The 42,992-nt window shown below is 62.5% G+C and carries 54 protein-coding genes, 2 tRNA genes and 1 other RNA gene; 25 read left to right on the forward strand and 32 right to left on the reverse strand.

The window, feature by feature from the left end; genetic code table 11:
- Positions 1-283: 283 nt before the first annotated feature.
- The 3 genes from BP869_RS04805 to BP869_RS04815 all read right to left on the reverse strand — a co-directional run bounded on the left by BP869_RS04805 (position 284) and on the right by BP869_RS04815 (position 1,813).
- Complete coding sequence (locus tag BP869_RS04805) at positions 284-610, reverse strand: DUF5658 family protein (RefSeq protein WP_342677426.1); 327 nt, start codon at positions 608-610, stop codon at positions 284-286.
- A gap of 6 nt (positions 611-616) precedes the next feature.
- Positions 617-1,057 carry a type IV pilin N-terminal domain-containing protein gene (locus BP869_RS04810; RefSeq protein WP_342677428.1) on the reverse strand — a complete coding sequence of 147 codons (441 nt, stop codon included), beginning with the start codon at positions 1,055-1,057 and terminating at the stop codon, positions 617-619.
- 546 nt (positions 1,058-1,603) lie between these two features.
- Entirely contained in the window at positions 1,604-1,813 is a 210-nt protein-coding gene (locus tag BP869_RS04815; protein WP_342677430.1) for a hypothetical protein, read from the reverse strand.
- Between the two features lie 87 nt (positions 1,814-1,900).
- On the opposite strand from BP869_RS04815, the gene BP869_RS04820 reads away from it, so the two are divergent.
- The 3 genes from BP869_RS04820 to BP869_RS04830 are packed head-to-tail and all read left to right on the forward strand — an operon-like array spanning position 1,901 to position 3,849.
- Positions 1,901-2,809, forward strand: coding sequence for an ABC transporter ATP-binding protein (locus BP869_RS04820; protein ID WP_342677432.1), 909 nt, complete (start codon positions 1,901-1,903; stop codon positions 2,807-2,809).
- Positions 2,806-3,573, forward strand: coding sequence for an ABC transporter permease (locus tag BP869_RS04825; protein WP_342677434.1), 768 nt, complete (start codon positions 2,806-2,808; stop codon positions 3,571-3,573). The genes BP869_RS04820 and BP869_RS04825 overlap by 4 nt, the downstream gene beginning before the upstream one ends.
- A 57-nt stretch (positions 3,574-3,630) precedes the next feature.
- Entirely contained in the window at positions 3,631-3,849 is a 219-nt protein-coding gene (locus BP869_RS04830; RefSeq protein ID WP_342677436.1) for a TMEM175 family protein, read from the forward strand.
- Between the two features lie 16 nt (positions 3,850-3,865).
- Here BP869_RS04830 and BP869_RS04835 read toward each other — a convergent pair whose 3' ends face one another.
- The 5 genes from BP869_RS04835 to BP869_RS04855 form a co-directional block, all read right to left on the reverse strand.
- Positions 3,866-4,759, reverse strand: coding sequence for a thermonuclease family protein (locus tag BP869_RS04835; protein ID WP_160329464.1), 894 nt, complete (start codon positions 4,757-4,759; stop codon positions 3,866-3,868).
- A 74-nt stretch (positions 4,760-4,833) separates the two neighbouring features.
- Complete coding sequence (locus BP869_RS04840) at positions 4,834-5,211, reverse strand: cupin domain-containing protein (RefSeq protein ID WP_342677439.1); 378 nt, start codon at positions 5,209-5,211, stop codon at positions 4,834-4,836.
- Positions 5,212-5,244: 33 nt separating this feature from the next.
- Entirely contained in the window at positions 5,245-6,354 is a 1,110-nt protein-coding gene (locus BP869_RS04845; protein WP_342677441.1) for an AAA family ATPase, read from the reverse strand.
- A gap of 35 nt (positions 6,355-6,389) precedes the next feature.
- Positions 6,390-6,944 (reverse strand): DUF7504 family protein, encoded by a 555-nt coding sequence (locus BP869_RS04850; RefSeq protein WP_067047103.1) that lies wholly within the window; start codon positions 6,942-6,944, stop codon positions 6,390-6,392.
- Between the two features lie 6 nt (positions 6,945-6,950).
- Entirely contained in the window at positions 6,951-7,526 is a 576-nt protein-coding gene (locus tag BP869_RS04855) for a hypothetical protein (protein WP_342677445.1), read from the reverse strand.
- 337 nt (positions 7,527-7,863) lie between these two features.
- On the opposite strand from BP869_RS04855, the gene BP869_RS04860 reads away from it, so the two are divergent.
- Positions 7,864-9,384: a DASS family sodium-coupled anion symporter gene (locus BP869_RS04860; protein ID WP_342677447.1), complete on the forward strand. Its 1,521-nt coding sequence runs from the start codon at positions 7,864-7,866 to the stop codon at positions 9,382-9,384.
- On the opposite strand, the gene BP869_RS04865 is transcribed toward BP869_RS04860, so the two are convergent.
- The gene (locus BP869_RS04865) at positions 9,377-9,736 is read right to left on the reverse strand and encodes a hypothetical protein (protein ID WP_342677449.1); all 360 of its coding nucleotides are present in this window, start codon (positions 9,734-9,736) and stop codon (positions 9,377-9,379) included. The genes BP869_RS04860 and BP869_RS04865 overlap by 8 nt on opposite strands.
- Before the next feature lie 70 nt (positions 9,737-9,806).
- Here BP869_RS04865 and BP869_RS04870 point away from each other — a divergent pair, with 70 nt between their 5' ends.
- Positions 9,807-10,040, forward strand: a complete 234-nt coding sequence (locus BP869_RS04870; protein WP_067047094.1) for a winged helix-turn-helix domain-containing protein — start codon at positions 9,807-9,809, stop codon at positions 10,038-10,040.
- 243 nt (positions 10,041-10,283) lie between these two features.
- On the opposite strand, the gene BP869_RS04875 is transcribed toward BP869_RS04870, so the two are convergent.
- Positions 10,284-11,948, reverse strand: coding sequence for a phospholipase D-like domain-containing protein (locus BP869_RS04875; protein ID WP_342677451.1), 1,665 nt, complete (start codon positions 11,946-11,948; stop codon positions 10,284-10,286).
- Positions 11,949-11,999: 51 nt separating this feature from the next.
- Here BP869_RS04875 and BP869_RS04880 point away from each other — a divergent pair, with 51 nt between their 5' ends.
- Genes BP869_RS04880 through BP869_RS04890 form a run of 3 tightly spaced genes read left to right on the forward strand, consistent with a single transcriptional unit; the run spans position 12,000 to position 13,062 of the window.
- A complete protein-coding gene (locus tag BP869_RS04880; protein ID WP_342677453.1) occupies positions 12,000-12,590 on the forward strand; it encodes a uridylate kinase in 591 nt (196 codons plus the stop codon).
- Positions 12,591-12,643: 53 nt separating this feature from the next.
- Positions 12,644-12,799: a zinc finger domain-containing protein gene (locus BP869_RS04885; protein WP_394339021.1), complete on the forward strand. Its 156-nt coding sequence runs from the start codon at positions 12,644-12,646 to the stop codon at positions 12,797-12,799.
- A 2-nt stretch (positions 12,800-12,801) separates the two neighbouring features.
- Positions 12,802-13,062: an elongation factor 1-beta gene (locus BP869_RS04890; protein ID WP_342677457.1), complete on the forward strand. Its 261-nt coding sequence runs from the start codon at positions 12,802-12,804 to the stop codon at positions 13,060-13,062.
- Here BP869_RS04890 and BP869_RS04895 read toward each other — a convergent pair.
- From BP869_RS04895 to BP869_RS04905, 3 genes are all read right to left on the reverse strand, one after another.
- Complete coding sequence (locus BP869_RS04895) at positions 13,046-14,008, reverse strand: malate dehydrogenase (protein WP_342677459.1); 963 nt, start codon at positions 14,006-14,008, stop codon at positions 13,046-13,048. The genes BP869_RS04890 and BP869_RS04895 overlap by 17 nt on opposite strands.
- A 13-nt stretch (positions 14,009-14,021) precedes the next feature.
- Positions 14,022-14,333: signal recognition particle sRNA (gene ffs / locus BP869_RS04900), an RNA gene on the reverse strand.
- Between the two features lie 12 nt (positions 14,334-14,345).
- Complete coding sequence (locus BP869_RS04905; protein WP_342677461.1) at positions 14,346-15,362, reverse strand: hypothetical protein; 1,017 nt, start codon at positions 15,360-15,362, stop codon at positions 14,346-14,348.
- A 109-nt stretch (positions 15,363-15,471) separates the two neighbouring features.
- On the opposite strand from BP869_RS04905, the gene BP869_RS04910 reads away from it, so the two are divergent.
- On the forward strand, positions 15,472-15,699 hold the full coding sequence (locus BP869_RS04910) for a hypothetical protein (protein WP_342677463.1): 228 nt from the start codon (positions 15,472-15,474) through the stop codon (positions 15,697-15,699).
- 8 nt (positions 15,700-15,707) lie between these two features.
- Here BP869_RS04910 and BP869_RS04915 read toward each other — a convergent pair whose 3' ends face one another.
- Together BP869_RS04915 and BP869_RS04920 are read right to left on the reverse strand one after the other, a co-directional pair.
- Positions 15,708-16,274, reverse strand: a complete 567-nt coding sequence (locus tag BP869_RS04915) for a DUF1269 domain-containing protein (protein ID WP_342677465.1) — start codon at positions 16,272-16,274, stop codon at positions 15,708-15,710.
- Positions 16,275-16,398: 124 nt separating this feature from the next.
- On the reverse strand, positions 16,399-16,821 hold the full coding sequence (locus BP869_RS04920; RefSeq protein WP_342677467.1) for a hypothetical protein: 423 nt from the start codon (positions 16,819-16,821) through the stop codon (positions 16,399-16,401).
- A 260-nt stretch (positions 16,822-17,081) separates the two neighbouring features.
- Here BP869_RS04920 and BP869_RS04925 point away from each other — a divergent pair, with 260 nt between their 5' ends.
- Complete coding sequence (locus BP869_RS04925; RefSeq protein WP_342677469.1) at positions 17,082-17,474, forward strand: hypothetical protein; 393 nt, start codon at positions 17,082-17,084, stop codon at positions 17,472-17,474.
- Between the two features lie 25 nt (positions 17,475-17,499).
- Here the strand turns inward: BP869_RS04925 and BP869_RS04930 are convergent, their stop codons facing one another.
- Together BP869_RS04930 and BP869_RS04935 are read right to left on the reverse strand one after the other, a co-directional pair.
- Positions 17,500-19,857, reverse strand: a complete 2,358-nt coding sequence (locus tag BP869_RS04930; protein WP_342677471.1) for an arylsulfatase — start codon at positions 19,855-19,857, stop codon at positions 17,500-17,502.
- 67 nt (positions 19,858-19,924) lie between these two features.
- A complete protein-coding gene (locus tag BP869_RS04935) occupies positions 19,925-20,446 on the reverse strand; it encodes an HdeD family acid-resistance protein (protein WP_342677473.1) in 522 nt (173 codons plus the stop codon).
- Positions 20,447-20,619: 173 nt separating this feature from the next.
- Between BP869_RS04935 and BP869_RS04940 the strand changes: the two genes are divergently transcribed.
- Complete coding sequence (locus tag BP869_RS04940) at positions 20,620-21,159, forward strand: small multi-drug export protein (protein ID WP_342677475.1); 540 nt, start codon at positions 20,620-20,622, stop codon at positions 21,157-21,159.
- Between the two features lie 40 nt (positions 21,160-21,199).
- Here the strand turns inward: BP869_RS04940 and BP869_RS04945 are convergent, their stop codons facing one another.
- The 7 genes from BP869_RS04945 to BP869_RS04975 form a co-directional block, all read right to left on the reverse strand.
- Positions 21,200-21,724, reverse strand: coding sequence for a DUF1269 domain-containing protein (locus BP869_RS04945; protein ID WP_342677477.1), 525 nt, complete (start codon positions 21,722-21,724; stop codon positions 21,200-21,202).
- A gap of 27 nt (positions 21,725-21,751) precedes the next feature.
- Positions 21,752-22,066: a hypothetical protein gene (locus BP869_RS11835; RefSeq protein WP_342677479.1), complete on the reverse strand. Its 315-nt coding sequence runs from the start codon at positions 22,064-22,066 to the stop codon at positions 21,752-21,754.
- A gap of 10 nt (positions 22,067-22,076) precedes the next feature.
- Complete coding sequence (locus BP869_RS04955; RefSeq protein ID WP_342677481.1) at positions 22,077-22,325, reverse strand: hypothetical protein; 249 nt, start codon at positions 22,323-22,325, stop codon at positions 22,077-22,079.
- Between the two features lie 18 nt (positions 22,326-22,343).
- The gene (locus BP869_RS04960) at positions 22,344-22,922 is read right to left on the reverse strand and encodes a hypothetical protein (RefSeq protein ID WP_342677483.1); all 579 of its coding nucleotides are present in this window, start codon (positions 22,920-22,922) and stop codon (positions 22,344-22,346) included.
- A 90-nt stretch (positions 22,923-23,012) separates the two neighbouring features.
- Positions 23,013-23,996, reverse strand: a complete 984-nt coding sequence (locus tag BP869_RS04965; RefSeq protein ID WP_342677485.1) for an AI-2E family transporter — start codon at positions 23,994-23,996, stop codon at positions 23,013-23,015.
- Positions 23,997-24,051: 55 nt separating this feature from the next.
- Entirely contained in the window at positions 24,052-24,624 is a 573-nt protein-coding gene (locus BP869_RS04970) for a DUF7504 family protein (protein WP_342677487.1), read from the reverse strand.
- Between the two features lie 9 nt (positions 24,625-24,633).
- Complete coding sequence (locus BP869_RS04975; protein WP_342677488.1) at positions 24,634-25,785, reverse strand: PAS domain S-box protein; 1,152 nt, start codon at positions 25,783-25,785, stop codon at positions 24,634-24,636.
- 133 nt (positions 25,786-25,918) lie between these two features.
- Between BP869_RS04975 and BP869_RS04980 the strand changes: the two genes are divergently transcribed.
- Positions 25,919-26,824 carry a DMT family transporter gene (locus tag BP869_RS04980; RefSeq protein WP_342677490.1) on the forward strand — a complete coding sequence of 302 codons (906 nt, stop codon included), beginning with the start codon at positions 25,919-25,921 and terminating at the stop codon, positions 26,822-26,824.
- Positions 26,825-26,971: 147 nt separating this feature from the next.
- Positions 26,972-27,481 (forward strand): hypothetical protein, encoded by a 510-nt coding sequence (locus BP869_RS04985; RefSeq protein ID WP_342677492.1) that lies wholly within the window; start codon positions 26,972-26,974, stop codon positions 27,479-27,481.
- 40 nt (positions 27,482-27,521) lie between these two features.
- Here BP869_RS04985 and BP869_RS04990 read toward each other — a convergent pair.
- Positions 27,522-27,593 (reverse strand) — tRNA-Ile (locus BP869_RS04990).
- Between the two features lie 473 nt (positions 27,594-28,066).
- On the opposite strand from BP869_RS04990, the gene BP869_RS04995 reads away from it, so the two are divergent.
- The 5 genes from BP869_RS04995 to BP869_RS05015 are packed head-to-tail and all read left to right on the forward strand — an operon-like array spanning position 28,067 to position 30,853.
- Positions 28,067-28,435 (forward strand): NifB/NifX family molybdenum-iron cluster-binding protein, encoded by a 369-nt coding sequence (locus BP869_RS04995; RefSeq protein WP_342677494.1) that lies wholly within the window; start codon positions 28,067-28,069, stop codon positions 28,433-28,435.
- On the forward strand, positions 28,432-28,767 hold the full coding sequence (locus tag BP869_RS05000) for a NifB/NifX family molybdenum-iron cluster-binding protein (protein WP_342677496.1): 336 nt from the start codon (positions 28,432-28,434) through the stop codon (positions 28,765-28,767). The genes BP869_RS04995 and BP869_RS05000 overlap by 4 nt, the downstream gene beginning before the upstream one ends.
- Before the next feature lie 10 nt (positions 28,768-28,777).
- Positions 28,778-29,629 carry an ATP-binding protein gene (locus tag BP869_RS05005; RefSeq protein ID WP_342677498.1) on the forward strand — a complete coding sequence of 284 codons (852 nt, stop codon included), beginning with the start codon at positions 28,778-28,780 and terminating at the stop codon, positions 29,627-29,629.
- Positions 29,626-30,498, forward strand: coding sequence for an ATP-binding protein (locus tag BP869_RS05010; protein ID WP_342677499.1), 873 nt, complete (start codon positions 29,626-29,628; stop codon positions 30,496-30,498). The genes BP869_RS05005 and BP869_RS05010 overlap by 4 nt, the downstream gene beginning before the upstream one ends.
- Positions 30,491-30,853, forward strand: coding sequence for a DUF134 domain-containing protein (locus tag BP869_RS05015; protein WP_342677500.1), 363 nt, complete (start codon positions 30,491-30,493; stop codon positions 30,851-30,853). Before BP869_RS05010 ends, BP869_RS05015 begins: the two co-directional genes overlap by 8 nt.
- Before the next feature lie 199 nt (positions 30,854-31,052).
- On the opposite strand, the gene BP869_RS05020 is transcribed toward BP869_RS05015, so the two are convergent.
- From BP869_RS05020 to BP869_RS05035, 4 genes are all read right to left on the reverse strand, one after another.
- Positions 31,053-31,125: transfer RNA gene (locus BP869_RS05020), tRNA-Asn, on the reverse strand.
- A gap of 40 nt (positions 31,126-31,165) precedes the next feature.
- Positions 31,166-31,465: a hypothetical protein gene (locus BP869_RS05025; RefSeq protein ID WP_342677502.1), complete on the reverse strand. Its 300-nt coding sequence runs from the start codon at positions 31,463-31,465 to the stop codon at positions 31,166-31,168.
- Positions 31,443-31,715: a hypothetical protein gene (locus tag BP869_RS05030; protein ID WP_342677504.1), complete on the reverse strand. Its 273-nt coding sequence runs from the start codon at positions 31,713-31,715 to the stop codon at positions 31,443-31,445. Before BP869_RS05030 ends, BP869_RS05025 begins: the two co-directional genes overlap by 23 nt.
- Positions 31,716-32,287: 572 nt before the next feature.
- Complete coding sequence (locus BP869_RS05035) at positions 32,288-32,572, reverse strand: hypothetical protein (RefSeq protein WP_342677506.1); 285 nt, start codon at positions 32,570-32,572, stop codon at positions 32,288-32,290.
- A 50-nt stretch (positions 32,573-32,622) separates the two neighbouring features.
- Here BP869_RS05035 and BP869_RS05040 point away from each other — a divergent pair, with 50 nt between their 5' ends.
- From BP869_RS05040 to BP869_RS05055, 4 genes are read left to right on the forward strand one after another with little or no spacing between them, the layout of a single operon-like run.
- Positions 32,623-33,753, forward strand: a complete 1,131-nt coding sequence (locus tag BP869_RS05040; RefSeq protein ID WP_342677508.1) for a Xaa-Pro peptidase family protein — start codon at positions 32,623-32,625, stop codon at positions 33,751-33,753.
- Positions 33,750-34,625 carry a type II methionyl aminopeptidase gene (map, locus tag BP869_RS05045; RefSeq protein WP_342677510.1) on the forward strand — a complete coding sequence of 292 codons (876 nt, stop codon included), beginning with the start codon at positions 33,750-33,752 and terminating at the stop codon, positions 34,623-34,625. The genes BP869_RS05040 and map overlap by 4 nt, the downstream gene beginning before the upstream one ends.
- A gap of 44 nt (positions 34,626-34,669) precedes the next feature.
- On the forward strand, positions 34,670-35,959 hold the full coding sequence (locus BP869_RS05050) for an ATP-binding protein (protein ID WP_342677512.1): 1,290 nt from the start codon (positions 34,670-34,672) through the stop codon (positions 35,957-35,959).
- Position 35,960: 1 nt separating this feature from the next.
- A complete protein-coding gene (locus BP869_RS05055) occupies positions 35,961-36,680 on the forward strand; it encodes an MBL fold metallo-hydrolase (RefSeq protein ID WP_342677514.1) in 720 nt (239 codons plus the stop codon).
- A gap of 656 nt (positions 36,681-37,336) precedes the next feature.
- Here BP869_RS05055 and BP869_RS05060 read toward each other — a convergent pair.
- Positions 37,337-38,617, reverse strand: coding sequence for an APC family permease (locus tag BP869_RS05060; RefSeq protein WP_342677516.1), 1,281 nt, complete (start codon positions 38,615-38,617; stop codon positions 37,337-37,339).
- A 108-nt stretch (positions 38,618-38,725) separates the two neighbouring features.
- Between BP869_RS05060 and BP869_RS05065 the strand changes: the two genes are divergently transcribed.
- A complete protein-coding gene (locus tag BP869_RS05065) occupies positions 38,726-39,004 on the forward strand; it encodes a DNA-directed RNA polymerase subunit L (protein WP_342677518.1) in 279 nt (92 codons plus the stop codon).
- Positions 39,005-39,006: 2 nt separating this feature from the next.
- Positions 39,007-39,624, forward strand: a complete 618-nt coding sequence (locus BP869_RS05070) for a class I SAM-dependent methyltransferase (protein WP_342677520.1) — start codon at positions 39,007-39,009, stop codon at positions 39,622-39,624.
- Here the strand turns inward: BP869_RS05070 and BP869_RS05075 are convergent, their stop codons facing one another.
- Positions 39,625-40,236: a translation initiation factor IF-2 subunit beta gene (locus tag BP869_RS05075; protein ID WP_067046982.1), complete on the reverse strand. Its 612-nt coding sequence runs from the start codon at positions 40,234-40,236 to the stop codon at positions 39,625-39,627. It lies immediately after the preceding gene.
- A gap of 84 nt (positions 40,237-40,320) precedes the next feature.
- On the opposite strand from BP869_RS05075, the gene purL reads away from it, so the two are divergent.
- Positions 40,321-42,393: a phosphoribosylformylglycinamidine synthase subunit PurL gene (gene purL, locus BP869_RS05080; RefSeq protein ID WP_342677523.1), complete on the forward strand. Its 2,073-nt coding sequence runs from the start codon at positions 40,321-40,323 to the stop codon at positions 42,391-42,393.
- Here the strand turns inward: purL and BP869_RS05085 are convergent.
- Complete coding sequence (locus BP869_RS05085; protein WP_342677525.1) at positions 42,371-42,853, reverse strand: flavodoxin family protein; 483 nt, start codon at positions 42,851-42,853, stop codon at positions 42,371-42,373. The two genes, purL and BP869_RS05085, sit on opposite strands and share 23 nt — an antisense overlap.
- Positions 42,854-42,992 lie beyond the last annotated feature (139 nt).

A 42,992-nucleotide genomic window follows, 5' to 3' on the forward strand; every position in this document is an offset into this window, starting at 1 on the left:
TCCCTTCGGTCGTCACTCGAAAACCTACGGTTTTCTCGAACTCGCTGACGCTCGTTCCTCGAAGACGAAGTCTTCGCTGTCCGAACGAAGTGAGGTCAAGAAGGTCGAAGACCTTCACTGTAGTCCCCCGGCACAGATTGTGGGGAAGTCAATCGCGTCCGGTCTCCCCGCGTCCTCTTCACGGAACTTCCCTTGCGTCCTCTTCACGGAACTCCATCGCGGCGCTCCCGCTCTCTCATCACACCATCTCACTCGCCCGCTCCCGCAGTACCTTAGAGCGCCCTCAGGCGAAGACCTGCCAGAGCCCGATCTGCCAGAGATTATTCGCGAAGGAGAGCATGTACACCGCGGCGGCGCCGCCGATGCAGTACGTCCCGCTGCCCGCGACGAGAGTGTCGGCGCGGCGGCAGAGGAAAAGTACGAACACGGCGAAGGAAGCTTTCAGGAGCGCGTGCAACGCGGGGCAGAAGACGATGCCGGCCATCACGGGGTTCGCCTCCTGTCCCCCGTTGTCGAGGGCGTAGGTGGTCGTCGCCACGTCGGCGGCGAGGAGGAGGACGAGGAGGAGAAAGAGAATGCGCGAGGCGCGGGTGGAAAAAAGGGGGGACATGGAAGGTTACAGAGTCTTCTGGAGGATGACCTTCTCGTCGCCGTCGGCGAACTTTCCAGCGACAACGATCGGTCCCTTTGAATTATCGGTCAGGATGATCACGTCACCACTGGAGAATTTTTTGTCCTCGGCTGGTTTCAGGATGCCATCTGTCGTATCTACCGTGTCATTACCATTATAGACGACTCCACTCTCAACTGCACTCCCGTTTACTTTGATTGACATTTCCTGCAGTCCTGAGAGGTCTTTCCCGCTCTGCAGGATGATCGTGATGGCTGTGCTGTTGGTCGAGGCGGTGAGGGCGATATCCTTTGGGCCCTGCATTTCGTTCCCCATGTTGAGAACGAACATGCCCACGATCGCCGCAAGGATGACCGTGATGGCGACCATCAGGATGACGCCGATGACCGGCGACACCGCTTCTTCATGCTCATATCCGAATTTCATCGTTTAGTACCTCCTCTTGTGAGGATGATCGCAATTTAGTGTTATAGTATATATGTTTTCTTCATTTGTGCGGTATGTGTCGGTGCAAAGGGTGATATTTAAAATGTTTCATACGCCATTCGGGCGTTTTATGGCTATTGATGCATCGCGGGCACATGGCGTGAAGTGCCGGTCTTCCGGGGGAAAACGGCACAATTTTATAGGTGTGTGCGCTGAAGGCGGAACGCGATATAAACATTTTTCATGGGCGCGGGAAAAAAGGGATCGCCTGAAGAGAAAAATCGTGAAAAGAGCGGCGCGGGTGGGTGTATGCCGGGAGACGGTCAGGGCATTGCCCGTCTCCGGCAGAAATAGACCAGTTTCACGCAGACAAGGATCCGAAAATCCTTCCCCCGCACCCGGGTGAACACGGCCGGGCCGGGGATATCAGAATGTATAACGTGCCCTGTATTTATTATAAGCTGTTTTGTGCCGATAAAAAAAGAAAAGGGAGTTTCTTAAACCTCCTTTACCTATAAAAACCGATTAAATTTGGATAAATCGCTTTCAGGCCGATTTTGCCGCGGTGTAGGCGTCGTACATCGAGTACAGCCAGACCAGGATGTAGAAGGGGATGCCGATCACGAAGGCCGAGAGGCCGCCGAAGGCGACCGCGAGCACGAAGAGCACGAGCGCCTTCATCATCTGGCCCGTGTAGAACTGGCCGAGGCCGGGGATGAAGAACGAGAGTATCACTGCAAGAAGTGGCGATGCCATAGAGTGCGTTTCACCGCGGAGGAGAAAAAGCACCCTCACCGGCCAAAAGCTACAACTACTCGGGCGTGAGATCGCCATGCCGGGACAATGCCGCCTGTCATCATCGCGGAAAGGCTGGAAAAAAACTTCGGGAACGTCAGGGCCGTGCGGGGGATCAGCTTCACCGTCGAGGAGGGGGAAGCCTTCGGCTTCCTCGGCCCCAACGGCGCCGGCAAGACTACCACCATGCGCATGGTCCAGTGCGTCTCGCCGCGGACAGGCGGCAGACTCCAGGTCTTCGGCATGGACCCGGCCGTCGACGCCCGCGCCATCAAGGCCCGCCTCGGCGTCGTCCCGCAGGAGAACAACCTCGACCCCGACCTCACCGGCGCCGAAAACCTCCTCGCCTACGCGCGCTACTTCGGCATACCGAGACGCACCGCCGAGGAGAGAGTCTCCCGCCTCCTCGCCTTCGTCCAGGTGGAAGGAAAGAAAGACGTCGTCATCGAGAACCTCTCCGGCGGCATGCGCCGCCGCCTCATCCTCGCCCGCGCCCTCGTCAACGACCCCGACATCCTCATCCTGGACGAACCCACCACCGGCCTCGACCCCCAGGCCCGCCACCTCATCTGGGAAAGACTCCGCGCCCTCCAGCAGGAGGGCACGACCCTCGTCCTCACCACCCACGCCATGGACGAGGCCGAACACCTCTGCGACCGCCTCGTCATCATGGACCACGGCCAGGTCCTCGTCGAAGGCTCGCCGAAAGACCTGATCCGGACGACGATCGGCGGGCACATCATCGAGGCCGGGGCCGACGAAGCCGTCATCGCGTGTCTCAGGAGCCGCGGCATCCCGTACGAGACCGCCGGCAACCTCGTCCACATCCCCACAGACAGGCCGAACGAAGTGACCCGCGCCCTCCTCGACGCCTGCGGCGCCATCACCCTCACCACGCGGCCCGCCACCCTCGAAGACGTCTTTTTAAAACTCACCGGGAGGACACTCAGGGAATGACCCTCCCCGGCAGGCGCGCCTGGACAGTCTGGCGCCGGAACCTCGACGTCTTCGTCAAGACCTGGAAGGTGAACCTCCTCGTCCCCGCCCTCGAACCCGTCCTCTACCTCCTCGCCCTCGGCTTCGGCGTCGGCTACTACATCGCCGAAGTCGACGGCGTCCCGTACATCCGCTTCATCGCCCCGGCCCTCGTCGCCGTCTCCGTCATGAACGCCTCCTTCTTCGAGTGCACCTACGGCTCGTACGTGCGCATGTACTACCAGAAAACCTTCGACGCCGTCATCGCCACCCCCGTCTCCATAGAAGAGGTGATCGCCGGCGAGATCCTCTGGGGCGCGACGAGAAGCCTCATCTCCGCCTCCCTCATCATCCCCGTCCTCCTCCTCTTCGGCGTCGCCGCCCTCCCCGGCTCCCTCCTCATCGTCCCCTTCGCCTTCCTCGCCGGCCTCCTCTTCGCCTCCATCGGCATGTGCTTCACCGCCGTCATCCCGAACATCGAGTCGATCAACTACCCGGCCTTCCTTTTCATCACCCCCATGTTCCTCTTCTCCGGCACCTTCTTCCCCCTCTCCCTCCTCCCCGCACCCCTCCAGGCCCTCGCCCTCGCCGCCCTCCCCCTCACCCACGTCGTCAATGTCTGCCGCGCCCTCACCCTTGCCGCGGGCCTCGACCTCCTCCTCCTCGGCCTGATCTGGATCGCCGCCGTCACCCCGGTCGCCTTCCTCCTCGCCCTCAGGATGATGAAAAAGCGGCTCGTCCGCTAACACCCGCGGCCGCACCAGCGCGGAGAGATTATCGGGAAACCCCAACAACACTCTGCAATGCAGACCGCCGAAACATCCCCCTCCGAAGGCATCGGTTTCTCAAAAGCACGCTTCGAGGCGCTGACCGACGGGATCTTCGCGTTTGCCATGACCCTTCTCGTCGTCGGCATGGCCGTGCCGGCCGCGACGACGGCCACGACCTCCGCCGGCGTCACCTGGAGCACGGCGGTCTATCTCCTCATCCCGCCCCTGCTCTGGACCTTCAGGCGGATCTGAAAAAAAGGACTCGCCCTCACCGCTCACGCGGCGGGACAAGGTTCATGCCGGCCACCGCCTTCGGCACGTCCGAAGGCCAGATAAAGACCCGGTTGTACGGCGGCACCCGGTGATACTCCTGCGGGTAGAAGATCTCGCCGTTCGTCATGTCGGCGCAGTACCTGCTGATCCAGGCCCCCCTCTCCGACGACGAGAGGCGCTTGCCGGCAAGAACCTTCGCCGTGATATCGTAGAGGCGCACGCACATCCTGAACTCGTACCCGGTCAGGGCCATCGGGTCGGCCCACGCCCCCCTCTGCGCCCTGTACGCCTCCTCCGCCGCGTCCCTGATCATCATCAGGTCGGCATGGCGCGGCAGGCTCGGGTAGATCGCGAAGATCGCCGCCCACCCCGACGCCACCATCATCAGGTTGAAGGTCGCCCTCTCGGCCCGCGTCATCGTCTCCCTCTCCTTCGCGGTGTAGTTCGGCGCCATATACGCGAGCAACCGCCCGTACTGGTCGAAAGGCCGGTCCGCAACCCGCAGGAACACGTCCCTCTTCGACCCGTTCGGCCGCGTCAACTTCTCTGCAAGGAGCTGCTTGAAATAACGGGCCGCCTCCATTCCCTGGTCCTCCTGGAGAGTCCCGGCCGAACCCGTGGCAAGCTTCGGCCTGAGATGCTCCCCCAGGCTGTGTTCGACCGCCGCCTCCCCGTCCTGGATCCAGTCGGCCAGTTGCGCCAGATCGGCGTCGTGCCGCGACGGCGGCGTATTGACAGGATAGTGCACCTCGGGCGTGTCGATGGAGAGCATCCTGATCGACATCGAGATATACGGACTGTCCCCGTCGCTTACCCGCAGGTATTTCTTTTTGCCCAGGGTATCGAGCTCGATCCCCTGGGGGTCCCAGAATATGGCAACATTCTGCATCGTCTCTCCCCCAGCCGCACCCGGCGGCGCCGGGAACGGCACCACGCCATGGGCGGGAGGGGATATATGGGTTGTTATGGGGAGGAGGGGAACACCTCCTCGTCCTCCTCCCGCCATGCAGGGTCGACGACCGCGAGGATGACAAGGTCGCCCGGCCCGGTGTTCTCGATCCACTGAACCGCGCCCGGCGGGATGTAGACGGCCTGCCCCTCGCAGACCTCCGCCTTTTCATCGCCGATGTGCATCTCGCCCCTGCCCGCGAGGATATAATACGTCTCCGACGAGGTCTTCAGGCGGTGGGGAAGCGATGCCTCACCCGGACCGAGGAAGGCATGGGCGATAGAACAGCGGTTTGTGCAGGCCGGTTCGTCCTTCGGGTGCAGGAGTTCGCGGAGATGGGTTTTGTCGCCGGCCGTGAAGACAGGCGTGGCCCTGATGTCCCTGATCAGCATGGAGAAAAGATAGGCGGCCGGGAAAAAAGAACGTCATCCCCTGAGAAACCGCCCCTCCATCCAGCGGGCCAGGAAAGGGTCGGCGACCCTGTAGCCCCCGCCCTCCTCCTCTGCGATCCCTCTTTCGAGAATCCTGCGGAGGGCCGACTGGACGCTCGCCGGGCTTGCAAAGCCCCGGGTGCGGGCGAACTCGCCGGAGAAGAGGTCGTCCTCGCCCTGCGCCACCGCGAGGAGGGCCCTGCGCTGGTTCGCGGTGAGAGCGTCCCAGATCGCAAGGTATGACCCTTCCAGGTCCGCGATCACCTCGCGGATCGCCGCCTCCACATCCGCCGGTCCGGCCGAGCCGCGGATGCGCCCCCTGTACCACACCTCGAAGGCGAGGCGCTGGGTATAATGGGGATGGCACCCTGTCGCCGCCAGGAGCGCCTCCACCGTTCCGTCGAGGAGGGCGATGCCGGCGCCGGCAAAGGCCTCCCCGATATACGCCGCGAACGCCCCGGCCGGGATCTCGTGGAGGGTCATGTGAGCGCCGAAGTTGTAGAATGGGCTCTCCTGCGACCGGAAGATCCACTCCATCATGTGCCTCTTCGAGCCGATGAAGACATAGGCAACGTGCTGGTGGTGCTGGAAGACCGACCTGAGGGTCTTCAGGAGGTTCTCGAAACCCGCGAGTTCCTGGAACTCGTCGAAGACCACGACAACCCGGCGGCCGCGGTCGACGGCAAGCCTCTCCGGCAGGTCGTAGGCGCCGGAGAGATCCTCCTCGGGCTCGTACTCGACGCCGACCTCGACCTCCGGCGCCGTCTTCACCGTAATCTTTGGCGTGATCCCGGCGAAGAGCCGCTTTATCGCCGCCAGGATCTCCCTCTCCGGGTAATGCGCGAGCACCTTCGCCGAGAGGGCGCGGGCGAGGTCGTGCTCGCTGGTGAAGGCATAACAGTCGAGAAAGATCGGGAGGACACTCCCCCCGAAGCCGTCGATGGCCCTGAGGACGAGGGACGTCTTCCCGTATTTGCGGGGCGAGTAGATGATAAGGCTCCGCCCGTTCTTCAGGTAGTTCCTGACCCGTTCCAGCTCTGCGGTCCTGTCGATGAAGGCCGGACCCCGCACCGGCTGGCCGAAGACAAAGGGGTTCTCATCCATGGTTATTGTGATCTGAATTATTTAGATGTAAATAATCATCCCTCCTCCTCCATGTCCACCACTTCGTCGACGAATGTGGTGAGCCGGGAGAGGAGCAGGGGGTCGAGCCCCTTCTCCACCGCAAGGAACACCCCGGCAATCCCGGAGATCTTCAGCCTGCTCGTCACGAAATGGATGAACCGCGAGATGTTCGCGGAGGAGAGATAGATGAGCATCGTCGAGACCGAGTCGAAGAGGACGAAGACCTCCTTTCCATCGACCGCCTTGAGGGTCTGGGTGACAGCGATCCCCATATCTGTGAGGTCTTCGGGACTGTTCACGAAGACGGCGTTCTCCACATCCTCGGGCGCCTTCCCGACCGCGTACTTCGTGATCGCATCAACAACGCGGACGCGTGCCAGGTCGATCCCCTCCTGGACATAGAGTTTCCTGAGGACCGGATAGGGCTGGTTGGTGGTGATGATGACCGCGGTCGCGCCCTGCTCCGTGATCTCCCTGACGATCCCGAGGTTGGTCTGCTTCATCGCCGTCGCCGGCGAGAGGACAAGGTAGAGTTTCCGGTCTTCACTCTTTTCAAGGACAAATCTCATAGGGCTTCACCGCGTCAGGAAATCTTTGTACGGTCCGGGGATATCCTGCTCCTCCTCGATCACGCCCTGGTTCAGTTCCCTGAGCGTGGCAAGGACGCTTTCCGCGTGGCTGATCTGGACCTTGAGGAGATCGAGGACGTCCTCCTTCTCCATCTCTCCCGTTTCCGCCGCCATGCAGGCATCCCGCAGATTCTCCTGGACCAGCAGGATCGGCGTCCTGATCCTGAGGGCGACCTCGGAGATGAAGGCGACCATTGTCCTGTGCTTCCTCTCTTTCTCCTCAAGGGCCCGGTCGCGGGACGCGGAGAGGGACCCGATCACGTACGCCACCGCGACGAACATCACCGCCCGCACCACCGCCGCCGGGTCCACGCCACCGGCCGAGACGGTCTCGACGGCAATATGGGTGACGCCGAGCAGGGCCGCCACCGCCACCGCCTTCTGGTGGAACCATATCCCGGCAAGGGCGATAGGCAGGTAGAAGATGTGGGTATAGGCGATCGAGACACTCATGCCCAGGTGGACCACCGCTTCGAGGGCCAGGGAGAGGAGTACGAGGGCCGTGACAATCGCCGCCTTCATATATCTCCCTCCGGGTTCAGGTGTCGTCGTCACCATATCGTCTCCCCTCTGCCTGTTTCCGTTGAAATTCGGCGACATTTCATATAAACATATGCAAATAATGCACTTTATTTTCAGGCCTCAGATCTCTTTTCCCTCCGTTTCGCCGGCTCTGGTCCGTGAATCCTCGCACTCCCGCGGGTACTGATCGGCCTGTCTCCTCTCTCCTCCCCGCCACGGTTTTCTTTTTCCAAATGGGGCAAATGCCGCTAAAATCATCCCGATTCCTCGAAACGAATGGATTTGCCCGATCAGAAGGGAATAGTAGAAATATCACAAATTCCAATCTTTGTGTCCGATGAAAAGTAGTATCGGGAGGGTCCTCGGGGTCCTTGTATTTCTGACCCTTGTGTTCGCTCCCATCGACGACACGCTGATCCCGACAGCGGCCAGATATGTCGCCGCGGTCACCCTCCTGATGATCATCTGGTGGATCACGGAGGCGATCCCCCTGGAGGCGACGGCACTTCTGCCCGTGGTGCTCTTCCCCCTCCTCGGCGTCCTCAGCGCCAAAGAGGCGACGGCCCCGTACGCCGACAAGGTCATCTTCCTCTTTCTGGGCGGGTTCATCATCGCCATGTCCATGCAACGCTGGGGCCTCCACCGGCGTATCGCCTTAAACATCATCAACGTCGTCGGGACAAGCCCGCGACGGCTCATCCTGGGCTTCATGATCGCGACGGCCTTCCTCTCGATGTGGATCTCCAACACCGCCACCGCGATGATGATGATCCCGATCGCGATCGCGATCATCGCCACCATCATCCCCAATGCCAGTGCCACCCTGAAGAACATGACCGAGGAGCAGCGCGACTTCTGCGAGGCCCTCGTCATCTCCATCGCCTATGCCGCCAGCATCGGCGGTATCGGCACCCTCATCGGCACGCCGGCGAACGGCATCTTCGTCGCCCAGATGAAGACCCTCTTCCCTGCGGCCCCTACCATCGACTTCTTCTCCTGGATGAAATTCGGCGTGCCCCTGGTCGCTCTCTTCATCCCCATCACCTGGCTCTGGCTCAGTTACGGATCGTACCGCCACCTGCCCTCGAAGATCGCCCATGCGAGGGAGATCATCGACCACCAGATAGAGAGTATCGGGCCGATGACGAAGGGGGAGAAGTGGACGCTGGCCGTCTTCGTACTTGTCGCCCTTGCCTGGATCTTCGAGAAAACCAAGGACATCGGCGGCTTCGTGATCCCCGGCCTCGACATCATCTTCCCGGCCATCGACGACTCGACGGTTGCCATCGCCGGCGCCCTCCTCCTCTTCCTCCTTCCGGTGGACAGGAAGAAGGGGATCTTCACGATGGACTGGGAATGGGCGGTGAAGATCCCGTGGGGCATCCTCCTCCTCTTCGGCGGCGGTCTCTGTCTCTCGACCGCCTTCATCAAGAGCGGCCTTGCAAAGGTCATCGTCGACCAGATCGCGATCTTCGGCGCTCTCCCCATCGTCCTCCTCGTCCTCCTGGTGGCCATCAGCATCTCCCTCCTCACCGAGGTGACCTCGAACACGGCCGTCGCCTCCCTGATGATGCCGATCATGGCCGTCACCGCCGTCTCCATGAACATCCACCCGTACATGCTCATGCTCACCGCGGCGGTCTGCACCTCCATGGCCTTCATGCTCCCGGTGGCGACCCCTCCCAATGCCGTCGCCTACGCATCCGGCTACATCGACATGAAAGACCTGATGCGCTCGGGTTGGGTGCTCAATTTCGCCGGGGTCACCCTCTGGACCCTCTTCCTCTTCACGGTCGTGATGTGGGCCCTTGGCTTCACCCCGGCCCTCCCCGACTGGGCGACGATGCCGGTCAAATGAGGACAACGTCCGCGGCCGCCTTCACCACCACCTCTTTTTTCCCCTGATAGGTCTGGACCGTCCCGGCGACCTGCACCCTGTCGCCCTTCGCAAGGGCGACCCCCTGTGCCGCCGAAGCCGGGACGAAGACCTGCGTCCCGTTCACCTCCGCAATGAGATGGCCGCCGGCGAGCTCGCGCACATCCCCGACAGTGCCGGTGAGGAGGACGAAGCTGCCGTCGCCGGCGTCAGGTGTCCAGGGCGCGGCAAAGGCCGCGCTCCCCGCCGCGGCAAGTGCGGCATGCAGCCCGAGGAGGAGGGCAGATATTCCGAAAAGAATAATGAAAGCCTTTATTTCGGGAGATGCAAGCATGATGTAATATTCTCATGCTTTTTATATATTGGCCGATACGTTCATATGTTAACGGTGTTAACTATTGATCATGCACCCGACCACCCTCCCGCCTTCCTCCAGGAAGGTCCTGATCATCCTGGAGGACGGCGGTTCGATGACGCACAAGGACCTCGTCCGCTCCTCCAGCCTTGCCCCGAGGACTGTCAGGTATGCTCTGAAGCGGTTGAAGGACAACAACCTCATCATTGAGAAGTTCAACTTCAAGGACGCCCGCCAGATCATCTACCAGTACAAGCCCCAGCAGGCCGCCGAAGCCGTCTGAACACAGCACGAGTCCCTCTTTTTCGCCCCGGCGAATCGCTCGCTCTCCGTTCGAGCGGAAGCCGTACTCTTCTGCCTGAACTCGCAGTTCGTTATCGCAAGCCGAAGGCTTTCTCGATCTTGCTGTCGCCCGTTGCCCCCGGTCCCCCAAACTTAGGACGGGGATGTGTTGGCAATCTCCCTCGTCGTGATCTCATCCTGTCTTCCCCGAAAAAATGACCCGCGGACTTTCGCGCCCTCCTCTTCACCACCTCATAATCCTTCTCGCGACATACAGGGCGGCGAAGAGGATCACGACGCCGACGGCAGCGACGATACGATAATCGAACCCCGCTTCTCCGCCGACCCTCGTCCCAGCCTCCCAGTCGGCCGCGAAGACGCGGGCGAAGTACGCCGCCGCCGCCGGGTGCTCGACGATCACCCCGGCCTCGCGGTTGAAGTCGGGGGAGTTGTCATTCCAGTTGATCGAGGAGACGAGCACGCTCCTGTCGTCCACGACCACCCCTTTCGTGTGGACCTTCTCCAGGTTCGCCGCCGCAAGGTCGACGCAGCGCGCCTCGATCGGGAGGCCCTCACTCCGGGCAAACTCGTTGATCCAGGCCGCCATCTCGTCGTTGTCCTTCTCGCCCTCCACATTGAACCACGCGGAGTCCAGGAGCACCTGCACGGAGACGCCGCGGCGCGAGGCATTGATCGCCTCGGTCAGGTACCGGTTCGGCCCTCCCGCGGTGCTGTTCGTGATATAGGCCTGCTCGATGAGGACACGCTCCCCGGCCCCCGCGATCATCTGCCGCACGAGATCGCTCGTCTCCGGCGCGATCACCGGCGTCACCCTGGCGCCGTGAACGGTCTCGGGCGAGAACCGCACCTCGTAGTTTCCGCCGCCCGTTGCCGCGACGTTCCCATCTTGCGGGGCCGGCACGACGTCGCCGCCGGTGCTGTCGGCCCGGTAGACCTCTGCGAAGTAGCCCGCGACCCCGGTGTCCTGCACCCACGCCCCCCAGCCGCGGTTCCCCCTCTTCCCTGCCTCGGGGATGCCGCTCTCCTTGAAGTTCTCCGACATGACAAGGACGCTCCTCCCGTCGACCACCATGTACTTCGCGTGGTCGAAGCGATAGCGGGCATGGACATCGCCCGCGGTCTCCATCATCATCACCGGGACGCCGTGGCCGGCGAGCATCCGTGCGACGCCCTTCCCTTCGGCGCTGATCCCCCCGACCGGCCCGCCCTCGACAAGGATCGAGACATCGACCCCGCGGCCCGCGGCGCCGGTGAGCATCCCCGCGATGCCGGGGTGGGTGAACTCGTAGACATTCACGTCGATGCTCTCCCGCGCCGAGGTGACCGCGTCGGAGATCACCTCGTACGAGCAGTCGGGAGAGACGAAGAGGGTCACCGTGACGTTCTCGAAGGTCTGTGGGGCGAAGTCGGACTGGCCGATGAAGAAGGGCCGCGGGTCCCATCTGCCGTCCACGAGAGTGTGGACCTGCCCCTGCCGCGGCACCACGTCGCCCGGCCACCCGACCTCCTGGACAACCGCCCCGCCGACAAGGAGGGTGAGACTGTCCCTCTGGTTCGCGAGCCTGAAGTCCCCTCTCCTCTCCATGTCGGGGACCCCCGCATCGGTGTCGACGACCTCGTAGTCGGGGAGACGGCCGTGGGCCCTGACATACCCGGCCGCCTCCCGTGCGACAACGATACGCCCGTCAATAACGCTCCCCTCAGGGAAACGGACACTCCCCTCTCCATCGGAGATCTCGATGCCGTGCAGGCTCCCGGCCCCGTCGAGGACGACGTACTCGTCGGGCTCGCCGGAAAGGTAGGGGTCGGGGCAGAACGCCACGATCTGGACCGCCCCGGCCGTCCCGGCGAGAAGAGCGAGGAGGAAGATGACGATGGCCGTCCGCATACTCTTCGTTCCTCCCCCCGGGTTTTTATAATCAGCCGGTCCACGCGGATCATGGACCTGCCAGTCGTCGTCAAGGTCGGGGGGAGCCTGACAGACCGCGCCGCCGCCGTGGTCGGAGAGGTGCTCGACGCGGGGGTGCCGGCCCTGATCGTGCCTGGGGGCGGGCAGTTCGCCGACGCCGTCAGGACCCTCGCGCCGCCCGACACCCCGGCCCACTGGATGGCGGTCGCCGCCATGGAGGCCTACGGCTGGTACCTCTCCTCCTTCGGCATCCCGGTGACCGCCGACCTCGCCGTGCCCGAAGGCCCGGCGGTCTTCCTCCCCTATGCCGCCCTCAGGGCGCACGACCCCCTCCCGCACTCCTGGGCCGTCACCTCGGACACCATCGCCGCCTGGGCCGCCCGGGAGATCGGGGCCTCTCTCGTCCTTGTCAAGTCGGTGGACAGCCTGACGCGCGGCGGCGTCCCCATCGCCGCAGTCCACGAGCCCTTCCCCTGCGACGAAGTCGACCCCCTCCTCCTCCCGTACCTCTTCGACCACCACATCTCCGCACGGATCGTGAACGGCAGGGTCGAAGGGCGCCTCCTCCGACTCCTCGAAGGGGAGGCCGTCCCCTGTACCCGAGTCTATACGAGCATTTAATTGCACATAAGATGCAAAGATCACTAACTCTTAATTGGGGTTTATCTATGGCTATGGAAAAATGCACGTCATGCAACGCACCCCTCTCTGAACGTGGTGCGACCAGGTTTAACTGTCCCGTCTGCGGGAACGAGATCAGGCGCTGTGCCCAGTGCAGGGAACAGAGCATCGCCTACACCTGCGAAAAATGCGGGTACCAGGGGCCATAACCATGGGAAAAGTCGCCGTCATTCTGAAACTCATGCCTGAATCAGCCGACATCCCGGTTGAAGACCTCAAGACGGCCATCAAGGCCACTGTTCAGGGCATTGACGACGTCAGAGAAGAACCGATCGGTTTCGGGCTCTTCGCTCTCAAGGTCGCCGCCATCATCGAGGATGAAGAAGGCGCCACCGACGCTCTGGAGTCGAAACTCGCCGCTGTCGAAGGCATTGCAAGCGCCGAGATCACCGACGTCAATCGGATGATCTGATCTCGTCCATTTTTTCCAGGACCTGTTGCGTGATCCCGCGGATCTTCTCGACCGAGGCGCGGAACGCGGCCAGTTCGTTCTCTTCGATCCTGATCGCCACAGGGAATACGCCCTCGCGGTTGACCCGTGCCGGTACGCCGATGCAGGTGTTCCCGACATTGTGGACCTCGCTTTTGATGTAACAGGAGACTGTGAGGATCCTGTTCTCGTTTGCAAGGACCGTCTGGATCAGGGTTGCGATGGCGTCGCCCGGCCCATAGACCGTTGCCCCGCTGTTTTTGATGATGAAACTGCCGCTGCTCTTGACCCTGTTCACCATATCCTCCATCGGGAGGCTGGAAAACGCCGGCAGGTTCGAGATCCTGATGCCGCCGATCGTCGTCGCGGACCAGAGCGGGACCATGCTCTCGCCGTGCTCGCCGATGATGCGTGTGTGGACTTCGCTCACATGGACGTGGAAATAGTCGGCGATCAGTGCCTTCAGTCGCATCGAGTCCAGGTGGGTGCCCAGGCCGAAGACCTGTCTCGGGTCCATCCTCGAGTACCGGAGAAAGACCGCGGTCATCACGTCGACCGGGTTCGTGATCATGAGGACGATCGCTTCGGGAGCATGGCTGCCGACCTCTTCGGCTATCGGAGCAATGATCCGGGCGTTCCCGAGGGCGAGATCGATGCGGTCCTGTCCTTCCTGGCGCGGCACCCCTGCCGTGACCACGACGACGTCTGAGTCGGCATAGTCTTCGGGGCGTGTGCTCCAGGTAAAGGCCGTCCCTATCCCGCGTGCGGCGCACGAGTCCGTGAGATCATGACAGAGACCTGCAAGAGATTGTTCCCTGCCAGGCCGCCCCATGAGAAGCACCTCATCGACGTGAGGGATACCTGAGATGGAATGAGAAGCAAAAGAGCCAAGCCTTCCCGTGGCTCCGACAACAGTGACTTTTGACATGGGGATCAGTCAATTGGGGACGGGTCCTCGGTCGACAATACGTGCCTGCTCTTGTCCTGGCACTCCTTCTCCACCCCGCACCCCCATGGGCGCCGCACGTCCACGGTAAGTCTGCTCCCTTCCGGGCCTGAACCGGTCTCCGCGGTACGAGGTCTTTGCCCCCTACAGGGCATCGAGTCCTCTCCGTCGACCTCATGGGACAAGGTTTCTCAGTTGGAATACACAGGGCGCCAGCAGATCGCCAGAGCCTTCCTCGGACTTCGCCCTCCGCGTACCGGCGATTTCGGATCACAGGTGACGCCGAGCCACCCAGGCTAGTCCCCATATGTACTATGGCTCACGGGATAAATGCCTTCCCTCCACCCGCGCCGCGCCACGCGGAGAGCACTCCCCCACAGGCGTCAGGATCCTCCTTTCCGAAGATATCGAGGGCCGCGAGGGAGCGTTCGGGCCTCTCCAGCAGGGGAGGGAGGCGGGCGAGGTCGCCGTGGTAGACGAGGAGGTGCTGATCGCCCCATGCCTCGGCGATGAGGACGGGCTCGTCCCTGACCTCGGGGACCCTCTCCCTCTCTGCATGAATGGCGACTTCGTCGACGAGGAGGCTGCCCCTGTTTGCCTGGATATTGACCGCCGTCCAGAATGTGGCCGGGCCGTGGGCATCGCAGAAGACCACCTCGGGCACGCCGGCAAGGGCCGCGGCAATGCCGAGCGTCCCGGCGCCACAGCAGGCGTCGACGAAGGTATGGGGTGCCTGCCTGCCGATCTCCCTCTCGACCGCCCTGATCTTCGGGTTGAAAGGGCGGGGGAACTCGATGTGCGTCCGGGAAAGTTCCTTGTACACGACGACTTCCCCGATGGAGGTGGGGAAGATATTTGCCTGGACATCGCAGCCCGAGAGGAGCTCGTGGGCGGCCGGTCCGTCCCTGCCGAGGCCAGGGACTGCCCGGCCCGTCCGCACCACGCCCCGCACCTCGGGCACCTCGCGCACGATCCTCTCCGCTGCCCTGCGGTCGGGATAGGGGGAGAGGAGGACAAGGGACCTGTCCGGGAGGAAAGGGGGCGCGGCGAGGGCGAAGCCAGGGTGGACGACCGGCGTCCCCGCGGCTCGCAGGGGCTCGGTGCCGGCGATCGCCCCCTCCTCCCTGAGGACGAGGTAGATGGCGGCGAAGACATCGTCGATAAAACGCCGCCCACAGGAGCAGGGGGCGGCCGGTTCATAGTTCTGCGGCAGGGGGGCCGCCTTGTCGAGGGGTGCGGCCCTGCATTCCCCGCAGGGGGAGAAGACCGCAGGTACCATTCCGACGATCTCTTCCACGTCCCTGACGCACTCTCCTCCGCAGACCGGACACTGCATGGACGCGCGTGGGGTGCGGCGGCATATAGTGTTTTACTCGCCTCTGCCGGCAAAACTCTATATGTCGTGGACCGCATTCACCCTTCTCTCTCCGGAGGGGGAACACCAGATGTCATCACGATCTGTCATTCTTGTCATACTGCTCGTGCTGGTGGCGGTGATCGTCGCCGGGTGCAGCCCGGCAGACACGCCGCCCGTAGCAGATACCCACGCCACCGTCGATGCCACCCCGGGAACCCCGGACGATGCCGACCTCTCCGGTGCGATCGCCCACACACAGGCCTATGCGTTTTTCAGGAGTCTCGCCCGCCTGGCCGGGATCGGTCAGGTAACCTGAAAAAGGGGTCACTGTGCCGGAACAGCGACCCTCTTCTTCTCCTTTTCCTCCTTGTCCGCCGCCTCCACCGCGGCGGCGAGGTCTGCCCCGGCGAGCAGCAGTGCCTCGGGCGTCACCATCCCCTGGGCAAGCACGAAGCCGCCGGCGTCGCGCAGCGCCTGCTTGAGCCCGATCGCCCAGGTGTGCTCGATCAGCATCACGGCTGCGGCGCTGTCTGCCGGGATGGCGTCGGCGATCGTGGCGAGGTCGTCCGCGGCGATGCCGAAGTCATACTCCGCCACCCGTTCCGCGCCCGCCTCCGCGCCGGCACGCGCTCCCTCTTTCCCGGCCGCCCCGAACCCGATGAGGGCTCCCACAACGGCGCCGAAGCGCATCCTCTCCTCCTCGGTGAGATCGGTAGCCTGAAACTCGGTGACTTTGCCGTCGGCATCCTTCCAGACAAAGAGGAGGTCGATCAGCCTCATCGTACCCTTTTCTCGCAGGGATCTAAGTTGCTTGAGAACTTGTCCATGGAATTCGGGCTCGTCAAAGCCGATCACGACCATCTGCATCGGTCCATACATTACGTTTGCCATCTCTCTTCCTCCGCCATTCCTTCCCTGTGCGGGTAGGGGCGACCTGTGTCACGACAGAGAAATATAAAAATGTGGTGATTGTTTTAGTTCGGTCGCCTTCCCGGATTCTACAACCTCTGTGGCCTCAGGGCGTGCACTTCAACTCGGCAAAGAGGTTCTGCCATGCCTGTCTGAAGGCGACGCGCTGTTCCGTGACCGATGATAGACCCTCCCCCAGGGTGGCACTTTCAGGGATGTTCCTGACTGCGTTGTCCAGGTTGGTGTACGCGGTCTCGAGTTCGGTCACCCGTGCCGATTTCAGGTCTTTCGCCGATGTCCTGACACTCTCCATCGCTGTTTTGACCTCGGCCTCGGCCGCTCGCAGGTCACCGACCGTCGAGTCCCTGTTGATCGCCTCGACTTTCTTTAATGCCTGGTCCAGGTCTGCCATGCTCTGGCAGAGCTGTGCCTCGGCCTGCTGGCTTGTGGGCTGCTGGGTGCACCCGGCGACGGCGATGACCGCCAGCAGGGCGATGCCGATACAGATCCCGATTGTCTCTTTTTTCATCCTCTCCCTCCGGACCGGACTCAAGGCAGATGTGCCTGCCCGGTCTTCAATCGCCAGTATGGCATATAAGATATATATCCACGCGTATCGATATCGCCCCTCCCCGGTGCAGTGTTCCCTCCGTTATCACCACTCTATGGAGGGATTTATCTCCTGATAGCCGCCGGGACGAGGAGATCGAGGGGGCCGGTGACGATATATATGAGGAGGATCTTCTCCGGGTACCGCCCGGGCCGGGCGGTCTGGAGACGATGTTTGTCATGACACGAAGCCGACCTTTTGGTATTACCGTCCTCGCGTTCCTGGCTATTCTTGCGGCGATCCAGGCCGTGGTCTATACCCTGCAGATGCTGCACCTCCTCCCCGTCACCCTGGGGCCGGTGCGTTTCTTCACCTTCGACCTTCTCGGGGCGATCCTCTGGGGCATGCTTGCCCTCATCTATCTCTGGGTCTTCCGGATGCTCTGGAACCTCGACCCGCAGGGATGGGTCTTTGTCGTGCTCCTCTCTGTCCTGAACCTCGTCCTGGCCTTCCTCTCCGTCCTTGGTGCGTCCACCTGGGAGGCGATGGCGCCTGCACTCCTGATCAACGGGGTCATCCTCATCTACTGCCTGGCGCCCGGCACGAAAGAGGCGTTCGGCGTACCGGGATAGGGAAAAAAAGGGGGTGGCCCCCGGCCTACTGCCGGGCGAGGGCCATCCTGATCTCGGCCTCGTGGTCCTCGATCCTCTCCCCGCTGACGTCGACGGCCACACGGTGGATCGTGCCCGTGAATGCGAACGGGGGCCTGTACAGATCTGTGATCGGCGACCCCCTGCTCCGCCCGCAGCACAGTCCCCCACCGAGGCCGATGAGGATCGGGACGGTCACCGGCACCTCCATCTCGCCCACCGGCCTCTCATTGAAGTACAGGCGCCCCGTGCCCGGCGCCCCCTTCCCGTTCCTGACGTCGGGCTCGCCCGTCCTCTCGAACTGGTAACTCAGGACCACCCGCCCCTCGGGGACCGTCTCCGTGGAGACGAGGTGGAACTCCCTGACGCCCACGTAGTTGTGGACATAGTGGAGCCTGTTCTCCTTCACGAAGAGGGCGTACCCCCCGACATTGCTGCCATGGGAGAGCAGGACCCCCTCGGCCCCTCCCTCCGGGATATCGACCACCGCCGCGATGACGTGCGAGCGGTTGAGCACCTTCACGGCCGTGTTCTCGGGCACTCCCTGCGTCCCCGGGAAGTAGACATAGCGCGCCCTCTCCCCTCCTATCTCAGGGCGAGGGTCGGCAAAGCGCTGGACGCCGCGGCCGTCGATGGGCAGCACATGATACCTGCCCGCCTCCGCGTACCACAGGGTGACCAGTTCCTGCAGGACCTCCGGGTACTCTCCGGCCACATTGTGCGCCTCGGTGACGTCAGTCTCCACATGGTACAGTTCCCAGCCCTTTGCATCGAGTTCCCTGAGCTTTTCCGCCGATATCGGCTGCCCGAAAGGCCCGCTCTCGGCGAAGGAGGGGCCCGGCCAGGGACAGACCGCCTTCCAGCCTTTGTGGTAGAGGGAACGGTGGCCGATCATCTCGTAGTACTGGGTCGCGTGCCTGGACGGCGCCGCGGCGTCGTCGAGACTCCCGGCAAAACTCACGCCCTCGATGGGCGACTGGGTCACGCCCCTGATCGCCGCGGGCGGCCTGATGCCGAGCACCTCCAGCACTGTCGGCACGATATCGATGGCATGGGCGTACTGCGTCCTGATCTTCCCCTTCGCCCTGATCCCTCGCGGCCAGTGGACGATGAAGGGGTCGCTGATCCCTCCCCTGTACGTCTCCCTCTTCCAGCGCCTGAAAGGCGTGTCGCCGGCCCAGGTCCACCCCCAGGCATAGTGGTTGAAGTACTTCGGCCCGCCCAGATCGTCCAGGGCCGCAAGGTTGTCCTCCAGGGACTCGGGGACGTAATTGAAGAACCTGTTTTCGTTGACCGACCCGGTGGGGCCGCCCTCCGCACTGGCGCCGTTGTCCGAGATGACCATGACCAGAGTCTTCTCCAGTTCGCCGATCGATTCCAGGTAGTCGAGGACGCGGCCTATGTGGTGGTAGGTATGCTCCAGGAAACCGGCGAAGACCTCCATCATCCTGGCGTACAGGCGCCTCTCCTTCTCAGGGAGTGCGTCCCACCGCGGCACGTCCGGGTCGTGCGGCGGGAGGTCGGTGCCTTCGGGGACGATGCCGAGTTCCTTCTGCCGGGCAAAGACCCTCTGCCGGTAGGCCTCCCAGCCGTCGTCGAAGACGCCCCTGTAGCGGTCGGCCCATTCCCTCGGCACATGGTGCGGGGCATGCATCGCGCCGGTGCAGTAGTACATAAAGAAGGGCCTGTCAGGGGCGACCTGTTTCGCGTCGGCGACGAAGCCGATCGCCCGGTCCGCGAGGTCCTCGTTGAGGGTGTAGCCCTCCTCCGGCGTCCGCGGCGGGTCGATCGTGTGGTTGTCGTGGGCGAGGTCGGGATAATACTGGTGGGTGTCGCCGCCGAGAAATCCGTAAAACCGTTCGAAACCGCGGCCCAGGGGCCAGCGCTCGTACGGGCCGGCCGCGCTGATCTGCTCGGCCGGCGTCAGGTGCCACTTGCCGACCGCGAAGGTGTTGTAGCCGTTCTGGAGCAGCATCTCGGAAAGAAATCCGTTCTCAAAGGGGATGCTCCCGGAATAACCCGGGTACCCGGTCGAGATCTCGGTGATCCCGGCCATGTTGTTGGAGTGGTGGTTGCGCCCTGTCAGGATGCAGGACCGTGTCGGCGAGCAGAGCGCCGTCGTGTGCATGTTGGTGTAGCGCAGACCCCCTTCGGCAAGGCGGTCCAGGTTCGGCGTCCTGATGGGTGAGCCGTAACAACCCAGTTGCCCGAAGCCCGTGTCGTCGAGCACGATGATCAGGACATTCGGTGCTCCCTCCTTCGCCCGCAGGGGCGCGGGCCAGGCCGGCGTGGACTCGTCGACCGTCCGGCCGATCGTCCCGGGAAACGCCGTCCCGGGCGGGTACTCGATCAGTTTCTCGTTCATCTCCATATCCCTCCTGGATAGGGGGGGATACCCGGAGTGGGGAGTACGAGATATATATCCTCCCCTCTCACCCTGCCGCACGCAGGCGGAAGGAGAAGACCATCGCGCTCACCCCGCCGAGGATCGCCAGGATGCCGAGGAGCAGCACCAGGGACGCGACGGTGAAGAGGGGGTTTGCGAGGAGGATGACGCCGAGGATGATGCTGATGATGCCGAGGAGTGCCGGCGCCCACCCGCCGCCGCTCACGCCCTGTGCGATGCCGGCGGCCCCCATGATCATCCCGAGCACGCCGATGAGGATCGCGAGGAATGAGGAGATGATGGCCGTGCTGTACAGGGGGTACGCCAGCACCAGGACCCCGGCGATGATCCCGAGGAGGGCGAGGACGATCGTCCATATCCCGTGGTCTCCACCGAAGAATATACCGACAAGGGCGACGATGCCGGTGATCATCCAGTATATCCCGAGGAAGGTGACCAGGACGACGAGGGTCTGTGCCGGCCATGCGAGCAGGACCAGACCGAAGAGGAGGGTGACGATGCCCTGAAGGAGGACGAGCCACCAGGGAAAGGTTTCTTCTACTACCACAATATCAGCACGGATCGTTTCACCGTTCATGATGACACCTGGGTGTAGGGACTCCTGTGTAATTATATTCCTTTCGTCCTCCCGCACCCCAACCTATATCGCCGGGCAGAGAGCCATGGGGAGACACCAGGGATCTGGAGGAGTTTCTCTCCTTCCTGTCCGCGGCCCGCACCATGAATCCCGACTGGCTCTTCACCTGGCTCCGGCAGGCATCAAAGGTCATATTGATCGTCGTCATCTTCACCCTACTCATTCCTCTCCTCCTCGGCCTCGCCCTCTCCGTCCCCTCGGGCGTGGTGCTCGGCCTCGTTTCTTCCACTCTCCTCCTCCAGGCGAACGCCGTCTTCGTCGGTCTCGCGATGGGTCTCCACCCTGTCATGGTTCTTGCGGTCATGACCCTCGTCGAGGTCGGCGCCGTGCTCGCGATCTTCGAGACCTGCGACACCTTTGCGATGCAGTCGGTACGGATCCAGGCCATGCTTGAGAAAACCGGGAAAAAGATGCAGACAATGAAATATCTCTCAAAATATGGCGTCTATACTCTCTTCTTCCTCCCGGTATTCCCCATCATCGGGCTGTACTCCAGCGTCGTCATTGCGTGGATTCTCCAGTGGGACCGCCGTCTCTCTCTCCTTTTTATCACCCTCGGCTGGATCGGGATCTGCCTGGCACTCATGCTCATGAAGTTTGGCGTCCTTAAGATCATCCTCTGATGAACGGTGGACGAAAAAAAGTGGAGTTCGCAGGGCCCTCTCACATCGCCGGGGCCGCGACCTTCTCCTTCTCTGCCGGTTCCTCCTCGCCGAAGGCCGCCCTCAGTTTTGCCTCGTTCTCCGCGGTCATGGACGTCCTGATGACCGTGCCCTTGAACTCCGCCATCTCCTTGAGGAACTTGTCAGGCGTCGCCTCCTTGATCAGCATGAAGACCGCTGAATTCCCGGGCTTCACCGTTTCGGAAACGTCTTTGATGAACTTGTCATCGATGCCGTAGTCTGCAAAGTGGCCGGCGATCGCCCCGGCGATCGCGCCGATCGCAAGCCCGAGGACCGGCACAAAGAAGATAAGCCCGATGAGGAGGCCCCAGAAACTCCCGCTCAGCGCCCCTATGCCGGCAAGGCTCGTCGACTGCTTGATGTCTGTCTTCCCGTCCTGGTGGCGGACCACCACGACCAGGTCCTCGAGCCCGACCAGGTGCTCCTTGCTCATCTGCGCGAGTTTGTCCCTCACCCGGAACGCGGTTTTTTCGTCGTCAAATCCGACGACAACCAGATCACTCATGATTCGTCCCCCCTTTCGTCATGCTCTTCAGCCCGGAGAACCCCGGACCGATATCCCGAATGGGGCAGGCGGTATAAAAACCCCGTGATCCCACCCCCCTCTCTTCACCGCCTCCCGCAGCACTGCTTGTACTTCAGCCCGCTCCCGCAGGGGCAGGGGTCGTTCCGCCCGGTCTTTGCCCCGCCGGTCGCCTGTCGACCCGATAGGCGTCGTGCATCTCCCGTGTGCCGCCGAGGCTGAGGCCCACGAGATAGTTGTGCTCCCGAAAAACTCGCACCACGCGTCGTTCAGGAGAGTCCTGTTTGTCTGGATGGTGTTCTCGACGATCATGCCTGGCCGCATGTATCTCTCCTCAGGTGCGCCCCAACCTCTTTTCCCATGTGACCTGGCAGCGCACGAGACCGCAGATCTCCCTGACGGCAAGGACGGAGAGGAGGATCGCGGCGATGAGCATGACGACGACGAAGACCGCGAGCGCCTGGTCGGCCGTGACTCCGAGACCTGCTGCTGCCGCCCCGATCAGATGCGGAAAATGGGGGACGAAGACGACGAGCGTGATCACGAGTACCAGGAGGACGGTAAAAATGGGAAATGGTTTCATGTCCGGTCCCGTGCCAGATCAGATCTTTTTCTCCTCCTCAGGTGTGGCCTCTTTCAGCTTTTCAACCCTCTTTGAAAAATCCACGGCCTTCTGCTCGATCTCGACCGAGAAGATCCGCCCTGCCTGGAAGAGGACGATGATCGCCCAGATGACCAGGAGGACCAGGACCACGCCGGCGAGCACGCCGAGTACCCCTGCGATCAGGGGCAGGAAGAAGAGGTACGCGAGCACGGCGATGAGCACGTAGCCGATGAGCCTGAACCCTGTCTGGTATCTCTCCAGTTTTTCATCGGAGACCTCCCCCTTCGAGAACGCGAGCGTTGCATACCCGGCGACGGCATTGGTGACGTCGATGATCTCCTTGAGGATGGCAAGGAAAACGATGATCAGGGCGACGATCACGATCGCCGATATCAGCGGCTGGAGCCCGATCAGGCCGAGAAATGTCGGGTCACCGAGCGATCCTGCAAGAGGAATGAAGATATAGACGGCGAAAAGCCAGATCAGAAAGGCAATAACGATTTCAACGATGATCTTCGGGAGACTGTCTGCAATCTCCCGCCTGGATTCGGTATAAATTTCTTCACGGGTGACCATACTACCACCACGGCGACACATGATATATAAATCAGAATTTATATTTGCCGGTCGCCGGGCCTTGCCCGTGCAGATGCCTGATTTTCCAGATTATTCCGGGCCTTTTGTCTCCATCACGCTCGCAAGCCAGCGTGTCTCCTCCGATGATTCAAGCAGGGTTTTTGCGGCAAGGGTGAGCGGTACAGCAAGAAACATGCCCGGGATCCCGAGCACCCATGTCCAGAAAAAGAGGGAGACGACGGTGATGGCAGGGGAAAGGCCAGGGACTTTTGCGGCTTTGGGCGTTGCGAAGCCTCTTTCTGCAAGGAGGTTGATCGCGGCGATGCCGGCGACGACAGCCACAGCCCCCGGCGTCCCGTACTCCAGCCATGCCATCCCGATGGGAGGGATGGCCGCGATCCAGATGCCGATGAACGGGATAAAAGAGAGGATGAAAACGAGCAACCCCCAGAGCAGGGGGAAATCGACCCCGATCACGGCGAGGAAGAATCCTGTCCCGGCGCCGGTGACCAGGGCGGCCCGGCCCCTCGCGGTGAAATGACCGACGACCGCATCAGAGTACCGACCGAACCCCCATCCTTCCCCGGCCGCGGGGAGGAGGAACGCGGTGACCAGCAGAACCAGAAAAAATTCGGCGAGCAGTCCGGCGAGGCCCGCAAGCACGCTCACGATAGAGGGACGGAAGGGAGAATCTCCGGGGATGGCCGGAATATCTCCGGGCGAGATCCCTGTCCCCGGGAAGAATGACATGACCCGCTCGATCTGTACCCTGAGCATCTCCTGGTAGGCGGGCAGGGCCTCCCCCATCTGCACGAGGGAGGTGGAGAGCACCCAGAGGAGAAAGGCGCAGAAAAGGACGATCATGCCCATCACGACAAGGGTCGCCGCACCCCGGGGCATCCCTTTCTCGATGAGTCTGTGCTGGAGGGGGGCCATGAGGACGGCGATGAGAAATGCAAACAGGACCGGGTTGAGGAGGTCTGCGCCGGCGTGCATGCCGGCGGCCACGATAACAAAGGTAGCTCCACAGATAAGGGCCGTCCCCGTCGGGCTCCTGATGATGCCGGCGCTCATCCGGTTTCCCCCCCGCGTGTCCGGTGCATGTCCGGCATGGACGTGATCGCGATATTTATGCCTGCCGCGGACCTGCCGGCACCCCGCCGATCTCGATAACGCCGTCTGAGATGGCGGTCAGCCGCGCGAGGAGGGCGGGGTCGAGGCCAGACTCCACGGCGAGGAAGATGCCTGAGATCTCCAGTATTTTCAGTTTGCTTGTGAGATAGTGGATGAACTTCAGAAGATCCGCGGATGAGATATAGATGAGCATTGCGTTGATGGAATCGACGAGGATGCAGGTCTTTTGCTCACCCGGATCTTTCAGGGCCTCTGTTATGGCGATGGAGAGGCCGGTGAGGTCGTCCGGGCGGTGGAGGAAGATGCTTCCGGGCATGTCCTCCTGGGCGTCGCCGCCGGCGTACTTCGTGACCGTGTCGATGAAGCGGAGACTGGCAGTATCGACGCCGTTTTTCTGGTAATGCCTGGCAAGAGAACGGGCCGGCTGGTTGATGGTGACGATGACGACGCCGATCCCCTGCTCCATGACCTCCCTGACGGCGGCCAGGTTGCTCTCCCTGACCGAGCGTGCAGGCGAGAAGATCAGGACGATCCGGGGATTGTCGGGCGTGATGTCGAGGGCGCTCACACCTCTTTCCTACCTCTGCAGGAAATGGCGGAATGCGTCGGGGATCTCGCGCCGCCCCTCCGCGATGGAGGCATTGAGCTCGCGGAGGTTCTCGGCGATCTGGTCGGCCGCCGCGATCTGGACCCTGATCTGGGTGAGGATCTCCTCCTTCGGAATGGTCTCGTCCCTGATATCGTCGTGGATCACCTTGAGGTTCTCCCGCAGGAGGGCGACCGGGTTTTTGAGCCTGAGGGCCGACTCGGTGATGTAGGCGAGCATCGTCTCTTCTGTCTCCTGCCGGCGGATCGCGGACCCGATGATGCCTGCCGCAGCCTCGAGTGTGTCGATCTCGACCTCGGTCCAGCGCCTCTCCTCCCGCGTCTCGTCAAAGCCGATGAACCCCCACCACCGGCCCCCGACATGTATCGGGACGATGACGAACGATTGAACCCCGAGCGCCTCCATGTTCCACCTTTCATCATTTTCGGCGGTCCTGATGTCGGCAAAGACGGTTTTTCCGTCCCTGAGGTCCGCCTCCCAGGCACCGACTCCGGCCTTCTGATAGGAGAGCCCTCGAAGCCAGGTGGTGGCGATCTCGCCTCCTCTCCCCTCTCTGGTCCATTCGTACCGGCCTGTCATGAGGGTCTCGCCGGTCTCCTGATCTGTGGTGTTCTCGAAGAGGTAGACGCGGTGGACATTGGTTGCCGTGCAGAGTCCGCGGAGGGCCCCGGGGATCTCCTCCTCCCAGGTGCGTGCCGCAAGGAAGCGGCCAGCCATGGTACTGATCGCCTCAAGAATTGCGTCCCGCCTTTGGAGGGCGTGTGTCACCTGTTTTTTTCCGGTGATGTCAAGGACTGAGGCGATGAAGAGGTCACGGCCTGGGATAGTCCTGACAGTGACGGCAGCGTCGATAAAAGAACCGTCTTTCCGCTGCAGCCGCATCTCCCTGATCGCCGGCGCCGCCCCGGTCACGGCGAGGGCCGGGAGGTCGCCGCCCTCCGTGATCTGTGACCAATGCATCATCCCCTCGATCTCTGACCGCCCGTACCTCGTCATCCTGAGGAACCGGCGGTTCGCCCTGATGATCGTCGAGGAGCGGTCGGCAAGGACGATTCCATCGCCGCTGGCGTCGAAGACAGCCTCATAGAGGTCGGCATCGAAGCATACGTCTCTTCCGCTCACAGAAATGAATGAGGAGTCCCTGTTATATAACCCCTGCTGTTTTTCCCTTTTTTGGTGGGTGTACAGGTCCGGAACTCCCTCTATGTCCCCGCAACACGTATCTGGTCAGTTCTCGAAAATGTATGGGTACTTCATGCAGCAAAGGACATACGCGTATATCGCCGCCGTTTTCAACGCCTTCTTTATCGGCCTGAGTTTCCTCTTCGTCAAGGAGTCTCTGGCGGCTGCAGAGCCCTTCACGACTCTTGCCTTCCGTTTTGCCCTTTCCTTTGCTTTTATGCTGGTGCTGCTTGCGACAGGCGTCATCGCGGTACGCATCCCGGCAGACACGATCCGGGACCTCCTGGTCCTCTCTCTCATCCAGCCTGTCCTCTTCTTCTCCCTCCAGGCTTTCGGGTTGCTCTCCATATCCTCGTCAGAGGCCGGGATCATCTCCGCCTTCGTGCCTGTCTTCGTGGGCGTCCTCGGTCTCCTGCTGCTGGGCGAGCGGGTGAATGCGAAACAGTTTGTCGCCTTCTTCATCTCGATCGCCGGGATCGTGTGCCTCTTCTCTATGGGCGGGAACAACGGGGACGGCACCAGCTGGATGGGGATGGTCCTGACCCTGCTCTCCGCTCTTGCGACCTCGCTGTACATCGTCCTCGGCCGGAGGCTCACCCGGACCCTGGACCCTGTCAGCCTCACCTTCGGGATGATGCTCTGCGGGTGTGTCGCGTTTGTGGCGGCTGCGGTCGGGTGCGAGGGGCTGGACGCAGGCGGAGCAGTCCTGTTGCTCGGGGACACGGGTTTCATGCTGGACGTCCTCTATCTCGGCCTCTTTACCTCTGTCGGTACGTCTTTTCTTGCGATGTACAGCCTGAAGGATCTGGAGGCGGCGAAGGTGGGGATCATTCAGAACCTCTCTGTCGTCGTCTCTATTCTTGCCGGCGTGCTGGTGCTCCATGAGGCATTCCTCTCCTACCACGCGGTCGGGAGTCTCCTGATCATCGCCGGGGTGGTGCTCGCGAACGTCTGGGCCGACCCGGAGACGAAGCCGTAATTGTCGGGAATACCCTCATCTCCTGCCGAAAATTCCCTCCTCCCCTTTTTATCCCGGACCTGCCGATACTCTCATATGGGATCAGGCACCCGGAGGGCATGATGAACCCCGGGCCGGCATGCCCGTCCCCGGGAGGATGGATCGATCATGACGACAAAAGCGGATTTCACCACCGAAGAATGGAACCGTCTCCTGCAGGCGCCTGTCGCCGCGGGTTTTTCCGTGATGCTCGCCGATCCTGACTTCACCGGCATTCTCAGGGAGCTGAAGGCCCTGTCCCGGGCCTTCGACAGACTCGACGTCCCGCCGGAAGCGAAGGAACTGATCGGGTCACTGGTCGCCGACCTCAGGGAGATGTCGGAGAGGAAAGAGCGCCTTCCCGGCAGCGAGGACTTTACCGAGGGGAGGCCCGAAGAGATCAGGGCACGGATACTGGATGACCTCCGCGGCATCGGCCCCATCCTTGTTGTCAGGGCGACGACTGTCGAGGCGGAGGGGTTCAGGGAGTGGCTTCTCGGCATCGGCCGGGCCGTGGCGGAAGCGAGCAGGGAGGGCGGTTTCCTTGGCATCGGCGGTACCCGCGTCAGCGAGAAGGAGAAGGCGGCCCTCCGGGAACTTGCAGAGGTGCTTGAGGTGCCGCTCCCCGCGGCGGTGTGAGAGCCGCGGCTCCTGTCATCGCTCTTTTCAGAAAAAGGAATGGGCCCGGAGGGATTCGAACCCACGGCCACCCGGTTATGAGCCGGGCGCTCCACCACTAAGCTACGGGCCCGCGTGTACGGGATCTTCTCGGGACACCCCTTCGCAGGGGAATACCTCCCGGTGCATTATATCTCTCGCACCCGGACCATATTAAATCTGCGTGCGTTCTCCCTGACGTTTCGATCAGGCACGATTTCTCCGTCCCCTCTCTCTTCCGGTATGCTCTGATCGCCGCACGCCCCCGGTCTTGCCCCGACCATAGGTTTCATGTATTGTGCTCATATGAGTACTATTGCCTGCAAGGGTTGGTGAACGACATGCCAGGATATGATGGAACAGGGCCGCGGGGATGTGGCCAGATGACAGGGGGGCGCCGCGGACCGTGCATGACGGCCAGGACCGCCCCGGGTGAGACCGGAGACGCGCCCGCACCGGAGCAGAACACCGTTCTGTACGGCATCGGAAGAGGCGGCATCCCGTGCGGATGCGGCAGAGGCCGTGGCAATGGCATGAGAGGGCGCCGTCCCGGCAGGTGGTGAAAAGATGAAACTTGCAATTGCACTCGATGGAGACTTCGTGTCCGACCATTTCGGCCACTGCGAAGCCTATGCACTCTTTGACGTCAACAGCGGGTCTGCATCCCGGCTTCCCGACCTTGCGAACCCCGGACACGAGCCCGGTTTCCTCCCCCGTTATCTTGCCGACCACGGTGTCAATGCCGTCGTCGCCGGTGGGATGGGGCCGCGGGCCGTCGACCTCTTCTGCCAGAACGGGATCGAGGTCTTCCTCGGGGCCTCCGGGCCTGTTGAGGCCGTCGCCGCGACATATGCTGCCGGGAAACTCGCTTCCGGTGAGAGTTCCTGCACCCATGGCGCGGAAGAGCACGAAAACTGCAACGGGGGATGTCAGTGATCGTCTGCATCACGGCAGACGGCCCTGATTCCGACGCCCAGGTCCAGCCGCGTTTTGGCCGGGCCCCGTACTTCGTCTTTGCCGACACTGAGACCGGAACCTTTGACGCAGTGAAAAACCCGGTCGCAGATGCGCAGGGAGGCGTCGGTCCGCGTGCGGTCCAGACCGTCCTCGACCACGGCGCCACCGCCCTCGTCACCGGGCATGTCGGCGGCAACGCCGCGAGTGCCATTCAGGCCTCAGGGATCAGGGCCTGCGCCTTCAAAGGTCAGGGCACCGTCTCAGCAGCGCTCGCGGCCTTCCTCGCCGGTGAACTCCCGTCCCTCCTCTGACCCGACCGCCATGAAGATCGTCGTTGCGAGCGGAAAAGGCGGCGCCGGGAAGACGATGGTCGCCGCAAACCTCGGCTATGTCCTCTCTCGCGACCGGGAGGTTACTCTCGTCGACTGCGACGTGGAGGAGCCGAACCTCCACCTCTTCTTCCCGGCGGAGACTGCCGACGTGGCGGTGACGGCCGAGAACCCGGTCTTCGACCCGGCCCTCTGCACGCAGTGCGGTGCATGCGGGAAATTCTGCCGGTACGGCGCGATCACCGTCCTCCGCGACCGCGTCCTCTTCTTCGCGGAACTCTGTCACTCCTGCGGCGGGTGTCGGATCGTCTGCCCTGAAGGTGTTATCACAGAAATCGGACGGGCGATCGGGAGGGTCGGCACGTCACACCCCCTGCCTGGCCTCACCCTCGTCTCCGGCTTCCTGAACGAGGGGGAAGTCCAGGCACCCTGTGTCGTGCGTGCGGCCCGTGCGGCCGCCGGGGAGCACTCCCTGATCATCCAGGACGCCGCACCGGGCGTCGCCTGTGCGGTGATAGAGACGATAACTGGTTGCGACCTCTGCATTCTGGTGACAGAGTCGACGCCTTCAGGGCTTCACGACCTCGCCCTTGCTGTCGAGGCCGTGAGGATGCTCTCCCTCCCGGCGGGCGTCGTGATCAACAGGAGCGACGGCCGGGACGAGGCGGCAACCGCCTTCTGCCGGGAGCACGGCCTCCTCGTCCTCATGACCATCCCCTTTGGTCGGGAGATCGCTGCGGTCCAGAACCGGGGCGGCCTTGTCGCCCGTGACCTGCCGGGTTTCACGGAAAAGTTCGCCGCCCTGTACGCCGCCGCCATGCGCCTCTGCGGGGTGAAAGAATGATCCGGATCGCGGTCGTGAGCGGGAAAGGAGGGACAGGGAAGACGATGGTCGCTGCCGCCCTCACCGACCTCCTCACGGTACCGAAGGTGCTCGCCGACTGCGACGTCGACGCGGCCAACCTCGAACTTTTCCTGGATCCGCGTCTCCTCGATGAGGAACCCTTCATGGGGTTGGAGAGGGCGTCGATCGATCCCGCTGTCTGCACCGGCTGCGGGGCCTGCGCCTCTTCCTGCCGTTTCGATGCGATTGCCTGCGAGGAAGACCGCTGCGCCGTCGATCCCCTGAGGTGCGAGGGGTGCGGCGTCTGCACTCTCGTCTGCCCTGCCGGTGCGGTGCACATGACACCTTTCAGGGCCGGGACGATCTATCGCTCCGAGACTGCCGCCGGGAAACTCGCTCATGCACGTCTCTCGCCCGGCGCCGGGAACTCAGGGCTGCTCGTCCACTCGGTGCGGCAGAAGGCCGAGGAGATGGCCGGGGAGAGCCGCGTCCTCCTTGCCGACGGCCCGCCAGGCATCGGCTGCCCCCTCATCTCCACGATCAGCGGCATGGACGCCGTCCTGGCCGTCACCGAGCCCGGCATCTCGGCCCTCCATGACCTGAGGAGACTGGTCACGGTCTGCCGGGGCTTCTCTCTCCGGATCTTCGTCGTGATCAATAAATTCGACCTTGAACCCTCGGTCTGTCGCCAGGTCGAGGACTTCTGCCGTGAAGAGGGGCTGCCCGTCATCGGGCACATCCCCTTTGACCCGGCCGTCCTCGCGGCCGTGCGGGAGGGCAGGCCTGTCACCCGCACCCCTTCGCCCGCATCGGAGGCCCTATATCAGATGGCCGAGCATCTCTCTGGAGAGCTGACGATCGATGGATGACGAGATGCAGGGCAGGTGTTGCGGCCGCCGCGGACGGCCGCGGGCCCCCCGGATAATCCACGAGGGAACGGCCTTCCGCTGCTTCGGCCCCCTCTGCAAGAGGTCTGGGGAAGTCGTCCACCTCCTCCCCGAGGAGGTGGAGGCCCTCAGGCTCACCGACCTGGAAGGGCTTGAGCAGGAAGAGGCGGCCGAAAGGCTCGGCATCTCCAGGAAAACCCTCTGGCGCGACCTCCACGAGGCGCGGCGGAAGGTCGCCGACGCTCTGGTCAATGGCAAGGGGATCCGGATCGCCGGCTGCAGGAGAAAGGGGGTAGAGTGTCCCCGCCATCTCTGCGACGATGCAGCAGAGGAGTGATCCGTTTGAAGGGTCCCTCCTCCCTCTGAACGGAAGAAAATACATTCTGTTTTCGATCTGTGAACAGTGCGTTCACACGACATGAACGATTGGATGGAGACCTTCGCCGATTTCTGGAGAATCGTTCGTTTCAGGGCTGGAAGAACAGGATTTGCCTGATAGTACACAGAACAATCGAACAAAAAGGAAAGACGCAAAGCGCCGCCAACAGGACTCGAACCTGTGACATGCTGGTTAACAGCCAGCCACTCTACCAACTGAGTTATGGCGGCAATGCACTATTGTGCCTTACAATCTTTCTTGCCGCTCCTATTAAACCTTACTGGAGGGGTCGTTCCGCATCCCCTCCAGAAGGGCGATCATGCCGTCGATCTCCTGGTCGAGATCAGCGAGATCCTCGCGGGCGCGCTCGGTGACCGTCGCCCCTGCTGGTGAGGCCCTGATATACCCCATCCCTTCGAGGACCCGGAGGGAATACCGCACCCGGTGGTACGGCAGGCCGAGCACCTCGGCAAGTTTCATGATCCCGATGGGCTGGTTTGCGGCAACGACCCGCAGAACCTCAAGGTGGCGGCCGAGGAGCTCGATCTCACTCTTCAGTTTTTTGAGCATCTTTCTCCTCCTTGCCAGAGGGACCAGCATGCACGTCGAGCCAGGCCTTCGTCCTGTAGTAGTCCTTCCTGAAGTACCAGATCAGGGGAAGGTCGACGAGGATGAGCACCACTGCAACCGCCGGACCGATCGGCGGGGGCATTTTGAAGAAGAGGCCTATGGCAAGAGCGACGAGGATGATGATGATGTTCAGGACTATCGTCAGTTTCCAGAACTTCCATTTGAAGACCTGCTTATCGGCGTCCTCCATCGATCGTACTTGTGCGTGCTTGTTGAAGTAGTTTTCATGCGTCCATGGGGGAAAATTCGGTGCACCCGATATCAGGGGATGCGTTTTCGGGAGTTCCCGGATCTTTCGTGGCGATCTCCGAGAGCGCGGAGAATGAAATCCGATAAAGTGCCGTTCAATTCTTTGGTCGTGCTATTTTTTTTGTCAGCCATCCGGTCTCCAGAGTGAGGGGGACTGCAGGTTCTTTTGCCGTTCATACTCTCACCTGTCTGCCGGTGGATGGAGACACCGATGGACAAACCAGATCGGTGTGTACGCTATTCGGTCGCCATATCGCGCGTGTGGGGGGCATGAATGTCACTTATAGTTTATGTTATATATACGTTTGTCTCCGTCGAACGACTGGCAAACGAGGTGGAAATCGGCATGGATAATACCTATCTCTTGAGACAATGAAGATTGGTCATTCAATGACCACTGATCAGGCTGACTACCGCGTGGGCATCCGGATTCCCGGAGAGTTGAAGGAATGGATATCCCATGAAGCAAAAAATCGTGGTTTTTATAATGATTCGGAATTTGTACGGTCTCTGTTATACCAGGAGATGACGAGGTCTAAGGTCCTCGAAACGATTGACGATCGGATCGCAGGGTATCTCCGCGGCCCTGAAGGACAGGCGGTGATCCGGGACGCTCTGCGATCCGAGTTCAGGGGTGAGGGTCTGCGTACATTGATCCGGGCCGGTGTGGAGGATGTCCTCCAGGACTATGTCGTAGAACATGAATAATTCACACCCTTCTCCGAAAGATGGTATGGAAATTTCACCATCCCTGCTTTTTTTGTGTGCAAAGAAGCGTAATTTCTTGTAATCATCCATCCATAGATACACAGTACTGCCGGGCCGATGGCCCGGACCAGGATGATTGCATGGAAAGCCTTGACAATGCTCTCGCTGCGGCGGACTGTGCGGCCTATGTCCTCTACGCCTCCTCGGACGACGCCGACTTCCGCTACCTCACCCGTTTCCAGGTCTCCGACCCCCTCCTGTACGTGAAGCGGAAAGGTGAGCGGGGGCTCCTCGTCGTCCCCCAGATGGAGTACGAGCGTGCGGCGACCGAGTCGTCGGCCGCGCCCATAACCCGCGCCGGCGCAGGCTTCCTGAAATATCTCGACGAGGAGAAGGATGCCTGGAAGGCGCTCGCGCGCACCACCGCCTCCCTCGCCGGGGGGAAGGTTCTCGTCCCCCGCACCTTCCCGTACGGGCTTGGCCGCCTCCTGGAGGAGTACGCCGGCGTCGAAGTCGACGGTGCCGGAGCCGTCAGTGCGATGCGTGCCGTCAAGACCTCGAAGGAACTCGCCGCCATCCGGGCGGCGCAGAGGGCGACCGAAGAGGCGATGGACCTCGGCATCTCGATGATCCGCCGGTCCGCCGCACAGAACGGCGTCCTTCACCTTGACGGCGCCCCCCTCACATCGGGGCGGGTCAGGACCGCGATGCACCTCTTCCTGATGGAAAAGGGCTACACCGCGAAGGAGACGATCGTCTCCTGCGGAAAGGAAACAGCCATGCCCCACAGGCAGGGCGACGGCCCCCTCCTCGAAGACGAACCCGTCGTCATCGACCTCTTCCCGCGGGACGACGCCACAGGCTACTATGCCGACATGACCAGAACGGTCGTGAAGGGTGAGCCCTCCCCCGAGATCGCGGAGATGTACGACGCCGTCCGTACTGCCCAGGACCTCGGTGTCTCCCTCATCGCTGCAGGCGTGCGGGGCGCCGCTGTCCACAACGCCGTCGTCGCATTCTTCAAGGAACAGGGCTATGAGAGCGAGACGAAGGGCTTTGTTCACTCCCTGGGCCACGGCGTCGGGCTCGAAATCCACGAGGGCCCCTCCCTCTCCCCCTCCGGTGGTCCCCTCGAAGCCGGCAATGTCGTCACCGTCGAGCCCGGCCTCTATTATCCGGGCATCGGCGGGATACGTATCGAGGACATGGGCGCCGTCACCACAGAGGGCTTTGACCGCTTCACCAACTATCCAAGGAACCTGATCGTATGACTGACGAAGAAATGGAACTCTACCTGGAAGCAGGGAAAATTGCAAAGAAGATACTGAACGAAGGGGCGGGCATGGTGAAAGTCGGCGCACCCGTCCTTGATGTCGTCGAGACTGCCGAAGGGATGATCCTGGACTCGGGTGCCGAGATCGCTTTCCCCCTCAACCTCTCCCGGAACGAGGACGCCGCCCACGACACCGCCTCGGCTGGCGACGAACGGGTCTTCGCCATGGGCGACCTGGTCAAACTCGACCTCGGCGTCGCCCTCGAAGGCAGGATCGCCGACACCGCCCTCTCGGTCGACCTCGGCGGCCACGAGGCCCTGGTCGCCGCGTCGCGGGCCGCCCTTGACCGGGCGATCGCCCTCGTCCGTCCCGGCGTCACCACCGGCGAGATCGGCGCCGCAGTCCAGGCCGAGATCGAAGGCCGGGGCTTCCTGCCTGTCGCAAACCTCACAGGCCACGGCCTTGCGCCGTACTCCATCCACACCGACCCGACGGTCCCGAATGTCGGCATCGCCGGCGGAGCCGTCCTCGAAGAGGGGATGGCCATCGCGATCGAGCCCTTCGCCACCACCGGCAGCGGCCGCGTCTGCGATCGGTCCAGAATCGAGATCTACCAGCAGCTTGCCGTAAAGCCGACCCGCCTCCCCTCGGCAAAGCGCATCCTCGAACAGGTCCGTGACCGCCGCGGCATGCCGTTTTCTCGCCGCTGGCTCCCCCAGGACAAAATCGAGATCGCCCTCTCGGCACTGGTCAGGAGCGGCGTGGTCTACGGCTACCCCGTTCTCCACGACGTCCCTGGCTCCTTCGTTTCGCAGGCAGAGCACACCCTCATCGTCACGGCAGACGGCTGCGTCGTGACGACCAGGTGAGATAGTATTATCGGACCACATCCACCATAGGAAATGTTACATCCATGTCGTGCGCAGAGAGCAGAGACGATGTCATCCGGCTGATGGAATATCTCCTGACGGCTGAGGTGTATAACAAGAACCCCCAGCTGGACATGGAAGACCTCCCTCCCCAGTGCCGGTCCCTCTTCCTCCCCTCCCCGGAAGCGGCCGAGATCAAGCGTCCTCTCGTCATCACCGAGGCCCTCCTCAAAAGGGCGCCCGGGACGACTGACGAGGCGGTTAAAATGCTTCTCAAGAACCCATTTATCGATTTCGACACCCTCAACCTTCACTATCATATTACCGACCTCAAGGCCGGGGCCGAATGGTTCGCCGGTCATGGCGGAAAGGAGCAGGTGGCGAAGAACCCGGTGCTTGCCTTCTATATCGGGGGCTTCGATTCTCTCAACCTCAGGTACGAGGACGTGCGGGCGAAAAACCCTCGTTTCTCCGATTCCCGCCTCTCCCTTGACCGGCGGGTTGCACAACTGACCGATAAAGACGAGCATTTCAAAGAGGCGCTGGAACTCGTCATCGTCAGCGCCCCCGAAGAGATCGAGCAGCAGATGGACGGTATCGTCTGCACCGGCGCACAGAAGGAGGTGATCGCCAGGATCGGGACGGCGATCGAGAACCGCGACTTCCTCCGCGCCCACAACATCTCCGAGGTCGGCAAACTCCTCTTCGTCGGACCGCCCGGCACGGGCAAGACCTCCCTGGCCCTTGCCGTCTGCCACGAACTCCACATGCCCGTGCTCGAGGTCCGCCTCTCCATGGTCACCTCCCAGTACCTCGGCGAGACCTCGAAGAATATCGACAGGATCTTCGAGATCGCAAAGAGCCTCTCCCCCTGCATTCTCTTTATCGACGAGTTTGACTTTGTCGCGAAGAGCCGGGTCTCCGACGACCACGGGGCGATGAAGCGGGCCGTCAACATGCTCCTGAAAAACATCGACAAGATCAGCCTGGTCAAAAATGGCGTGGTCATGATCGGGGCGACGAACCACCCGCAGCTCCTTGATCAGGCCGCGTGGCGGCGTTTCGATGAGGTCGTCGAGTTCTCTCTCCCTGATCAGGCGATGCGGGCGGCGATCCTGGCGACCATCGCCCGTTCCCTGGACTGCAACTGCGACCTTGCCGGTGTCGCGGCGCGGACAGAGGGTTTTTCGGGCGCCGACCTGAAGATGATGCTGAAAGAGGCGGTCCTGAACGCCCTGATGGACGGACGGCGGACGATCTCCCAGACAGACATCGAGTGCGGCCTCCTGACGGTGGAGAACCGCAACCTGATCCGGAACTGCTCGTGGGGATAGGATGAAGGTCACGCTGCTCGGGACCGGGGACGCCATCGGGACGCCGAAGATCGGGTGTTCGTGCCCGGTCTGCACCGGGGCCCGCCGCGCCGGCCGGCAGCGCCTGAGGGCGGCTGTCCTCGTGGAGGTCAGGGAGAAGCATATCCTGGTGGACACCGGCCCCGACCTCAGGGCCCAGCTCATCGCCGCCGGTTCGCCGCACATCGACGCCGTGATCTGGACCCACGGCCACTACGACCACTTCATGGGCTACGGCGAGTTCTACCGGGTGCAGAAGGTCCCGCCGGTCTATGCCGCCGCCCCGACCCTCGGCTATGCGGGCTCGGTCTTCTCTTTCCTCCCTCTGGAAGGGCACTCTGTCGAGCCGTACCGCCCCTTTGCCCTCTTCGGCGCTACGGTCACCCTCCTGACGGTGGACCACCCGCCGATGCCGACCTATGGCGTCCGCATCGAGCATGACGGGGCGGTGCTCGCCCTCACCTCCGACACGAACGACCGCATGCCGGCGGCGACGAAAGAGGCCCTCGCGGGCGCCGACCTCCTCGTCCTCGACGCCATTGTTCCGCCGGGGTACACCATCACCAAGCACATGAACTATGCCGACGCCCTGAAGATGGCGGCAGAACTCAGGCCAAAGGACTTCCGCTGCACCCATGCCTCCCACCTTATCCCCTGGGACACTCCCCACCTTGCAATGGACGGCGAGACCTTCGAGCTGTGAGTGGGCCGGGTTTTCGGGATTTTTCTTTTTTCGATCGGGGGAGACCTTGAAAACCGATGGATTCCTCCTTTCCCTTCAGTTGTTCCCATCTTGGATGGAGGGTGATGGCAATCTCCTTCCCGGGAAGTGCGCCGACCTACTACCTTCCCCATACAGGCCGCCGGGGGTTCCTCGAAGGTCTTCGACCTTCTCTAGCTCGCACCTCGAAAACCTGCGGTCAACGGCAAATCAGAGATTTGCCAGAACAGAAAAATCTTCGATTTTCCTGTATTTCTCGAACTCGCTATCGCTCGCACAGCGAAGACTTCGTCTTCTCGACTCCCTTCGGCCGTTCCCCCGAACCCCCAATTGCGATTGAGCGGGGGAAGAAAGAACAGGAAACTCCGAGGAGGGAAATTGCCATCCCTCCCCCAATCCTGAGCGGGGAACGAGCGTCAGCGAGTTCGAGAAGACCATAGGTCTTCGAGGGCGGGGGCGTAGTCCCCCGGAGAAGGGCGCCGATCAACCGCCTTTCCCATAATCTAGCCGGGGTTTTCATTGAAGACCAGAGGGTCCGTGACACATCGAAGATGTGCTCGAACAGGAAAATCTTCGATTTTCCGCTCATGGCAAATGCAACATTTGCCTGCCCTGGAGATCTCATCTCCTCTCGATCATTATTCCTCCCCTCCCCTGTACACCCTCGACACCCCCCACCCTACCAGGAGGATGCCGAGGCCGAGGATGACGATCTCGGCCTCGATCTGGAGAAGAAGAAAGACGGAGAAGAGGATGCCGAGGAGAGGCACAAGGGGCACCCCCCGCACTGCAAGGGGGACCTGGAAGGGGCGGGGTGTGTCCGGCTCCCTCAGGCGGAGGATGACCACTGTCGCGTTGATCAGGGCGAAGGTGAGGAAGAGGGCGAAGTTCGTCGCGTTCGCCACATACGCGATCTCGCCGGTGAGGGTGAATGCCGCGGCAATGGCGGCGGCGGCTGCGACCGCCACCCACGGCGTCCCGAAGGCCGGGTGCACCCGTGCAAGACGGGCCGGCAGGGCGCCGTCGCCGGCCATCCCCCATGCGAGGCGGGAGGTGGCGACGATGAGGAGGAGAGAGGTGTTCGCCGTCGCGCAGAGGGCCACAAGGGAGATGATGAAGGCGGCGCTCTCGCCGAGGGCCGCCTCCGCGATCGCGGCAAAAGGTGCGGGCGTGGCCGCAAGACCCTCCCAGCCGAGGACTGAGACCGCGCTCACCGTCACGAGCATGTACAGCACCACAGCCGCGGCAAGGGCGAGGAGAAGGGCCCGCGGGATCGTCCTTTCCGGCTCCCTCGTCTCCTCGGCAAGCTTCACCATCTCCTCGAACCCCATGTACGCAAAGAAGACCAGGGCCGAGGCCTGGAATACCCCGGGTAGACCCTTTGGCATCGCGAAATAGTCTACAGACCCGAGGTACGGGATGCCGATGACGATCACGAAGACGATCCCCCCGGCCTCGATGAGGGTCATCGCGATCGCAAAGAGGGCCGTCTCCCTGATACCGTACACGCCGATCGCCGCAAGTCCTGCGATGAGGAGCAGGGCGGCCGGGACGGCCGGTATGCCCGCGAGGCCGGAGATGTATCCACCGAAGCCCAGGGCGACCGTCGCCGCGGAGAGGACACCCGAGGCCAGGATCAGCCAGCCGACAAGAAAGGCGGCCGTCCGGCCGAAGGCCCGGCCCACATAGGCGTACTCGGCCGACGCCCTCGGAAACATCGAGGAGAGCTCCGCGTAGGCAAGCCCGGTGCATGCCGCCATCACCGCCGAGATGCCGAAGGCGACCCAGACAGCATTCCCGGCAAGCCCGGCCGCTTCCCCCATCAGGGCATAGATGCCGGCACCGAGGATGATCCCGACCCCCGAGAGGGTGACCTCAGGGAGACCAAGGGCCCGCCTCAGCCTCCCATCTCTCTCCATGCACGTTCTCCCTCCTCCCGGCATAAAAACCCTCATGTCGGCTGGCAGATCCGGGGCCTTTCCCGGTACCCATATCTATATACTCTCCTGCCCACCACCTACACATACATGGATGTCAAGATCCTTGAGCGTGAAGAGGACAAGGTGCGGATGGTCCTGAAGGGAGAGGGTCACACCTTCATGAACGCCCTCGTCGAGGAGATCCTCACCGACCTCTCCGTCGACGTGGCACGATACGAAATAAAGTACCAGTTCTCCGACCCCGAACTCCTCGTCACGACCCGCGGTGGAAAGGATCCCATCGCCGTGATCCTGGAGGCCTGCGCCCGCATGAACGCCCAGTGCGACGAACTCCTCGCCCAGATCCGGGCTCAAAAGACCGCATAAGCATGAAGAGGGACGCGGCCGGCTTCGACCGGATCGCAACCCGCATCTTTTCTCCTCTCTATCCGGTGATCGCGGAGAGACTCCTTATCTGGTCGGGAAAAAGAGAGGGGCTCTGTGTCGACCTCGGTACAGGCCCCGGCCTCCTTGCCGTCGCTCTTGCCCGTGCCTCAGAGATGGACGTCCTCGCCTTCGACCTTTCCGCCGGGATGCTCGGCTTTGCCGGGAAGCACATCAGGGATGCCGACCTTGAAGGTCGGGTCTTTCCTCTTCTTGGCGATGTCCACGCCCTTCCCTTCAGGGACGGCACCGTCGACCTCTTCGTCTCCCGGGGTTCCATCTTTTTCTGGGAAGATCGCGTCCGGGCCTTTCGGGAGGTGCACCGTACCCTTGCGTCGGGCGGCGTCGCCTATCTTGGCGGGAGTTTCGGGACACGGGCCCTGCAGGAGGAGATCTTCCAGAAAATGCGGGAGATAAACCCTGACTGGGACCGGGATGTTGCCCGGCGGAGCGGCCGTGCCGCCCCTGCCTCCCTTCTTCCCGACCTTTCCCGTGCCGGGCTTCATTCAGCCCGGATAAAAGAGGATGAGGCCGGGTTCTGGGTCGAGATCAGGAAACCCTGATCAGGCCCGCTCGGTGAAGATGATCGATCCCGATATTCTGGTGATCTTGACCTTGACGGTCTGACCCGGGCGGGCGTTCGAGACATACATGATGTATTTCCCGATCCGTGCCACGCCGTCGCCGCGCCGGGAGATAGACTCGATCCTGACGTCCACGATCGCGCCCTCCTCAAGACGGCTGCCCGGCTCCTCTGTCCGTGCCTTGCGCTTCCTCACCGGCCGGTGGCCACCGCAGGCGTCGCACCTCAGGATGAGGATGCGGTCGTCTTTGACAAGTCTCGTGTCAGGCCGCCCGCACTCGGAACAGATCACATAGTCTTCGACATAGTTCTTGATCGCCGAGGAGATCACCGACTCCTCGAATTTCCCGTTGAAGACCGCGCGGCCGCCCTCGATCTTTCCTGCTGTACCAAGCTCGCCGACGAGATATTTCATCAGGTGGTCGGGCTCTCGCCTGATATATCCGGCGATGTCCCCGAAGTTCTCGATGACGGTGGTCTTGCCCTCCATGTAGACCTTCGCCTCGGGAATATGAAACCGCTCGGCACTCGGGCCGATTTCGGTGATATTGGCGTAGGCTTTCTTCAGCAACTCTTCATAGGGATCTGCCATGGTGTTATACTATTGCCGGGATCGGTTAAAAGGGATAGCACCTCTGAGATGGATATATAGGCCCCGAAACCCACCTGTGAGTACATGCTGTCTGCCGATGACCTTGCGTTTATCACCGGAAAACTGGGCAGGGGCCTCACCGATGTGGAGGCCGCCTGTTTCGAGAACCTCTGGAGCGAGCACTGCTCGTACCGCTCCACCAAGGGGCTGTTAAAGACCCTCCCGACAGAGGGAAAAAATGTCATCCTCGGGCCGGGTGACGACGCCGCCATCGTCCGCTTCTCCGACACCTGCGCCCTTGCCGTCGGGATGGAGAGCCACAACCACCCGAGTTATGTGGACCCGTACGACGGCGCCGCCACCGGCGTCGGCGGGATCGTGCGTGACATCATCTCCATGGGCGCACGGCCCATCGCCCTGATGGACCCCCTGTACTTCGGCGCCCTCTCCGAGGAGAAGACGCGGTACCTCTTCGAGCACATCGTCGCCGGCATCGGCGACTACGGGAACTGCATCGGCGTGCCCGTGGTGCGGGGCGAGACCGTCTTCGACCCGTCGTACCAGGGCAACCCCCTCGTGAACGTCGTCTGCGTCGGCGTCGTCCCGCCCGACCGGTTCACCACCGCCAGGGTGAAGGCGCCGGGCAACCGGCTTGTCCTCTTCGGCTCCTCGACCGGGCGCGACGGGCTTGGCGGAGCATCCTTCGCGTCCCGCGACCTCTCCGAGGGTTCGGAGGCCGAGGACCGGCCGAGCGTCCAGGTCGGCGACCCCTTCACCGAGAAACTCCTCATCGAAGCGACCTGCGAGATGGCGGAGACCGGGAAAGTCCTTTCCTGCCGCGACCTCGGCGCCGCCGGTCTTGCCGGGGCCTCGTCCGAGATGGCGAGTTCCTTTGGCGCCCGCCTCCATGCCGACCGCGTCCACCTGCGGGAGACCGGGATGAACCCGGTCGAGATCATGCTCGCCGAGTCGCAGGAGAGGATGCTCGTCGAGGTTGCCCCTGGCGACGTCGCCCTCATGGGCGCGATCGCCGAGAAGTACGACCTCTCCTGGAGCGAGATCGGCGAGGTGATCGCGGAGCCCCGGTACATCGTCGAGTTTGAAGGACAGGTCGTCTGCGACCTCCCGGTCGACCTCCTCGTCGGTGGGACGCCGGGCTGTGCCCTCCCGAAGGCGCCGAAGGCCGCGGGCACCCCGTACGCCGCCCCCGCAGGCGACCTGAAGGATCTCGCCCTTGCGGTGCTCGCCCACCCCGACATCGCCTCGAAGGCATGGATCTCCGGGCAGTACGACCACGACGTGCAGGTGCGCTCGGTCTCCCTCTCCCATGACGCTGCGGTGGTCCGTCTGGAAGACGCCGCCCTCGCCCTCTCCTGCGGCTGCAACCCCCGTCAGATCGCCCTCTCCCCGTACGCCGGTGCGGCAAATGCCGTCTATGAGAATGCGGCGAACCTTGCCTGCGTCGGCGCCGAACCCCTCTGTATCGTCAACTGCCTCAACTTCGCAAGCCCCCTCCACCCGGAGGTCTTCTGGGAGATGGAGCAGGCAGTGCTCGGCCTCGGCGACATGGCCCGTACAATGGATGTCCCGGTCGTCGGCGGGAACGTCTCCCTGTACAACGAGTCCGACGAGTACGGGACCGAGATCAAGCCGACCCCGTCCATCGGGATGGTCGGCAAGGGCCCGGTCCGCCGGTGGATGCGGCCCTCGGCAGGCGACAGGATCGCTCTTGTCGGGGAGACCGGCCCGCACTTTGGCGGCTCCATCCTCGACGCGGTGACCGGATGCGGTGGCGAGGCCCCGGCGATGGCAGACCCGGCCCTTGTCCCGAAGGTCCGCGACCTTGTGGCGGCCGACGCGATCACCGGCGCCACCGACCTCTCGAAGGGTGGCCTCTTTGCGGCCCTTGCGAAACTCTGCCCTGACGCAGAGGTGAAACTTGCAGGCGACGCCCTGACCGTCCTCTTCTCCGAGACCTACGGCCGCTTCCTCGTCACTTTCAGGGACGAGTCCGCCCTTGCCGGCCTCCCGTACCAGGTCATCGGCACCGTCGGCGGCGAAGGCCTGCGGTTCTCGGCCGGGGCAAAGAGTTTCGCCCTCAGCCCGGAGGAGATCGGGTTCGCCCTCTCCTCGATCACGCGCCAGATGCAGTACTGATCAGGCGGGCAAGGCCGTCGATCCCCTCCCCTTTTGTGATCTCCCTGTCGGTGATGTGGAAAGTCCCGGCAATAGTCATCCCCCGCTCTTCGATCTGCCGGGCAAGGATCGGGAGGGTCTCGCCAGGCGCGCCCCCGCTCGTTGCAAAGGCAACGGCCTTTTTCTCCTCGCAGTTTTTGAGTGCGGCGACAATGGCGTTTGCGGCCGGGGCCGGCCTGAAGGCCCAGACCGGCGTCCCGACGGCGACGACGTCATAGGCCGCGACGTCGATGGCGGCCGGTTCGATCTCCGCCTTCTCTCCCCTTCTTGCCTTCGGCGCCCCTTTGAGGTACATCATCACCTTCGAGTACGCCGCGAGGTCCTTCACCTCGACGAGGTCGGCGCCTGTCGCCGCGGCGGCCGCCTCTGCGACCCTCTTCGTGTTCCCGGTGGCAGAATAGTAGACAATACAGACCTTCATGGAGGAGTGGTCGCCGGGATCTGATATCTTCTTTGCGACAGGAAAAAAGAGAGAGGGAATTGGCTCTGTAGAAATCCTATTCTGGAGTGTCTCCTCCGGGGGGCTGCCGCCCCCCGGTCCCCCTGCCATTAGGATAGGG

Origin of the sequence: Methanofollis sp. UBA420 (assembly GCF_002498315.1) — an archaeon.
Taxonomy (GTDB): Archaea; Halobacteriota; Methanomicrobia; order Methanomicrobiales; family Methanofollaceae; genus Methanofollis.

Bases quoted from the DNA above. Each gene is read 5' to 3' on its own strand.
- BP869_RS04805 (WP_342677426.1), bottom strand. From the start codon at position 610: ATGTCCCCCCTTTTTTCCACCCGCGCCTCGCGCATTCTCTTTCTCCTC.
- BP869_RS04810 (WP_342677428.1), bottom strand. From the start codon at position 1,057: ATGAAATTCGGATATGAGCATGAAGAAGCGGTGTCGCCGGTCATCGGC.
- BP869_RS04815 (WP_342677430.1), bottom strand. From the start codon at position 1,813: ATGGCATCGCCACTTCTTGCAGTGATACTCTCGTTCTTCATCCCCGGC.
- BP869_RS04820 (WP_342677432.1), top strand. From the start codon at position 1,901: ATGCCGCCTGTCATCATCGCGGAAAGGCTGGAAAAAAACTTCGGGAAC.
- BP869_RS04825 (WP_342677434.1), top strand. From the start codon at position 2,806: ATGACCCTCCCCGGCAGGCGCGCCTGGACAGTCTGGCGCCGGAACCTC.
- BP869_RS04830 (WP_342677436.1), top strand. From the start codon at position 3,631: ATGCAGACCGCCGAAACATCCCCCTCCGAAGGCATCGGTTTCTCAAAA.
- BP869_RS04835 (WP_160329464.1), bottom strand. From the start codon at position 4,759: ATGCAGAATGTTGCCATATTCTGGGACCCCCAGGGGATCGAGCTCGAT.
- BP869_RS04840 (WP_342677439.1), bottom strand. From the start codon at position 5,211: ATGCTGATCAGGGACATCAGGGCCACGCCTGTCTTCACGGCCGGCGAC.
- BP869_RS04845 (WP_342677441.1), bottom strand. From the start codon at position 6,354: ATGGATGAGAACCCCTTTGTCTTCGGCCAGCCGGTGCGGGGTCCGGCC.
- BP869_RS04850 (WP_067047103.1), bottom strand. From the start codon at position 6,944: ATGAGATTTGTCCTTGAAAAGAGTGAAGACCGGAAACTCTACCTTGTC.
- BP869_RS04855 (WP_342677445.1), bottom strand. From the start codon at position 7,526: ATGAAGGCGGCGATTGTCACGGCCCTCGTACTCCTCTCCCTGGCCCTC.
- BP869_RS04860 (WP_342677447.1), top strand. From the start codon at position 7,864: ATGAAAAGTAGTATCGGGAGGGTCCTCGGGGTCCTTGTATTTCTGACC.
- BP869_RS04865 (WP_342677449.1), bottom strand. From the start codon at position 9,736: ATGCTTGCATCTCCCGAAATAAAGGCTTTCATTATTCTTTTCGGAATA.
- BP869_RS04870 (WP_067047094.1), top strand. From the start codon at position 9,807: ATGCACCCGACCACCCTCCCGCCTTCCTCCAGGAAGGTCCTGATCATC.
- BP869_RS04875 (WP_342677451.1), bottom strand. From the start codon at position 11,948: ATGCGGACGGCCATCGTCATCTTCCTCCTCGCTCTTCTCGCCGGGACG.
- BP869_RS04880 (WP_342677453.1), top strand. From the start codon at position 12,000: ATGGACCTGCCAGTCGTCGTCAAGGTCGGGGGGAGCCTGACAGACCGC.
- BP869_RS04885 (WP_394339021.1), top strand. From the start codon at position 12,644: ATGGAAAAATGCACGTCATGCAACGCACCCCTCTCTGAACGTGGTGCG.
- BP869_RS04890 (WP_342677457.1), top strand. From the start codon at position 12,802: ATGGGAAAAGTCGCCGTCATTCTGAAACTCATGCCTGAATCAGCCGAC.
- BP869_RS04895 (WP_342677459.1), bottom strand. From the start codon at position 14,008: ATGTCAAAAGTCACTGTTGTCGGAGCCACGGGAAGGCTTGGCTCTTTT.
- BP869_RS04905 (WP_342677461.1), bottom strand. From the start codon at position 15,362: ATGCAGTGTCCGGTCTGCGGAGGAGAGTGCGTCAGGGACGTGGAAGAG.
- BP869_RS04910 (WP_342677463.1), top strand. From the start codon at position 15,472: ATGTCATCACGATCTGTCATTCTTGTCATACTGCTCGTGCTGGTGGCG.
- BP869_RS04915 (WP_342677465.1), bottom strand. From the start codon at position 16,274: ATGGCAAACGTAATGTATGGACCGATGCAGATGGTCGTGATCGGCTTT.
- BP869_RS04920 (WP_342677467.1), bottom strand. From the start codon at position 16,821: ATGAAAAAAGAGACAATCGGGATCTGTATCGGCATCGCCCTGCTGGCG.
- BP869_RS04925 (WP_342677469.1), top strand. From the start codon at position 17,082: ATGACACGAAGCCGACCTTTTGGTATTACCGTCCTCGCGTTCCTGGCT.
- BP869_RS04930 (WP_342677471.1), bottom strand. From the start codon at position 19,857: ATGAACGAGAAACTGATCGAGTACCCGCCCGGGACGGCGTTTCCCGGG.
- BP869_RS04940 (WP_342677475.1), top strand. From the start codon at position 20,620: ATGAATCCCGACTGGCTCTTCACCTGGCTCCGGCAGGCATCAAAGGTC.
- BP869_RS04945 (WP_342677477.1), bottom strand. From the start codon at position 21,724: ATGAGTGATCTGGTTGTCGTCGGATTTGACGACGAAAAAACCGCGTTC.
- BP869_RS11835 (WP_342677479.1), bottom strand. From the start codon at position 22,066: ATGCGGCCAGGCATGATCGTCGAGAACACCATCCAGACAAACAGGACT.
- BP869_RS04955 (WP_342677481.1), bottom strand. From the start codon at position 22,325: ATGAAACCATTTCCCATTTTTACCGTCCTCCTGGTACTCGTGATCACG.
- BP869_RS04960 (WP_342677483.1), bottom strand. From the start codon at position 22,922: ATGGTCACCCGTGAAGAAATTTATACCGAATCCAGGCGGGAGATTGCA.
- BP869_RS04965 (WP_342677485.1), bottom strand. From the start codon at position 23,996: ATGAGCGCCGGCATCATCAGGAGCCCGACGGGGACGGCCCTTATCTGT.
- BP869_RS04980 (WP_342677490.1), top strand. From the start codon at position 25,919: ATGCAGCAAAGGACATACGCGTATATCGCCGCCGTTTTCAACGCCTTC.
- BP869_RS04985 (WP_342677492.1), top strand. From the start codon at position 26,972: ATGACGACAAAAGCGGATTTCACCACCGAAGAATGGAACCGTCTCCTG.
- BP869_RS04995 (WP_342677494.1), top strand. From the start codon at position 28,067: ATGAAACTTGCAATTGCACTCGATGGAGACTTCGTGTCCGACCATTTC.
- BP869_RS05005 (WP_342677498.1), top strand. From the start codon at position 28,778: ATGAAGATCGTCGTTGCGAGCGGAAAAGGCGGCGCCGGGAAGACGATG.
- BP869_RS05010 (WP_342677499.1), top strand. From the start codon at position 29,626: ATGATCCGGATCGCGGTCGTGAGCGGGAAAGGAGGGACAGGGAAGACG.
- BP869_RS05015 (WP_342677500.1), top strand. From the start codon at position 30,491: ATGGATGACGAGATGCAGGGCAGGTGTTGCGGCCGCCGCGGACGGCCG.
- BP869_RS05025 (WP_342677502.1), bottom strand. From the start codon at position 31,465: ATGCTCAAAAAACTGAAGAGTGAGATCGAGCTCCTCGGCCGCCACCTT.
- BP869_RS05030 (WP_342677504.1), bottom strand. From the start codon at position 31,715: ATGGAGGACGCCGATAAGCAGGTCTTCAAATGGAAGTTCTGGAAACTG.
- BP869_RS05035 (WP_342677506.1), bottom strand. From the start codon at position 32,572: ATGGATGATTACAAGAAATTACGCTTCTTTGCACACAAAAAAAGCAGG.
- BP869_RS05040 (WP_342677508.1), top strand. From the start codon at position 32,623: ATGGAAAGCCTTGACAATGCTCTCGCTGCGGCGGACTGTGCGGCCTAT.
- map (WP_342677510.1), top strand. From the start codon at position 33,750: ATGACTGACGAAGAAATGGAACTCTACCTGGAAGCAGGGAAAATTGCA.
- BP869_RS05050 (WP_342677512.1), top strand. From the start codon at position 34,670: ATGTCGTGCGCAGAGAGCAGAGACGATGTCATCCGGCTGATGGAATAT.
- BP869_RS05055 (WP_342677514.1), top strand. From the start codon at position 35,961: ATGAAGGTCACGCTGCTCGGGACCGGGGACGCCATCGGGACGCCGAAG.
- BP869_RS05060 (WP_342677516.1), bottom strand. From the start codon at position 38,617: ATGGAGAGAGATGGGAGGCTGAGGCGGGCCCTTGGTCTCCCTGAGGTC.
- BP869_RS05065 (WP_342677518.1), top strand. From the start codon at position 38,726: ATGGATGTCAAGATCCTTGAGCGTGAAGAGGACAAGGTGCGGATGGTC.
- BP869_RS05070 (WP_342677520.1), top strand. From the start codon at position 39,007: ATGAAGAGGGACGCGGCCGGCTTCGACCGGATCGCAACCCGCATCTTT.
- BP869_RS05075 (WP_067046982.1), bottom strand. From the start codon at position 40,236: ATGGCAGATCCCTATGAAGAGTTGCTGAAGAAAGCCTACGCCAATATC.
- purL (WP_342677523.1), top strand. From the start codon at position 40,321: ATGCTGTCTGCCGATGACCTTGCGTTTATCACCGGAAAACTGGGCAGG.
- BP869_RS05085 (WP_342677525.1), bottom strand. From the start codon at position 42,853: ATGAAGGTCTGTATTGTCTACTATTCTGCCACCGGGAACACGAAGAGG.